Genomic DNA, 57,671 nt, shown 5'->3' with positions numbered 1-57,671 from the left:
CGATCTGCCCGTCGGGGTCGCCCCCGCGTCGGGACCACGCGCGCCCCTGCGCCGCAGACTGGGCGGGGGCCCCGTGGCCTCCGTCAAGCTGGCCTCGGGCTGCGACCGGCGCTGCACGTTCTGCGCGATCCCGTCGTTCCGTGGCTCGTTCATCTCGCGCCGCCCCTCCGACGTGCTGGGCGAGGCCCGTTGGCTCGCGGAGCAGGGTGTCAAGGAGATCATGCTCGTCTCCGAGAACAACACCTCGTACGGCAAGGACCTCGGCGACATCAGGCTGCTCGAGACCCTCCTCGCCGAACTGGCCGCCGTCGACGGTCTGGAGCGCATCCGCGTGAGCTACCTCCAGCCCGCCGAGATGCGCCCAGGGCTGATCGACGTGCTCACCGGCACGGACAAGGTCGCGGCGTACTTCGACCTCTCCTTCCAGCACTCGGCGCCCGGAGTCCTGCGCGCCATGCGGCGCTTCGGCGACACCCGCCGCTTCCTCGACCTGCTCGGCGCCATCAGGGCCAAGGCGCCCCTGGCGGGGGTGCGGTCCAACTTCATCGTGGGCTTCCCCGGCGAGACGGCGGACGACGTGGCCGAGTTGGAGGGCTTCCTCACCGAGGCGCGGCTCGACGCCATCGGCGTGTTCGGGTACTCGGACGAGGACGGCACCGAGGCCGCCGGGTACGAGGGGAAGCACGATCCCGAGGAGATCGCCGCGCGGCTCGACCGCGTCTCCCGGCTGGCCGACGAGCTGATCGCGCAGCGCGCCGAGGAGCGGATCGGCGAACGGGCCCGCGTGCTCGTCGAGTCGCTCGGCGAGGACGATGACGGGGACGGCGACGGCGACGGCGGGAACGGCGACGGCGGGAGCGGCGACGCGGGCGGCTTCGGCGAGGTGATCGCCGTGGGGCGCGGCGAGCACCAGGCGCCCGAGACCGACGGCCACATCCTGCTCGTCGCGCCGCGCGGCGCGACGGGGCGAGGCGATCACTGGCCGCGGGTGGGCGAGTTCGTCGACGCGGAGGTCGTCGCCACCCGGGGCGTCGACCTGATCGCCGTGCCGCGCCCCCTCCACGTCCCGGGGCCCCGCGGGGACGGAAGATGACGGATACGCCGGCACCGGCCGACGAGGTCGGACCGAGCGCGCATCCGCGGCGGGCCCCCGGCCTGTGGAACATCGCCAACGTCCTGACGATGGTGCGGCTGCTGCTCGTCCCCGGGTTCGTGCTGCTGATGTTCGCCGATGGGGGCCACGACCCGGCGTGGCGGTCGGTCGCGTGGGCGGCGTTCACCGTGGCCATGATCACCGACCTGTTCGACGGCGAGCTGGCCAGGCGCCACAACCTGGTCACCGACTTCGGCAAGATCGCCGACCCCATCGCCGACAAGGCGATCATGGGGGCCGCGCTGATCTGCCTGTCGGCCCTCTCCGACCTGCCGTGGTGGGTCACCGTCGTCATCCTGGTCAGGGAGCTCGGCATCACCGTGCTGCGGTTCTGGGTGATCCGCCACGGGGTCATCCCGGCCAGCCGCGGCGGCAAGGCGAAGACGCTCACCCAGGGCGTCGCCGTCGGCATGTACATCCTGGCCCTCACGGGCCCGCTGGCGACGCTGCGCTGGTGGGTGATGGCCGTCGCGGTGGTGCTCACCGTGGCGACCGGGCTCGACTATGTGCGCCAGGCCGTGGTGCTGCGCAGGGCGGGCCTCGCCAGGGAAGCGGACGGCGGAAGGGGCGCCGGGTGAGCGGTCGAGGAGCGCGGGACGAGCCGCCGCTCGCCCGCCAGGTGCTTGGGCTGCTCGCCGGGCGCGGGCAGACGCTCGCCGTCGCCGAGTCGCTCACCGGGGGCCTGCTCGCGGCCGAGCTGACCGGCGTTCCCGGCGCCTCGCGGGCGTTCGTCGGCTCGGTCACGGCCTATGCGACGGAGGCAAAACGAGACGTTCTCGGCGTGGACGCCGAGGTGCTGGCCGAGCGCGGCCCGGTGGACGCCGAGGTCGCAAGGCAGCTGGCGCTCGGGGTGTGTGACCTGCTGAAAGCCGACTGGGGCGTGGCCACCACCGGCGTCGCCGGCCCCGAGACCCAGGACGGGAAGCCGGTGGGCACGGTCCATGTCGCGGTTTCGGGCCCGGTCACGGGGGGAGTCGTGGCTCAGCGGTTGAATCTGCGCGGCGACCGGGCGGCGATCCGGGCGAGCAGCGTCAGGGCCGCGCTGACCCTGCTGCGGAACGAGCTGATCCTCGCCCGGGAGGAGCGAGATCCTCAGGGCGCCGGGGTGGGACAGGATACGGAACAGAACGGAGAGGATGGATGTTTGCAGCCCTGAGTGAACAAGACATCGCTCCCCGCCCGGTTGGAGTCCGAGGCGGTACGGTGGGGCATGAAGCAAGCGAGGCCAACGGTCCGAGGAGGGAGCCACCGATGATCCTGCTCCGTCGCCTGCTGGGTGACGTGCTGCGTCGGCAGCGCCAACGTCAGGGCCGCACCCTGCGCGAGGTGTCCTCCTCGGCCCGGGTCTCCCTCGGATATCTCTCCGAGGTGGAGCGCGGTCAGAAGGAAGCTTCTTCCGAGCTGCTTTCCGCCATCTGCGACGCGCTTGATCTGCGGATGTCCGAGCTGCTCAGGGAGGTCAGCGACGAGCTGGCCCTCGCCGAGCTGGCCCAGTCCGCCGCGAGCGACGCGGTGCCGTCCCTGGGGGTCCCCCCTGGGCGGGGCCTGGGGGAGCGTCCCATGCTCAATCCGGTGCGGGTGACATCCGTCACTCACCGGCCGGAGGAGCACGTCACGATCAAGGCATCGAGCGAAGCCGTCGACGTCGTCGCGGCCTGATTCCGCGCCGTCACCACGCCGTCACCGGGGGGCACGCCCCCACGTCATGGCCGCAGGCGCAGCCCGCGTGGCGTCGCGTGGAAGCCCGCGGCCTCAAGACGCCCGGTCCACGCCGGATCGGCGAGCACGGACGAGCCGTTTACCCGCTCCACGGTGAGCGTGCCGAGGGCGCCCTCCCGCGCCGCGCGGGACAGCGCGTCCGCGGCCGTCCTCAGGGCCTCCTGTGGGGCCTCCGCCTCCTCGTCGGGCCAGGCCAGCAGCGTGCGCCCGCCGCGCTCCAGGTAGAGCGTGAGCCGCCCGTCCACCAGCACCACCAGCGCCCCCGCCTTGCGGCCTGGCTTGTGCCCCGCCCCCGTGGGCGGCTCGGGCCAGGGCAGCGCGGCACCGTAGGCGTTCGCCGGGTCGGCCGCGGCCAGCACTAGGGCGCGCGGCCCGTGGGCGGCCCCACCCCGCTCCGCCGATGTGCCAAGGGCCCGCAGCCGGTCCACCGCGCCGTCCATCGCGAACTGGGCCGCGCCAAGGCCCTCCACGACATAGCCGCGTCTGGCCTGGCCGCTGTCCTCGAACGCCGAGAGCACGCGGTACGCCGCGGAGAAGCCGCCCGTGACCCCCTCCGCCGTGACGGCGCCGCGGGTGACCACCCCGTGCCGGTCGAGCAGCGTGCGGGCCAGGGCGTGGGCGCGCAGCGTGGCGTCGGCCTCGGGGGCGGGCGCGAGCGACCAACGCCCGGCCACGGTGGGCGGCCCGCTCCTGGACGCCGTGGGGCGGCGGCCGCCGCCGATCGCCAGGGAGCCGTAGCGGCCGCGTGGCGTGGCCCGCCGCCCCCGGTGCGCGACGGAGCCCGCGGTGCGGCCCGAGCCCAGCAGGGCGCGCAGCGGGCCCAGGGTGTCGTTCGTCAGGCGGCCCGACCAGGCGAGCTCCCAGACCGCGTCGGTGAGCGCCGCGTCCGACGCCTCGTGCCCGGCGGCCCTCACATGCTCGGCGATCTGCCGGAAGAACAGCCCGTATCCGCCGGAGAGGGCGTCGAGCACCGCGCGGTGCAGCGGGGAGAGCTCAAGGGGGTGCGGGGGAGGGAGCAGCAGGGGCGCGGTGTCGGCGGGGTAGAGCGCGACCCAGCCGTCCTTGCCCGGCAGGGCGCCCGCGCCCGCCCAGACGACCTCGCCCGAGGCCGTCAACTCGTCGAGCAGTGGCGGGGCGTAGCCGGAGACCCGGGACGGCAGGATCAGCCGTTCGAGCGCGGAGGCGGGCACGGGGGCGCCCTGCAACTGCTCGATCGCCCGCACAAGACCGTCGATGCCACGCAGCCCGCCGCGCCCGGGCTCGCCCACGTGCTGCCACTGGGGGAGGAACGCGGCGAGCGCCGTCGGCGGCACCGGCTCAAGCTCCTCGCGGAGCGCGGCGAGCGAGCGGCGCCTCAGCCTGCGCAGCACGGCCGGGTCGCACCACTCATGGCCCGCGCCGCCCGGCCTGAACTCCCCCTGCACCAGGCGTCCTTCGGCCGCCAGCCGGTGCAGCACGCCGTCGGCGACCGCGCCGCCGAGGCCGAACCTGGCGCCCAACTGCGCCGAGGTGAACGGGCCGTGGGTGCGGGCGTACCGGGAGATGAGGTCGCCGAGCGGGTCGGCCACCGGCTCGGTGAACGCCTCGGGCACGCCCACGGGCAGCGCGGCGCCCAGGGCGTCGCGCAGCCGCCCCGCGTCCTCGATCGCGGCCCAGTGGGCGCGGCCCGCGACGCGCACGCGCAGCGCGCGGCGGGCGGCGGCAAGGGACTCGGCCCACTCGGGGCGGGCGCCGCGCTCGGCCAGCTCCTCGTCGGTGAGCGGGCCGAGGACGCGCAGCAGGTCGGCGACGCCCTCGGCGTCCTTGACCCGGCGCTCATCGGTGAGCCACTGGAGCTCCCGCTCCAGCTGGGCGAGCACATCCGGGTCGAGCAGCTCGCGCAGCTCCGCCTGGCCGAGCAGCTCGGCCAGCAGCCGGGAGTCGAGGGACAGGGCGGCGGCGCGGCGCTCGGCCAGCGGGGAGTCGCCCTCGTAGAGGTACTGCGCGACATAGCCGAAGAGGAGCGAGCGGGCGAACGGCGAGGGGTCGCGCGTGGTGACCTCGACCAGCCGCACGCGCCTGGCCTCGATGTCCCGCATCAGCTCGGTGAGCCCCGGCACGTCGAAGACGTCCTGGAGGCACTCGCGGACCGCCTCGAGCACGATCGGGAACGAGCCGAACTCGGCGGCGACCGAGAGCAGCTGGTGGGCGCGCTGCCGCTGCTGCCACAGCGGGGTGCGCCGCCCTGGGTCGCGCCGGGGCAAGAGCAGGGCGCGCGCGGCGCATTCGCGGAACCTGGCGGCGAACAGGGCGGAGCCGCCGACCTGGTCGGTGACCACCTGGTCGACCTCGCCGGGGTCGAGCAGCACGTCCCCGGCGCCGAGCGGGGCCTTGGCGTCGTCGAATGCGGCGTCGTGCAGGGCCGGGTCCGCGCCGGGCGCGCCGAGGCCGAACGCGGCCTCGGCGGCCAGCAGATCGGCGTCGGGCAGCCGCAGCACGATGCCGTCGTCCGCGTGCATCACCTGGGCGTCGAGGCCGAAGCGCTCGGCGATCCTGGCGCCGAGGGCCAGCGCCCAGGGGGCGTGCACCTGCGCGCCGAACGGCGAGTGCACCACCACGCGCCAGTCGCCCAGGTCGTCGCGGAATCGCTCGACCACGATCGTCCGGTCGTCGGGGACATGGCCGCACGCCTGGCGCTGCTCCCCGAGATACGCCAGGACGTTGTCCACGGCCCAGGCGTCGAGGCCCGCCGAGGCCAGCCGCTCCCGCGCGGCCCCGTCGTCGAGGCCGCCGATCTCCCGCAGGAACGCGCCCAGGGCCCGGCCGAGCTCGAGGGGGCGGCCCAGCTGGTCGCCCTTCCAGAACGGCAGCCGCCCCGCGATCCCGGGCGCCGGGGTGACCAGCACCCGGTCGCGGGTGATGTCCTCGATCCGCCAGGACGTGGTGCCCAGCGTGAAGACGTCGCCCACCCGCGACTCGTACACCATCTCCTCGTCCAGCTCGCCGACCCGGCCGCCGCCCTTCCTCGGGTCGGCCCCGGCGAGGAAGACGCCGAACAGGCCGCGGTCGGGGATCGTGCCGCCCGAGGTCACGGCGAGCCGCTGGGCGCCTGGGCGGGCGGTGAGGGTGTGCGCGACGCGGTCCCAGACCAGCCGGGGCCGCAACTCGGCGAACGCGTCCGACGGATAGCGCCCCGCCAGCATGTCGAGCACCCCGTGGTAGGCCGACTCGGGAAGCGCGGCGAACGGGGCGGCCCCGCGGACCAGCGCCAGCAGCTCGTCGACGTCCCACGGGTCCATCGCGACCATGGCGACCAGCTGCTGGGCCAGCACGTCCAGGGGGTTGGCCGGGACGCGCAGCGACTCGATGGCCCCGGCCCGCATCCGCTCGGTGACCACCGCCGACTGCACCAGGTCACCGCGGTACTTGGGGAAGACGACGCCCGCCGAGACCGCGCCGACCTGGTGCCCGGCGCGGCCGACCCGCTGGAGCCCCGAGGCGACCGAGGGCGGCGACTCGACCTGGACCACCAGGTCGACCGCGCCCATGTCGATGCCGAGCTCCAGGCTTGAGGTGGCGACGACGGCGGGGAGCCGCCCGGCCTTGAGGTCCTCCTCGATGAGGGCCCGCTGCTCCTTGGAGACCGAGCCGTGGTGCGCGCGGGCCAGCAGGGGCGCCGCGCCCCTGGCCGCGCCCGAGCCGCCCATCAGCGCGGCGGGGGAGTGCTCCTCGGGCAGGGGCTGGCCGGTGGCGCGCTCGTGGGCGATCTCATTCATCCGGTTGCACAAACGCTCGGCGAGCCGCCGGGAGTTGGCGAAGACGATCGTCGAACGGTGCGCCTGGACCAGGTCGACGATGCGCTCCTCGACCGAGGGCCAGATGGAGGGCACCGCGCCCGAGCCCGGGGCGTCGGGCACGGGGGAGCCCCCCAACTCGCCCATGTCCTCGACGGGGACCACCACGGAGAGCCTGAACTCCTTGCCCGATGGCGGCTGGACGACCGTCGCCTTGCGCCGGGGTGAGAGGAAGCGGGCGACCTCGTCCACGGGGCGCACGGTGGCAGAGAGCCCGATGCGGCGAGCCGGGCGGGGCAGCAGGGCGTCGAGGCGCTCGAGGCTCAGCGCGAGGTGGGCGCCGCGCTTGGTGCCCGCGACGGCGTGCACCTCGTCCAGGATGACGGTCTCCACTCCGGTCAGGGCGTCCCTGGCGGCGGAGGTCAGCATCAGGAAGAGCGACTCGGGGGTGGTGATCAGGATGTCGGGGGGCCTGCGGGCCAGGGAGCGGCGGTCGGCCGCAGGGGTGTCGCCGGTGCGGATGCCGACCCTGATGTCGGGCTCGGGCAGGCCGAGGCGGACCGACTCCTGCCGGATGCCGGTCAGAGGGCTCCGGAGATTCCGCTCGATGTCGACGGCCAGGGCCTTGAGCGGGGAGACGTACAGCACGCGGCAGCGCTTGTGCGGCTCGGCGGGCGGGGGCGTGGCGGCCAGCCGGTCGAGCGAGGCGAGGAAGGCGGCCAGCGTCTTGCCCGAGCCGGTGGGCGCCACGACCAGGGCGTCGGACTCCTTCGCGATCGCCCGCCAGGCGCCTTCCTGCGCGGCGGTGGGTGCTTCGAAGGCGCGCGAGAACCAGGCCCGGGTGGCCGGTGAGAAGGAGTCGAGCGCCGCGCGTGGATCCATGGCTCCATCGTGCACCCCGCCACTGACATCGGGCGGGCGCGATACTGGGACCATGCGGCTGACGGACTTCTGGGAGCGGATGACCGAGCGATTCGGGCCCGCCTATGTGGATTCATTCGCCCGTGACCATGTGATGGCCGAGCTGGGCGGGCGGACGGTCGTCGAGGCGCTGGACGCGGGGTGGGACGCCAAGGATGTCTGGCGCGCGGTCTGCACGGCCTTCGAGGTCCCGCCGCACCTGCGGTGACGCCCCGGACCGCGGCCCGCGGGGCGGTCGGTGGGCCCCGGATCGCTTGACACAAAAATCGAACGGCCATTCTTATGGGAAGGGCAATCGGCGATTGTCAGTGGCGGGCGTTAGCGTCCGTGATGTGAAGCGATCTAATCAGACGGACCGGGTGGCACCCATGGCAGGTACGGACCGCGAGAAGGCACTCGACGCCGCTCTCGCCCAGATTGAGCGGCAGTTCGGCAAGGGCGCGGTGATGCGCCTGGGCGAGCGGCCCGACGAGCCGATCGAGATCATCCCCACCGGCTCCACGGCTCTCGATGTGGCCCTGGGCGTGGGCGGATTGCCCCGCGGCCGGGTCGTCGAGGTCTTCGGCCCCGAGTCCTCGGGCAAGACGACCCTGACCCTGCACGCGGTGGCCAACGCCCAACGGGCGGGCGGCACTGTGGCGTTCGTGGACGCCGAGCACGCCCTCGACCCGGAGTACGCCAAGCGGCTCGGCGTGGACGTGGACCAGCTGATCCTCTCCCAGCCGGACAACGGCGAGCAGGCGCTGGAGATCACGGACATGCTGATCCGCTCGGGGGCGCTCAACCTCATCGTCATCGACTCCGTGGCCGCCCTGGTGCCGCGCGCCGAGATCGAGGGCGAGATGGGCGACTCGCACGTCGGCCTCCAGGCCCGGCTGATGAGCCAGGCCCTGCGGAAGATCACCGGCGCGCTCAACCAGTCGAAGACCACCGCGATCTTCATCAATCAGCTCAGGGAGAAGGTCGGCGTGATGTTCGGCTCCCCCGAGACGACCTCGGGCGGCCGGGCGCTGAAGTTCTACGCCTCGGTGCGGCTGGACATCCGGCGCATCGAGACGCTCAAGGACGGCACCGACGCGGTGGGCAACCGCACGCGGGTCAAGGTCGTCAAGAACAAGGTGGCGCCCCCGTTCAAGCAGGCCGAGTTCGACATCCTCTACGGCACCGGCATCAGCCGCGAGGGCGGCCTGATCGACATGGGCGTGGAGCACGGCTTCATCCGGAAGTCCGGCGCCTGGTACACCTACGAGGGCGACCAGCTGGGCCAGGGCAAGGAGAACGCGAGGAACTTCCTGCGGGACAACCCCGACCTGGCGAACGAGATCGAGAGGAAGATCAAGGAGAAGCTCGGCATCGGCCCGAAGGCGGACGTGCCCGAGCAGGCGGGCGACGCCCCCGCGGACGCCCCGGCCAAGGGCGCGGCCCCGGCAGCCGCCGCCACCGCGACGGACGCCGCGCCGCTCGCCAAGGCGCCAAGGGCCGCCAAGCCCGCGGCCGCCAAGAGCTGACGGTGACCCGGCGCAGCGAGTGGCCGGAGCGCCCACCACCCCGAGACCGCGGTGGCCCCTCGACGTCGAGGGCCGACGAGGGGCCACCGCGCGCGCCACGTGACCCGGTCGAGCGGGCGCGGGCGATCAGCCTGCGGCTGCTCACCGGGACCCCGCGCACCCGGCGGCAGTTGGCCGACGCCCTGCGCGAGCGGGACATCCCCGAGGAGGCGATCGACACCGTCCTCGACCGCTTCGAGGAGGTGGGGCTCATCGACGACGCGGCGTTCGCGGCGGCGTGGGTGGAGTCCCGGCACCACGGGCGGGGCCTGGCGGGCCGTTCGCTCGCCCGTGAGCTGCGCACCAAGGGCGTGGCGGCGCCGGTGATCGAGGAGGCGGTCGCCCGGCTCGACCCCGAGCGCGAGGAGGAGACCGCCCGCGCCCTGGTGGAGCGCAGGCTGCGCGCCACGCGGGGCGTCGAGCCGGTCAAGCGGCTGCGACGGCTGGTCGGCATGCTGGCCCGCAAGGGGTATCCCGAGGAGCTGGCCGTCCGGGTGGTCCGCGAGGCGCTGGCGGCCGAGGTCGTCGAGGTCACCGACGAGGGGTGGTGCTAGCCGGGTCCTGGCCGTCGGCGGCTTCTGGGGCGGGGTCGGGGATGGCGCGCAGGGTGGCCGCGCAGGCGCGCAGGGACGGCTGGTCGGCGCCCGGCAGGGCGGCGGCCAGGTGCCCGTCGGGGCGGACGACGAGCAGCGTGTGCGGAGCGGTCCCCGGGTAGTCCTCGGTCACAAGCAGCTCGGCTGGCAGCGCCAAGGTGCCGGTGGCGGCGGCCAGTTCGGGCATGAGCCCGGCCGAGAGCCAGTGGCGGACGTCCCACACCCGCGCCCCCGGCGCGGTCAGGACCAGCAGCAGCGGCCCGCCCAGGCGTTCGCGCAGCCTGCGCGTCTCGCCCTTGAGCGTGATCACCGGCACGTCGGCGACCGGCGCTCCGACGGGCGTGTCCGTCGTGGTGCCCCGGCGCGGCGCGCAGGCCAGCGGCGAGGAGCCGTACCGCGCCGGGCCGCCCAGGGTGCCACGGCCCAGATGGCTGTCGGACAGCAGCGCGAGGCGGCCACCGCTCCGCCCCGTGAGCCGCCCCTTGAGGCCGCCCCTGCCGCGCACCAGGGGCAGCGCCTGGTCGACGGCGCGCAGCCGAGCGCCGACCGCCGTGCGCCGTTCGGCCTGGTAGCTGTCGAGGAGGGAGTCGGCGTTGCCCTCGTGGCAGGCGACGGCCAGCTTCCAGGAGAGGTTGTCGACGTCCCGCAGCCCCTCGGCGACCTGCTGCGTGCCGAGCGCCCCCAGCAGGTGCGCGGCGTCACCGGCGAGAAAGGCGGGCCCCGAGCGCCACGCGCGCGCCAGCCGCTGGTGGCAGACGTGGACGCCGGTGTCGAGCAGCTCGTAGGGCGGCACCTCGCCCTCGTGCCACGCGGCGAGCGTGCCGTGCACCCGGTCGAGCAGGGCGTCGGGGGTGACGAGGCCGTCCTCCCGCGGCAGCGGCCAGTCCAGGCGCCACACGTCCCCCGGCAGCGGCCTCGCCGTGACCTCCCCCGCGGGCAGCCCCCGGTGCAGCCCCGCCTCGCCGGGCCAGGGCAGCTCGGCGCCCACCGCGGCGACGGCGAAGCGCTCGACGCCGGTGCGCCCCGGGAAGGGGACGCGCAGCAGCTTGCGGACGGTGGAGCGCGGCCCGTCGCAGCCGACGAGGTGGCTGCCGCGCCACTGCCGCTCCTCGTCGCGCCGCCCTTCGGGGGCGCGGGCGACCGAGCGGGCCACCAGCTCGCCGCCGCGGTGCTCGAGGTCGACGACGCGGTGCCCCCTGGCGACGCGGATCAGCTCCTGGCGGGCGACGGCGTCGCGCAGGGCGCGCTCCAGCGCGTGCTGCGGCACATGGCGCGGCGCGTCATCGGGGGCGACCCGCTGGTGCAGCACGGTCCTGCCGCGCTGGGTGATCCGCCACGCCTCCCACGCGGGGGCCTGGCCGCCGAGGCCCGGAAGCCCGGCCCAGTGCGCCACGTCAGGGGGCAGCACACAGGTGCGGGCGAGGCGCACGGGGGGTGGTTCATCCGCGCCGTCCAGGAGGACGGTCGGGACGCCGTGCCCGGCCAGGGCGAGTGCCAGCGCGAGCCCGACGGGGCCCGCGCCGGCAATGATCACGGGCAGCACAGCACGTATGCAACGGCAGCGGATGAGAGGGCGTCAAGTCGGCCTTGACGCGGGCGGGTTGTCGCGGGACCGGCCGTGGCCGGCCCCGCGCGGTACCCGGCTACTTCTTCTCGTCGACGCCGACGGGCGTCGGCACGTCACCGGCGCCTTCCCCGGCCGTCGTGGTGGTCAGCACGGCGCCCGTGCCGCGCTTTCCGCGCCGTATCCGGCCCTCGAGCCAGCTGGCGAAGCTGGTGAGCAGGAAGTTCAGCACGATGTAGATCACGCCGATCACGGTGAACGCCGCCAGCAGGTTGGCGAAGTTGCCGTCGATCAGGCCGACGCTGTCGAGGAGCTCGCTGTAGCCCAGCATCGCGCCGCCGAGCGCGGTGTCCTTCACGATGACGACCAGCTGGCTGACGATCGCGGGCAGCATCGCGGTGACCGCCTGCGGCAGCAGCACGAACAGCATGGTCTGGCCCTTGCGCATGCCGATCGCCTTGGCCGCGTCGGTCTGCCCCCGGGGCAGCGCGAGCACGCCAGCGCGCACGACCTCGGCGAGCACCGAGGCGTTGTACAGCACGAGGCCGGTCACCACCGCGTACAGCGGCCTGACGTCGCGGTCGATGTCGGTCCACATCGCGTACGCCTCGTTGGCGAACAGCATCAGCAGCAGCACCGGGATCGCGCGGAAGAACTCGACGACGGCGCCCGCCGGGATCCGCACCCACGCGTGGTCCGAGAGCCGTCCGATGCCGAGCGCGGCGCCGAGCGGCAGGGCGATCAGCATGGACAGGCCCGCGGCGATCAGGGTGTTCTGGAGGCCGGGGAGGATGAACGTCGTCCACACGTTGGCGTTGGTGAAGAACGGCTCCCACTGGTCCCAGGCCAGCTCGCCGTTGTCCTCCAGGACGCTCAGCACCCACCACGCGCCCGCCGCCAGGATCACGAGGAAGACGACGGCGATGAGGGCGTTCCGCCGCCGGGCGCGCGGGCCAGGGGCGTCGTACAGAACGGAGAGGTCGCTCATCGCTTCACCGCCGCGCGCTTGGCGACCCAGCCGAGGAACAGGCCGGTCGGCAGGGTCAGGACGATGAAGCCGAAGGCGAACAGGATGGCGATCGGCACCAGTTGGGCCTCCTGTTCGATCATGTCCCGCATCAGCAGGGCGGCCTCGGCGACGCCGATGGCGGCGGCCACCGTGGTGTTCTTGGTCAGGGCGATCAGCACGTTCGCCAGGGGCGCGACCACGGCGCGGAACGCCTGGGGCAGCACGATCAGCGTGAGCACCTGGGTGAAGCTCAGGCCGAGGGCTCGCGCGGCCTCGGCCTGCCCGACGGGCACCGTGTTGATCCCGGACCGCAGCGCCTCGCACACGAACGTCGAGGTGTAGAGGACGAATCCGAGGACGGCCAGCCGGAACGACAGTGACTGGGTGCCGAAGTCGGCCCACATCGTCATGCCCAGCGTGTAGGCGAGGAGCTGCGAGCAGGCCACGATGATCAGGGTCAGCGGGGTGTTCCGGAAGACGTGCACATACACGGTGCCGAACGCCCGCATGATCGGGACGGGGCTGACGCGCATCGCGGCGAGGATCGTTCCCCAGATGAGGGAGCCGATCCCCGAGAGGACGGTGAGCTGCACCGTCGTCCAGAACGCTCCGAACAGGTCATACCTGTCGAGGTCAAGGAAGTCGAACACGGAATCTCGCAGTCTCGCCCCGGGGGCGGATGGCGGAAGAGGGCGTGGCGCGCCGCCCGCCGTGAGCGGCGCGCCACGGTGGCCGTGAGCGGGCCAGGGTCAGGGACGCGCCCCGATCTCGGGGGCGGGGTCGGCGTCGTAGTTGGCCGGTCCGAAGTGCTCCTCGACCAGCTCTTCCCAGGTGCCGTCCTCGACCATCTGCGCGATGGCGTCGTTGACGTCCTCGAGGTCCTCGGAGTCCTGGGGCAGGCCGACGCCGTAGTACTCGTCGCTCAGCTCGAGCCCGGCCAGCGCGAACTTGCCCTGGTGCTGCTCCTGGGCCGCGTAGCCCGCGAGGATGGAGTCGTCGGTGGTCAGGGCGTCGAGGGTGCCGTTCTCCAGGCCGGTGAGGCACTCGGAGTAGGTGTTGAACGGCTGGAGGTTGGCGTCGGGGGCGAAGTCCCGCTGGACGTTCTCCGCGGAGGTGGAGCCGGAGACCGAGCACAGGGTCAGGTCGTTGATGGCCTCGGGCGTGGGGACCTCGGTGTCGGTGCGCAGCAGTAGGTCCTGGTGGGCGACGAAGTACGGGCCCGCGAAGTCGACCTGCTCCTCGCGCTCCTCGGTGATGGAGTAGCTGGCCACGATCATGTCGACGTCGCCGCGCTCGAGCAGCTGCTCGCGCTCGGGGCTCGGGGCCTCCTCGAAGGTGATCTCGTCTTCCTCGTAGCCGAGTTCGCCCGCGATGTAACGCGCCACGTCCACGTCGAAGCCGACGAACTCGCCCTCCTCGTTCTGGAGGCCGAGGCCCGGCTGGTCGTACTTGATGCCGATCGTGATGCCGTCGTCGCCCCCGCCGCCACAGGCCGTGGCGGTCAGGGTCAGGGCGACGGCGGAGGCGGCCAGGGCGCTTGCCTTGCGAAGTCTCACGGTGGGTACTCCCCCTCGTTGAATGTGCGTGATGAAGGTGAAAACGTGTGGTGTGCCGGAGCCGCGCATCAGTGCGCGAGGATCTCAGTGCGCGAGGATCTCAGTGCGCGAGGGTCTCAGTGCGCGAGGATCTTGGACAGGAAGTCCTTCGCGCGGTCGCTCCGCGGGTTGTCGAAGAACTGGTGGGGGTCGGCCTCTTCGACGATCCGGCCGTCCGCCATGAACACGACGCGGTTGGCCGCCGAGCGGGCGAAGCCCATCTCGTGGGTGACCACGACCATGGTCATGCCCTCGCGGGCCAGTTGCTGCATGACCTCAAGGACCTCGTTGATCATCTCGGGGTCCAGGGCCGAGGTGGGCTCGTCGAAGAGCATCACCTTCGGCTCCATGGCGAGGGCGCGGGCAATCGCGACGCGCTGCTGCTGCCCGCCGGAGAGCTGCGCCGGGTACTTTCCGGCCTGATTGCCCACGCCCACCCGGTCGAGCAGCGCCTGGGCGCGGGTCCTGGCCAGTGACTTGTCCTGCCCGCGCACCTTGATCGGACCGAGCGCCACATTGTCGAGCACGGTCCGGTGCGGGAAGAGGTTGAAGGACTGGAAGACCATGCCCACGTCGGCGCGCAGCCGGGCAAGCTCCCTGCCCTCCTCGGGCAGCGGGCGGCCGTCGATGGTGATGCTGCCGTCGTCTATCGTCTCCAGGCGGTTGATCGCCCGGCACAGCGTCGACTTCCCTGAACCCGAAGGGCCGATCACCACGACGACCTCGCCGCGCTTGATCGTCAGGTTGATGTCCTGGAGCACATGGAGCGCGCCGAAGTGCTTGTTCACCCTGTCCAGGACGACCAGATCTTCCGCCGGGGGCGCTGCGTCGGCGGCCTCCTTCGCAAGCGGCGCTTCGCTCATCGTGGTCCTGCTCCGTCCTCGTCGGTTGCAGGGACCCTAGCCAGCGTGGATCACACCGTCACCTGATCTGAGGGGAAATTGAGCATAACGATCCGGTCGTCCGCCGCTTCCCTGCGTCACTCCTCGTCGCTCACCGTGCCCGGCGCATAACGGAAGCGTTCAGCTCCTCCGGTGCCCCTTGACGCGGCCCCCCGCGATCGGCGTGGATGCCAGGAGGGACGCGCGTACACACGAGGACACCGCGTAGACACCCGAAGACACACGAGGACACACGAGAACACCCGGTGACCTGGACAGAGCGCCGGGAAGGAGGGCGGACGGTGAGACTGCTCCTGGTCGAGGACGACGAGCACGTCGCGGCCGCCCTGGTGGCGGTGCTTGGCAGGCATGGCTTCGACGTCGTGCGGGCCCGCGGGGGCGAGGAGGCGATCAGCCTGCTGCGCGACCGCTCCTTCGGGGTGGTGCTGCTCGACCTCGGCCTGCCTGACGTCGACGGCTTCGAGGTGTGCGGCCGGATCCGCCGCCTGGCCTCGGTGCCGATCATCATGGTGACGGCCCGCGCGGACGTGCGTTCCCGCATACACGGGCTCAACCTGGGCGCGGACGACTACGTCGTCAAGCCCTATGACACCGGCGAGCTCCTCGCCCGCATCCACGCGGTCAGCCGCCGCACGGGCCCCGAGGAGGCCGCGGAGCCCGGCGCGCCCGACGACGTGCTGTCCCTCGGGCCCGTCGTCGTCGAGCTGGCGACGCGGCAGGTGTCGGTGGACGGCCGTCGTGTGACGCTGACCCGCAAGGAGTTCGACCTGCTGGCGCTGCTCGCCCAGCGGCCCGGCGTGGTCTTCCGGCGGGAGCAGATCATCAGCGATGTGTGGCAGACCAGTTGGGAGGGGACGGGGCGCACGCTCGAGGTGCACATCGCCTCGCTGCGGTCCAAGCTGCGCAGGCCCGAGCTGGTCGAGACGGTGCGCGGCGTCGGCTACCGGCTGGCGATACCGCCCGCGCTCTCCGAGGCTCCCGAGCCTTCCGTGCCTTCCGTGCCCCCCGCCCCCTCGGCGCCCTCCGCCTGACGGGCGCCCGGCCGACTCCATGCGCTCCCGCCTTCTCCCGCTGCTCATCGTGCTGCTCACCGGGGTGCTGCTCGCCCTCGGTATCCCGCTGGCGACCAGCCAGGCGCGCAGCGAGCAGCAGCGCGTGGTCGTGGACCGGATCGACGACACCGCGCGCTTCGCCTCGCTGACCCAGTCCGCCACCGACGCGGGACCGCCGGGCGAGCAGCGGCTGGCCACGCTGGAGGACGAACTCGCCACCTACCACGACGTCTACGGCATCAAGGTCGGCGTCTTCCGGCGCGACGGCCGCCCCATGGCGGTCGCCCCCGAGGGCTGGGAGGTGCCGGGCGGGGTGGGGAGCGAGGAGTTCGCCGAGGCGCTGGCGGGCCGCCGCAGCCAGGGGCAGGGCCAGGTGTGGCCCTGGGCGCTCGACCGGCGGCTGGTCGTGGCCTCGCCCGTGATCAGGGACGGCGATGTGATCGCGGTCGTGGTCGTGGACTCGCCGACGGGGCCGCTGCGCTCCCGCATCCTGCGTGGCTGGCTGGGGATCGCCGCGGGCGAGGCCGCCGCGATGCTGCTCGCGGTCGGGGCGGCGTTCCGGCTGACCGGCTGGGTGCTGCGCCCGGTGCGGGTGCTCGACAAGGCGACCCACGACATCGCCACGGGGCGGCTGACGTCGCGGGTGGCCGCCGCGGGCGGGCCGCCCGAGCTGCGGCGCCTGGCGCGTTCGTTCAACGAGATGGCCGACCACGTCGAGCTGGTCCTCGACCAGCAGCGCGCCTTTGTCGCCGACGCCTCGCACCAGCTGCGCAACCCCCTTGCGGCGCTGCTGCTGCGCATCGACCTGCTGGGCCTCGAACTCCCCGAGGGCAACGAGGAGTTCGCCTCCGTCAAGGCCGAGGGCATCAGGCTGGCCAAGGTGCTCGACGGGCTGCTCGACCTGGCGCTGGCCGAGGGCACCCCCGCCGACCTGCGCCTCACCGACGTCGCGGCCCTCGCCGCCGAACGCGTCGCCGCCTGGCGCCCCGTCGCCGACCGGCGCGGGGTGCGGCTGACCGCGGAGGGCGCGGCGGCGGCGACCGGCTGGGCCGACCCGGTGGGGCTCTCCAGCGCGCTGGACGCCATTGTCGACAACGCGCTGAAGTTCACGCCCGAGGGCGGCGCGGTGCGCGTCACCGTCACCGCCAACGGCGAGCGCGTCACCGTCGAGACCGCCGACGACGGCCCCGGGCTCGCCCCCGACGAGCTGGAGCGGATCGGCGACCGCTTCTGGCGCAGCGGCCGCCACCAGAACGTCCAGGGCTCGGGGCTCGGCCTGTCCATCGTGGCCGCCCTGCTGGCCGCGGGGGCGGCGACGATCACCTACACCGCGAACGAGCCGCACGGCCTGCGGGTGATCGTCGCCGTCCCGCGCCACGCGCCCGAGCGCGCGTCGGCGCAGCCGGTCAGGCGCGAGCCGGGGAACGGCTCAGCCGCACCGTGAGGATCTGGAACGGCCGCAGCGCGAGCGCCACTCCGCCCTCGTCGGCCGCACCGAGCGCCGCGCCGCCATCGAGCGGCCGCTCGAGCAGGTCGGTCGCGACCACCCCGGCGCAGGGGAAGCCCGTCACCAGGCGCCCGCGCGCCCTGCCGCCGCCCGACTCGTAGAGCCGCACCACCACGTCGCCGCTCCGGTCGTCCGCCAGCTTGACGGCCTCGACCACGATCGACCCGCCGTCCACGACCGTGACCAGCGGCTCCACGGTCGCGCCGCCCGGCACCGAGCGCTCGGGCAGGTTGATCCAGTGCCCCTCGCGCACCGCGTCGCCGATCGTCGCCCCCGGCACCAGCGCGTACGTCAGCCGGTGGGCGCCCTGGTCGGTGTCCGGGTCGGGGTAGCGCGGCGCGCGCAGCAGCGAGAGCCGCACCGTCGTCGTCTGGCCGCCGTCCTCGCGCACCTCGCGGCTCACGTCGTGGCCGTAGGTCGAGTCGTTGACCACGGCGGCGCCCCACCCGGGCTCGCCCACGTGGATCCACCGGTGCGCGCAGATCTCGAACTTGGCCGCCTCCCACGACGTGTTCGTGTGCGTGGGCCTGAAGACGTGCCCGAACTGCGTCTCCGCGGCCGACGCGTCGGCCTTCACATCGAGCGCGAACGCCGCCTTGAGGATCTTCTCCCGCTCGTGCCATTCGATGTCCGCGTCCACGTCGAGCGCCCGCGCGCCGGCGCGCAGCGTCAGCCGCTCGGTCACCGTCGAGGCGCCGAACGAACGCGCCACCCGCACCGTCGCCGCCCCGTCGTCCGCCGTCTCGAGCGCCAGCTCGTCGACGGCCGTCAGATCGGTGACGCTGTTGCGGTAGAACGCGTCGACGTCCCACGCGTCCCAGTGGTTGGGCAGGTCGGGGTGGAGCTGGAGCAGGTTGCCCGCGCCACCTGGGGCGATGGCGTCGCGGCCCGCGGCGAGGTCGACGGCCGACACGACGAGGCCGCGCGCGTCGATCTCCACCCGCAGCAGACCGTTGGCCAGCGTGAAGCCACCGTCCGCGCGCTCCTGCGCGCGCACCGGCGCGGTGGACAGCCGCGGGCGCGGTGCCGCGCCACCGGCGGGGATGCCGCCGCGGGCGTGCGGGGCGGCGTTGAACACCACGGAGCCGTCCGCGCCTTCCCCGTCCGCGTCCGCCCCGTCCCCCGACCCGGCGAGCGTCCGCTGCGCCGTGTCGATGATCGCCAGCAGCTCCTCGCGCACCCGCGCGTAGGTCTCCCTGGCCTCCCGGTGCACCCACGCGATCGACGAGCCGGGCAGGATGTCGTGGAACTGGTGGAGCAGCACCGTCTTCCAGATCCGGTCAAGATCCTCGTAGGGGTGGTCATAGGGGCGGGCGTGCCCCGCCGTCCGCACCGCCGCCGTCGCCGCCCACAGCTCGGCCTCGCGCAGCAGCGACTCGCTGTGCCGGTTCCCCTGCTTGGTCTTGGCCTGCGACGTGTAGGTGCCGCGGTGCAGCTCCAGATACAGCTCGCCGACCCACACGGGGGCGTCAGGGTACTCCTCGTGCGCCCGCTCGAAGAACGCCTCGGGCCGCTCGATCTCCACGCGCGGCGAGCCCTCAAGGTCGCGCAGCCGCGCGGCCCGCGCCAGCATCTCCCGGGTGGGGCCGCCCCCGCCGTCGCCCCAGCCGAAGGGCGCGAGGGAACGCGTCCCGCGCCCCTTCTCCCGGTAGTTGCGCGCCGCGTGCGCCATCTCGCGCCCGCTGAGGTCGGAGTTGTAGGTGTCTACCGGCGGGAAGTGCGTGAACACGCGCGTGCCGTCGATGCCCTCCCACCAGAACGTGTGGTGCGGGAAGGCGTTGCTCTGGCTCCAGGAGATCTTCTGCGTGAGGAACCACGTGGACCCCGACAGCTTCACCAGCTGCGGCAGCGCGGCCGTGTACCCGAAGGAGTCCGGCAGCCACACCTCCCTGGTCTCGATCCCGAACTCCTCGAGGAAGAAGCGTTTCCCGTGGACGAACTGCCGCGCCATGGCCTCGCCGCCGACCATGTTGGTGTCGGACTCCACCCACATGCCGCCCACCGGCACGAACGTCCCGTCCTCCACCTTCCGCCGCACCCGCGCGAACACCTCGGGCCTGTGCTCCTTCAGCCACGCCAGCTGCTGCGCCTGCGACATGGCGAAGACGAACTCCGGATGGTCGTCCATCAGCGCCACCACGTTGGCCGACGTGCGCGCGACCTTCCGCACGGTCTCGCGCAGCGGCCACAGCCACGCCGAGTCGATGTGCGCGTGCCCGACCGCGCTGACGCGGTGCGCCGTCGCGTGCGCCGGGGAGGCGAGCGCCGGCGCGAGCCGCTCGCGCGCCGCCGCGGCCGAGCCCGCGATGTCATCCAGGTCGAGCGCGTCGAGCGCGCCCTCGATCGCGCGCAGCAGCGTCCAGCGCAGCGCGTCGTCGACGGCTAGCTGCTCCATCAGCCCGCCGACCACGTCGAGGTCCTGCGCCAGCTCCCACACCTGCGGCTCGAACACCGTGAGGTCGAGCCGGTCGAAGCGGTACAGCGGCGCGTCGCCCGCCGTGAGCCGGTCGCCGAGCGCGGTGGGGCGGGCGTCGTTGACCACGGGGTTGGCCGCAGCCTCGACGAACAGCTCGACCTCCTCGCCGCCCGCCGCCTCGTCGGCGATCCGCACCCAGTCGTTGTAGGGGTGCAGGCCCTTCACGGCCTCGCCGTCGGCCCGGTACACCAGGCCCTCGCACTGGAACCCCGGCATCCCGCGGTCGAAGCCGAGGTCGATCACCGCCTCGACGGTCAGGCCCGCCCACCCCCGCGGCACCCGCCCCGTCAGCCGCAGCCATGTGGTGCCCCACGCGGGCCCCCAGGGGTCACCGGCCGCCGCGGGGGCGAAGGGCGCGGCCAGCCCCTCGCTCACCGGGACCGGCTCGCCGGGTGCGTCCCACCGCTCCACGGTGAACGGCACGGGATCGCGATGGACGGCGGGCCGGATCCGCTGCTCGAGCACCCGGCGGAGCCGGTCTTCGACCAGCTTTCGGTCGTCGTGCATGGTGCTCCTCCGAATGTCTCTCGTGATGTGGACGCGTGTGATCGGGAAGGGGCGAGAGTGTCGAGATTGTCGAAAGTATCGAAACGTCGAAGTCGTCGAAGTCGTCGAGAAGACCGGGCGGCCGATCAGGACTTGACCGACCGGTAGTAGTCGCGGGCTCCGTCGTGCAGGGGCAGGGGCTGGGTGTAGATCGCCGTCCGCAGATCCACCCGCTGCGCCGCGTGCACCTGCCGCCCGATCCGGTCGCGGCCGTTGATGACCGACCGGGTGATCTGCTCGGTGACCGCCTCGTCCGCGTCCTCGGTCGTCACCAGCAGGTTCGCCACCGCGATCGTGTCCACCGCCTCGGCACCGGCGATCCCGGGGTAGGCGTCGGGCGGCAGCACGGCCGCCCGGTAGTAGGCGGTGTGCGGCCCCCGCTCGCCGAGCGCGGGAAGCAGATCGCCCAGCGGCACCAGGCGGATGTCGAGAAAGCCCGCGAGCCGCGAGACGGCGGTGGTCGGCAGCCCGCCCGACCAGAAGAACGCGTCGATCCGCCCCGCCTCCAGCATGCGCGGCATGTCGGCGATGCCGTCGCGGAACGGCACCACGTCGGTGTCCATGTCGAGGCCCGCGGCGGCCAGCAGCTCGCGCGTCACCAGCTGCACGCCCGAGCCGTCCTGCCCGACCCCCACCCGCAGCCCGCGCAGGTCCTCCGTGGCCCGCACCTCGGAGGCCGAGGGCACGACGAGCTGGATGTAGTCGTCGTACAGCCGCGCGCACGCCCGCAGCCGGTCCGCGCCCGCGCCCCCCTGCGCCTGGTAGACGGCTATCGAGTCAGCCGTGGCGATCGCGTAGTCGGCCTCGCCCGAGGCGAGCCTGTCCAGGTTCTCCAGGGAGCCGACGCTGCGCTGCAACGCCATGTCGAGGTCGGGGGCGTCGTTCGCCAGCTGGCCGCGGAGCAGCTGGCCGTACTTGGCGTAGACTCCGCCGTTCACCCCGGTGCTCAGCGAGACCGAGCCCGAGACCCGGTCCTCGTCCCCGACGAGCGGTCGCCACAGCAGCGCGGCCGCCAGGGCCAGCACCACGACGACGCCCAGCAGCAGCGGCCGCAAGCGTCGGCGCGGGGAACCCACGAAGAGCATCAGAGCAAGGTAGCAGCGGAACGTAGACTTGGGGACCTGCGGTATCCGCTTCTCGCACCGAATGGGATTGAGTTCACGCATGCCCGACGTCGCACGCACCTATGAAGTCAGGACATTCGGCTGCCAGATGAACGTCCACGACTCGGAGCGGATGGCCGGCCTGCTCGAGCAGGCTGGCTATGTCCGCGCGGCCCCCGGCGGCGAGGCGGCGGACGTGGTCGTGTTCAACACCTGCGCGGTCAGGGAGAACGCCGACAACCGCCTCTACGGGAACCTCGGCCAGCTCGCCCCCCGCAAGGCCGCCCGCCCCGGGATGCAGATCGCCGTGGGCGGCTGCCTGGCGCAGAAGGACCGCGACACCATCGTGCGGCGCGCCCCCTGGGTGGACGTCGTCTTCGGCACGCACAACGTCGGCAGCCTCCCCGTCCTGCTGGAGCGGGCCCGGGTACAGCGCGAGGCCCAGGTGGAGATCGCCGAGTCGTTGGAGGCGTTCCCCTCCACCCTGCCCACGCGCCGCGAGAGCGCCTACGCCGCGTGGGTCGCCATCTCCGTCGGGTGCAACAACACCTGTACGTTCTGCATCGTCCCCGCGCTGCGCGGCAAGGAGAAGGACCGCCGCCCCGGCGACGTCCTCGCCGAGGTCGAGGCGCTGGTCGCCGAGGGCGTCTCCGAGATCACTCTCCTCGGCCAGAACGTCAACGCGTACGGCTCCGACATGGGCGACCGCCGGGCGTTCTCCAAGCTGCTGCGCGCGTGCGGCGCCGTCGACGGCCTCGAGCGCGTCCGCTTCACCTCGCCCCACCCGCGGGACTTCACCGACGACGTCATCGAGGCGATGGCCGAGACGCCGAACGTCATGCCCCAGCTCCACATGCCGCTCCAGTCGGGCTCCTCGCGGATCCTGCGCGCGATGCGCCGCTCGTACCGGCAGGAGCGCTATCTCGGGATCATCGAGAAGGTGCGCGCGGCCATCCCCGACGCGGCGATCACCACCGACATCATCGTGGGCTTCCCCGGCGAGACCGACGAGGACTTCGAGGAGACGCTGCACGTCGTGCGCGAGGCGCGCTTCGCCCAGGCGTTCACCTTCCAGTACTCCAAGCGCCCCGGCACCCCGGCGGCCGAGATGGAGGGGCAGGTCGCCAAGGAGGTGGTCAAGGAGCGCTACGAGCGGCTGGTGAGGCTCCAGGACGACATCTCCTGGTCGGAGAACAAACGCCAGCTGGGCCGCACCGTCGACGTGCTGGTCGCCGAGGGCGAGGGCCGCAAGGACGACGCCACCCGCCGCCTGTCGGGCCGCGCCCCCGACAACCGCCTCGTCCACTTCGCGCGCCCCGACGAGCCGGTCCGCCCCGGCGACGTCGCCACGGTGACCGTCACCTATGCCGCGCCCCACCACCTGCTGGCCGAGGCGCCCCCCGAGGCCGTGCGCCGCACCCGCGCGGGTGACGCGTGGGAACGCCGTACCGCGGCGCCCGCGCAGGGGACCCCGGGAGTGCTGCTCGGGCTGCCCACGGTCGGCCCGCCCGCCGCCGCCCCCGAGCCCGCCGGCGGCTGCGCGGCGCACTGACGCCCCGGCGCGCACGCCCCGGCGCCCGCGGGCGGCGGGGTTAGGCTGCGGCCATGCTCGTCGCCGCCGCTGTCTGCCCGTGTCCGCCCCTGCTGGTGCCCGAGGTGGCGGGGGGTGCCGCGGCCGAGCTCGACGAGGCCCGCGCCGCCTGCGACGACGCGCTCGGCGTGCTCACCGCGGCACGACCCGACCGGCTGCTGGTCGTAGGACCCGCGGCCCAGCCCGAGCGGGGCGCGTTCCCTTCGGGGGCGCGCGGCTCGTTGCGCGGCTTCGGGGTGGACGTGGGGGCCAGGCTTGGCGAAGGGCCGCCGGGCGAGCGCGAGTTGCCCCCGTCCCTGACCATCGGCGCCTGGCTGCTCGAACGCACGGGCTGGGCCGCCGCACCCGTGGAGGGCCTGGGTGTCGGCGAGTCGCTCGAGCCCGAGCGGTGTGCCGCCGTGGGCCGCGAGCTGGCTGCGGCGACCGACCGGCTCGCTCTGCTGGTGATGGGCGACGGCAGCGCGTGCCGCTCCTCGCGCGCCCCTGGCGCATACGACGAGCGCGCCGCCGCGTTCGACGAGGCGGCGGCGCGGGCGCTCGGCGAGGCGAACACCGCCGCCCTGGCCGCCCTCGACGCCGAGCTGGCCGAGGACCTGCGCGCGGCGGGCCGCTCGAGCTGGCAGCTGCTGGCGGGCGCGGGCGAGGAGGCCGGTCTCGCTGGCCGCCTGCTGTACCACGAAGCCCCTTACGGCGTCGGCTACTTCGTGGCCTCCTGGTCCTAGCTGTAACGACCCGCGGCGGTCCTTCGGGCCCCGCCGCTCCTCGCCCGTGGCTCAGGAGCGGGCCGCGCCCTCGCCCGCCCCGCTGTCCGCGGCCTCGGTCGCCGCGGTCTGCTTCGGGATGCCGACCTCGTCGGCCCCCTCGCCCTCGCCTCCTTCGGCGGCCCCCGAGGGCCGCGCGGCGGCGGCCTTCTCCTCGGTCGCCGCCGCGGCGGCCGCCCCGGCGCAGCACGCCGTCGGCTCGGCCGTCCCCTTGCCGCGGCCCCGGAACCAGGCAAACACTCCCATGACAACTCCCGATCTTCCGTGGGTGGATGACTCAGCAGCAGCAACGACCCGCGGCGCCCGCCGTCACGTCGCTCGTTCGAGGGCCGCGGGCGGATCTGGGAGACTGCCCCGCGTGAACAGCGCAGCCCACGCCCCCCGGGTCGTCGCCGTGGTCGGGCCGACCGCCGCGGGCAAGTCGGACCTCGGGGTCGCCCTGGCTCGGCGGCTCGGCGGCGAGGTGGTCAACGCCGATTCGATGCAGCTCTACCGCGGCATGGACATCGGCACTGCCAAGCTGACGCCCGCCGAGCGGGGCGGCGTTCCGCACCACCTGCTCGACATCTGGGACGTCACCAGGACCGCGAGCGTCGCGGAGTACCAGCGGCTGGCGCGGGAGCGGATCGACGCGCTGCTGGCCGCGGGGCGCGTTCCCGTGCTGGTCGGCGGCTCGGGCCTCTATGTCCGCGGCGCGATCGACACCCTGGACTTCCCCGGCACCGACCCGGCCGTGCGGGCGCGCCTTGAGGAGGAGCTGGAACGGCTGGGCAGCGGCGCGCTGCACGCCAGGTTGGCCGAGGCCGACCCGCCCGCGGCCCGCGCGATCCTGCCGAGCAACGGCCGCAGGATCGTCAGGGCGCTCGAGGTCATCGAGATCACGGGCGAGCCGTTCACCGCGCGGCTGCCGGGCGCCGCCGACGAGCGGTCCGTCTACCCGACGCTCCAGATCGGCGTCGGCGTGGAACGCCCCGAGCTGGACGCCAGGATCGCCGAGCGGGTGGACCTGATGTGGCGGGCGGGCCTGGTGGAGGAGGTCAGGTCCCTGGAGCGGGCCGGGCTGCGCGAGGGGCGCACCGCGTCCAGGGCGCTGGGGTACCAGCAGATCCTGGCCGCGCTCGCGGGGGAGTGCGGCCAGGAGGAGGCGCGCGAGGAGACCGTTCGCGCCACCCGGCGCTTCGCCCGACGGCAGGAGAGCTGGTTCCGGCGCGACCCGCGCGTGCGCTGGCTGAGCGGGGCGCGCGAGGTGCGGGGGGAGCTTGTGGACCAGGCGTGGGAGCTGGTCGAACGGACGGTCACATCCTGATCACGTGATGGCATCGGGACGCTCCAAGCGGACGGGACTGGTCCCCGGGCGTGCCATCATCGAGCGATGTCGCAACCGTGAAGCCGTTGAGTCTGGAGGGCGCGTGGCGATGGAGGCCAGCCCTCGTGAGAGCAACGGAACGACGGAGGGTGTGCCGCCCCGTCGGCTTCCGGACGACGAGACACTCGCGGCCCTCACCGAGGCCGCGCCCACCCAGGAACCGGAAGCGGACGAGATCGTGGACGTCGGGACGCTCGATCCCGTGGAGACCGGCGAAGCCGTCGAGATCATCGACGAGTTCAACAAGGACGAGTCCTATGCCGACCTGCGTCCGCCCCGTCGGCTGCGGCTCTCGCTCATCGCGCCGATCGCGCTGCTGAGCCTGCTCGGCTCGCTCATGTTCGCCTTCCCGCTCGCCTTCGCCTTCGACGAGGCGGGCGCGGTCGTCGCCATGCTCGGCCTGCTCATCGGGTGCAGCGCCGCGGGCTGGGGCATGATGGCCGCCCGCCGTGTCGGCTACACCTGGCCTGGGCTGCCGCCGCGCGGCTCGGGCCGCCGCCCCGACTGGCGGCTGCTCGCCCTCTACGGCCTCGGCTTCGCCGTGCTCGCCGTGCTCGCCGTCCTGCGGGTGGCCGCGCTGCGCTGAGTGTCGTCACCACGCGTTACGCTCGGGCAGGTGGGCACCGCACAGCAGCCCGTGCCGTTCCTCAAGGGACACGGCACGGAGAACGACTTCGTGATCATTCCCGACCCGGACGACCGGCTCGACCTCTCGCCCGCCGCCGTGGCACGCCTGTGCGACCGGCGCGCGGGGATAGGGGCCGACGGCCTGCTGCGCGTCGTGCGCGCCACCGGCGAGGCCGAGTGGTTCATGGACTACCGGAACGCCGACGGCAGCCTCGCCGAGATGTGCGGGAACGGCGTGCGGGTCTTCGCGCGCTACCTCCAGCGCGCCGGGCTCGCCAAGGGCGAGGGCGGGGACCTGCCCATCGCCACGCGCGCTGGCGTGCGCCGGGTGCGTTTTGAGGACGACGGGGACATCACCGTGGCGATGGGCGCGGCCGCGCTCCCCGCGGGCCGGGACCCGTCGGTCACCGTCACGGTGGGGGAGCGCAGCTGGCCCGCGCGCCACGTCGACATGGGGAACCCCCACGCCGTGGCGTTCGTCGCCTCGCTCGCGGACGCGGGCCCCCTGCGCGAGGCCCCCGCGGTCGACCCCGCCTCGGCGTACCCGCGCGGGGTGAACGTCGAGTTCGTGGTGGACCGAGGGCCGCGCCATGTGGCCCTGCGGGTGCACGAGCGCGGCTCGGGCGAGACCCGCTCGTGCGGCACGGGCGCGTGCGCGGCCATGGTCGCCGCGGCCCGGCGCGACGGGCTCGACCCGGCGGCCGACGGGCGCGCGGTCACCTACACGGTGGATGTCCCGGGGGGTCGGCTGGTGGTCACCGAGGAGGCGTCGGGCGAGGTCTCCATGAAGGGGCCCGCGGTGATCGTGGCCGAAGGGGCCCTGGACGCCGAGTGGTTGTATCGATCCTGGCCCCATCAGGCTCACATTTCAGCCACGTTTCCCAGAACATAAGTCACTCGAATGGGTGATCCACCACGATAGGGGCGGACGTCGGCGGGCGGGGCGTGGTGGGCTCGGTAGCATCAAGCACCGGCGCCGCTGCGGGACTACGCGGGAAGACTCCACGCCGATCGACCCCAGGTCGGTCGAGCTCGGCCGCGGACCGGTCACAGGACCGCGGGAGGTGCCCACCCCATGAGCGCAGGAGCGACCACGCCGGGCGACGCCGCCCGTGAACGCCGGGGCCACCGAAGAGACGTGCTGAGGCTGCGTCAGCTCGGCCGCGCCGCCGTCATCCGCTCCACCGTGCGCCACCGGCTTCCCGACGCCATCGAGCACGTCGCGCAGGCCCACCGCCGCCACCACCCCCGCGCCGACCTGGACACCCTGCGCCGCGCCTATCTGCTGGCCGAGTCGGCGCACCGCGGCCAGTTCCGCAAGAGCGGCGAGCCCTACATCACGCACCCGCTCGCCGTCACCCTGATCCTGGCCGAGCTCGGCGCGGAGACGACGACGCTCACCGCCTCGCTGCTGCACGACACCGTCGAGGACACCGAGGTGACGCTCGACCAGGTCCGCGCGGACTTCGGCGACGAGGTCGGCCACCTGGTGGACGGCGTCACCAAGCTGGAGAAGGTGGAGTACGGCGCGGCGGCCGAGCCCGAGACGTTTCGCAAGATGCTGGTCGCCACCGGCAGCGACGTGCGCGTGATGTCGATCAAGCTCGCCGACCGCCTGCACAACATGCGGACGCTCGGCGTCATGCGCCCCGAGAAGCAGGCCCGGATCGCCCGCGTCACGCGCGACGTGCTGATCCCGCTGGCCGAGCGGCTCGGCGTACAGGCCGTCAAGAGCGAGCTGGAGGACCTGGTCTTCGCCATCCTCCACCCCGAGGAGCACGCGCGCGCCCAGGAGCTGATCCGCCGTCACTCCGCGGGCCCCGACCCGCTGGCCGAGGCGGCCGACGCCGTCCGCGAGGTGCTGCGCGAGGCCGGGATCGCCGCCCGGGTCGTCACCCGCCCCCGCCATGTGCTCTCCGTCCACCGGGTCAGGCTCAAACGGGGCGAGCCCGGGCCCTACGACTACGGGCGCCTGCTCATCCTCGTCGGGGAGAACGCCGACTGCTACGCCGCGCTCGGCGAGCTGCACACGTGCTTCACGCCGGTGGTCTCGGAGTTCAAGGACTTCATCGCCGTCCCCAAGTTCAACCTGTACCAGTCGCTGCACACCGCGTTCGCGTTCGGCGGCGGGCGCATCGCCGAGGTGCTGCTGCGCACCCACGCGATGCACCGCGTCGCCGAGGCGGGCGTGATCGCCCTGGGCGACCCGCACCGCGCGGGCGAGGGCGACGCGGGGGCCGACGAGGAGCGGGTCGACCCCACGCGCCCCGGCTGGCTCTCCCGGCTGCTCGACTGGCAGCGGCAGATGCCCGACCCCGACACGTTCTGGACCGCGCTCCGCGACGAGCTGGCCAAGGACCGCGAGATCACCGTCTTCGGCGAGGAGCCGGGCTCGGGCCCGCTCCAGCTCCCCGTCGGCGCGACGTGCGTCGACGCCGCCTACGCCCGCCACGGCGACGCCGCCCACGCGTGCCTCGGCGTGCGGGTCAACGGACGGCTGGCCACGCTCCGCACCGTCCTGCACGACGGCGACACCGTGCACCTGCTGCTCGCCCCCGACGGCAGCTCGGGCCCCTCGCCCGAGTGGCTCGCGTACGCCACCACCCCCGCCGCCAGGATCCCGATCCTGCGGTGGCTCGACAGCCGCGAGGCCGCCGGGGCCGATGCGGGGCCCGATCCCGCGCCGCACCTCGGGCAGGCCGCGGGCGCCTCGGCCCCCGCGGCGCGCCGCGCCGCCGCCGACCCCGCCGACCGGGCCGCCGCGATCGTGGCGGATGTGCCGGGCGCCCCCGTGCGCCTGGCCCGCTGCTGTACGCCCGTGCCGCCCGACGGAGTGCGCGGCTTCACCGTGCGTGGCGGCGCCGTCACCGTGCATCGCGAGGACTGTCCGACCGCGGTCAGGATGACCGCGGCGGGGCGCCATCCCCTCCCGGTGACCTGGCGCTCCGAGTCCATCGGCTGCCGTGTCACCCTGCACGCCGAGGCCCTGGGTCGCCCCGAGCTGCTCGCCGACCTCACCGAGGCGCTGGCCGCCCATGGCGCCGCCGTGCTCGCCGCCGAGGTCGAGCCGCCGCGCGAGCACCGCGTGCGGCACACCTACACGCTGCGACTGCCCGACTCCTCAGGGTTGCCGCGCCTGATGCGCGCGATGCGCCGCGTGCCCGGCGTGTACGACGTGACGCGCGCCGCGCGCCTTCAGCCCTGAGCCCCGCGTCCGCGCTCCGCGCCCCCGCCCTTCCCGGCCGCGCCACCGCTTATCGGGGTGACGGCGGGCGGTCGCCGTGCCACCATGGCCATGCGCGGCCGGGAATGTTCCGGACCGCCCGGACGTTGAGGGGCGTGACGGTTCACTCTCGATGTGCCGCACCCGCGGAGGCCGTTCGGCTCAGCCGCGTTCCCCGACTCTAAGGACTGCATTGACCTTCTCTTCCCTTCCTCAGGACCACCAGCCCCGCACCACCGGACGCCGGGCCGACGCCCTGATGGATGAGGACGTCGCCCGGGGCGAGTTCGACCACGTGGACGGCGGCCAGTTTGACCGCGACGACCGCGCCGCGCTGCGCCGCGTCCTTGGGCTCTCGACCGAGCTCGAGGACGTCACCGAGGTCGAGTACCGGCAGCTGCGCCTTGAGCGCGTCGTGCTGGTCGGCGTGTGGACCTCGGGCACCGCGCGTGACGCCGAGCTGTCCCTCGCCGAGCTGGCCGCGCTGTCCGAGACCGCGGGCGCCCTGGTGCTCGACGGCGTGATCCAGCGCCGCGACAAGCCGGACCCGGCCACCTACATCGGCTCGGGCAAGGCGCAGGAGCTGCGCGACCTCGTGGTGGAGACCGGCGCCGACACCGTCGTGTGCGACGGCGAGCTGAGCCCGGGCCAGCTGATCCACCTGGAGGACGTCGTCAAGGTGAAGGTGGTCGACAGGACCGCGCTGATCCTCGACATCTTCGCCCAGCACGCCAAGTCCCGCGAGGGCAAGGCCCAGGTCTCGCTGGCTCAGATGCAGTACATGCTGCCCAGGCTGCGCGGCTGGGGCCAGTCGCTCTCGCGCCAGATGGGCGGCGGTGGCTCGTCGAGCGGCGGCGGGATGGCCACGCGCGGCCCCGGTGAGACCAAGATCGAGACCGACCGGCGGCGGATCCGCGAGAAGATGGCGAAGATGCGCCGGGAGATCGCGGACATGAAGCACGGCCGCGAGCTCAAGCGGCAGGAGCGCCACCGGAACAGAGTGCCGTCCGTCGCCATCGCCGGATACACCAACGCCGGGAAGTCCTCGCTGCTCAACCAGCTGACCGGCGCCGGAGTCCTAGTGGAGAACGCCCTGTTCGCCACCCTGGACCCGACCGTGCGCAGGGCCACCACGCCCAGCGGGCGCACGTTCACGCTGGCCGACACGGTCGGCTTCGTGCGGCACCTGCCGCACGACCTGGTGGAGGCGTTCCGCTCCACGATGGAGGAGGTCGGCGAGGCCGACCTGATCCTGCACGTGGTGGACGGCGCCCACCCGGCGCCCGAGGAGCAGCTGGCCACGGTCCGCGAGGTCATCAGGGATGTCGGCGGGCACGACATCCCCGAGATCGTCGTCATCAACAAGGCGGACGCCGCGGACGAGTTGGCGTTGCAGCGGCTGCTGCGGGCGGAGAAGCGGGCGATCGCCGTCTCGGCGCGCACCGGGCTCGGCGTCGAGCAGCTGCTCGAGTGGATCGACACCGAGCTGCCGCGCCCCGCGGTGGAGCTGGAGGCCCTGGTGCCCTACACCGAGGGCGGCCTGGTGTCCCGGGTGCACGCGGAGGGCGAGGTGCTGGCCGAGGAGCACACCGGCGAGGGCACGCTGCTCACCGCCAGGGTGCACGAGGAGCTGGCCGCGCTGCTCGAGCCGTACACCCCGGCCGTCAGCGGCTGACCGACGCGCCACGCGCCTAAAGGGGCCGCCCTCCGTCGCGGGAGGGCGGCCCCTTCGGCGTCCCTGTGGCCCGGCGTTCCCCTTGGCCGCTCAGCCGAGTGCTCGGCGTCGCACGGCGGGCCCGACGCCCGCGGGATCGGCGGCCAGCCCGCGCAGGATCAGCTGCACCCAGCGGCGCCGCGCGGTCGGGGGCAGGTCGTCGCCCGGCAGGTTGGTCATCGCCAGCATGAGGTCGGCGGCGGTCACGTCCGGGTGCAGCGAACCCTCTGCGTGGCCCGCCGCCACGATCCGTGCGAGCACGGCCCCGCTCTTCTCCGCGAGCCGGGGCTCGGCCTCGATGCCGCCGAGGTTGCCCACGGCCGCCTTGATGGTGCGGTCGACGCCCGCCGCCTCGCTGATCCGCTCGGTGAGCACGGTGAGCTCGGCGAACGCGCCGCAGCCCGCATCGATGCGGGCGACCGCCTCGTCGAGGTCCATGAGGATCCGTTGCACGAGGTCGGCGACGATCGCCCGGACGAGATCGGCCTTGGTGGGGAAGTGCCGGTACAGCGTGCCGACCGCCACCCCGGCCTCGCGCGCGATCTCGTCGATGCCGACGGCCTCGCCGTGCGCGGCGAGCAGCGAACGCGCCGCGCGCAGGATGTTCGCGCGGTTGCGCGCGGCGTCCGCGCGCAACCGGTGCGGTGCGCTCACGGGGCAACCTCCGTCCTGGGAAGTGCCCCTGAGGATGCCACAGCCGAGCGCGCCGGGTGGCCGAGATCGCATGGCGGGCCGCGGGAGGCGGCTCGCACGGAAGGGCGCCCGGGGTCGCGACTGCGAACGCGGGGGCGTTGACCGCTTGCCTGTCCTGGGCTTCCACCCCGCGGGGTGGATTACTTCCCCCCGTCATCCATGCGTCACACCGGTGGTGCATACTAGTCGGACCTTAGGCCCCGGGGCCGAAATGTCGACACTCGAAGCTGAATTCGAAAGTTAAACAACTGAAGTGCAGTAGACGCTGGTGAAACGGGCGTGTATCTCCTGTGAAGCTCTTATGGCTTACGGGGTGAGGAACGCCGGGTCCGGCGAGGGTGTTCGGGGGATCGCCATGAGTGACCTGCCCCGGCGTCTTCGGCCGCCCATGGGTGGACCTCGTGGCCAGGTGCGCGCTCATGCCCGCTGAAGGGTGATGTTACCAATCAGTCACAAGGGGGATGAGTGGTAATGGAGCTTGTCGAGCGCACCAAAGAGATGAGAAGTCTGGATCAATTTCTCGGCGAGGCGGGCGCGGGCTCGGGAAGAGTCGTTTTAATTTCAGGGCCCGTCGCGACGGGAAAAACGGAGCTCTCGGTCGCCTTTTCGCGAAAGGTGGCCGAATCGGGCGCACGGGTGATCAATGCCTTTGGCTCCGCCGAGGAACGGGATATACCGCTTGCTGTGCTCCGGCAACTTTCCGTTGACATCACCCGGGATGAGGCCGCCGATCCCTACCGGCTGACGCGCGCCATTTCCGGCCAGCTGCTCGACGCCGCCGGAGGGTTGCCGCTGCTCGTGGTGATCGACGACGTGCACTTCATCGACAGCGCGTCGCTCCACGGCGTCCTCCAGCTCATCCGCAGGATCCGCACCGAGCGCGTCATGCTCCTGATGACGCACGCCGACCACCCCACGCCGACCGTTCCGGCGCTCCACGCCGAGCTGCTGCGCAACCCCCACTGCCACCGCATGACCCTGGCCCCGCTCTCGGCCGACGGGGTGGCCCAGCTGCTGGCCAGGGACGTGGACGCGGAGCGTGCCGCCAGGTGGGCCGGCGACTGGCACGCGCTGACCGGCGGTAACCCCCTCCTCCTGCGCGCGTTCCGCCAGGAGTCGCTTGGCGCGGGCGAGAGCGGCTCGCTCACCGCGCGCCCGGTCGCGGGGGAGACGTTCACCGATGTCGCCCTGGCCTGCCTGCACCGCAGCGGCGCCACCGCCCTCGACGTGGCCCGCGGCATCGCGGTGCTCGGCCACGACGTCACCGCGGACCTGCTGGCCAGGCTACTCGGCGCCGACCTGGTGGAGCTGCACCGCGCGGTGCGCATCCTCAACTCCGGTGGCTTCCTCCAGTCGTTGCGCTTCCGCCACCCCGCGGTGCGCGCCGCGGTGCTCAAGGACCCCGCGTTCGACCGGCTGCCCGCCTGGCACTACGCCGCGGCCGAGCTGCTCGAGGCCGAGGGCGGGGCGCCCGACCGGGTGGCCGAACACCTCGTCGCCGCCGACCGGGCCGACGCGCCCTGGGGCATCTCCGTGCTCCTCGACGTGGCGGGGGAGGCGCTGCGGCGCAACGACGGGAAGTTCGCGCTGCGCTGCCTCGAGCTGGCGCACAGCCAGAGCCCGCCAGGGCCCGAGCGCACCGAGATCATCGGCATGCTGGTGCGCGCCGAGTGGCAGGTCAGCCCGGCCCGCGCGCACACCTATCTCGCCGAGCTGCTCGACATCTGGCGCGAGCAGGGCCTCCCCGACCGCGAGGCGCTCACGGTCGTCAAGGCCCAGCTGTGGTACGGCCGCACCGCGGAGGCCATCGAAGTGCTCAAGGGCACGGGGGAGTTCCCCGTGGACGGGGACGCCGCCACCGACCTCGCGGGCCTGCGGAGCTGGGTGCGGGCCTCCTACCCCGACCTCTTCCGCGACATCGAGTCCCTCTTCGAGCGCAGGCTGTCCCACGGCGCCGATGTCAGCGTCATCGGCGAGCCCGCGCCACCCGCGCTGTCCGTGCCGCCCGTTTCCCCGGCGCCCTCGGGCCCGGCTCCTGGCTCGGCGCCCGCGGACGCGTCGAAGGGAGCCTCGGAGCGGGCCCTGGTGCGCCACGCGGAGAGCGTCCTGCGGAACTACCGCATGGGCGACTGGTGGATGGCCGCGCCGAGCGCCGCGATCCTCGACCTGGTCTACGCGGACCAGCCGATGCGCGCCGAACGCTGGTGCTCGCGGCTGCTCCAGGAGGCCGAGTCCCGGGGGATGCGCGGCTGGCGGGGACTGATCCACGCCATCCGCGGTGAGATCGCGCGGCGCGGCGGCCGGATCCTCCAGGCCGAGGAGAGCTCACGCGCCGCGTTCGACCAGGTGCCGCCGCGCTCGTGGGGCGTGATGGTGGGCCTGCCCCTGGCCAACCTGATCGGCGCCGCCACCGCGAGGGGCGCGCCCGAGGAGGCTGAGGCCCACCTCGAACGCTCGGTGCCCGAGGCCATGTTCGGCACGCGGTTCGGCCTGCACTACCTGGAGGCCCAGGGCCACCACAACCTGGCGGTCGGCCGCCCTCAGGCGGCGCTGCGCCACTTCCTCATCTGCGGCCGCAGGATGGCCGGTTGGGACATGGACGCGCCCGTCCTGATCCCCTGGCGAACGGGCGTGGCCGAGGCGCTGCTGCGGCTCGGTGACCGGGCGGGGGCGCTGCGCCACCTCGACGAGCAGCTGGAGCGCCCGACCGGGTACCACCCCCGCGTCCGCGCGGCCGCGCTGCGCGTGCGGGCCGCCGCCGTCGAGCCGCGCCGGCGCGTGTCCCTGCTGAGGGAGGCCACCGAGCTGCAACGCGACTGGCGCCACGACTTCGAGCTGTTGCGCGCCCTCGCCGACCTCAGCTGCGCCTACCAGCACATCGGCGAGCAGCACCTGGCACGCACCACGGCGCGCCGGGCCTGGCACCTCGCGGAGCGCTGCCGCGCCGAGCCGCTGGCCCGACGGCTGCTGCCCTCGTACGCGACGGGCCAGGCGCCGCCGCAACGGGACGACGCCGACGGCCCGTCGGGGCGGCGGGAGGAGCATCGGCGGGAGCGGCCGGGGGAGCCGGGAGCGAGCGCAGACGTGGGCCAGGACGGGGCGCGGGAGGGCGGCTCCGACGCCGTCCTGAGCGCCGCGGAGCTGCGGGTGGCGGAGCTGGCCTCGCTTGGCCACACCAACCGCCAGATCGCGGGAAAGCTCTACATCACCGTCAGCACCGTCGAGCAGCACCTCACCCGCGTCTACCGCAAGCTCAGCGTCTCCCGGCGCGCCGACCTGCCCGACCGCCTCGGCGTGCGGCGGTGCGAGGCGTGACGCGAGGGGCGAGGCACGGGGTGTGACGCGGGTGTGACGCGGGTGTGACGCGGTGCCGTGCCCACCGTGGCGCGGCCCCGTGTTTCCCAAATTTGTATGTGAATTGTTTATGCGGCGAGTAAAGAATCGCGAATTCGGGTCCATTCAGCGCTCCTTGCGACCGCTTCTAGGGATCCTTTAGGGCGGTCGGTCATGATCGGGCGTGACCCACCGGGGCCTTCACACACAACGGTGTCGTTCCCGCGTGTCCTCGATAAGGTCTCCTGGAGATCCCGCATGTTGACCTTCACCCAGGCCACTCGAACCCCTTACCTCCCTCAGGCACCCGATCCCAGGGCGCCGTTGCGCCTGTTCTGCTTCCACCACGCGGGCGGCACCGCGGCCGCTTTCTCCGGGTGGCAGCGCCTCATCGGCGACGGCATTTCGGTAGTGCCCGTGCAACTGCCGGGACGCGCCGAGCGGTCGGGGGAGCCGCGCCCCGGTGGGCTGGCCGAGCTGGCCGCCCTGCTGGACGCCGAGCTCGACCCCTGGCTCCGCTCACCCCACGCGTTCTACGGTCACAGCGTCGGCGGCCTCGTCGCCCACGCGCTTGCCCGCCATCGCGCCGCGGCCGCCCGCTCCGTGCCCGAACGCCTCGTGGTCGGCGGCTGCTTCGCGCCGCACCGCCACCACGTGACGCGCGCGGTGACCGAGCTGGGCGAACGCGACTTCGCCCGCTGGCTCGTGCGCCTCGGCGGGGTCTCCGCCGCCCTCATCGAGTACCCGCAGTGGCTGCGCGCCGCCGTGGCCCTGACCCGCGACGACCTGGCGCTCGCCGCCCGCCCCGACCCCGGCCCCCTCGCCCCGCTGCCCTGCCCCGTGGACGTCTTCACGGGTGAGAACGATCCGCAGGTGCGCGAGGGCGAGCCACACGAGTGGGCGCGGTACACCAGCGGTGCGTTCTCCGCGCGGTGGTTCCCCGGTGGGCACTTCTTCCCCTGGGACGATCCGGCCGCGTTCCTCGGCTACCTCGGTGCCCGGCTGGGACGGCGCACGGAGCGCGCAGGGGGCGCGGCGGCGCGCTGACGGCGGCCGTTCCCAAAGATAGGGGTGTGGCGTACCCCACACCCCGGGCGCGGGCCTCGGCGCCCGGCACCCCCGGCCCACCGCCCCCACTGTTCCCGACGACCGGCGTGAAACGGGCGCGCGCGTGCCGTCAGCGGCATGGGTCAACCCCCTACGGCCTCCTAGCGCGACGTGCCCACCTCCCGCGCGCCACCCGTCCGCCTCCGCACGACCCGCCCAGGACCGGTGGCGTTGGCTAGCGTGGAGCACGGCTCAGTCGCCATGGCCGATCTGTCGGACAAACGGGGAAGGCTGATGAGATACGAGATCCTGGGTCCGCTGCGTTTCACGGGCGAGTCGGGCCCCTCCTACATAGGCGCCCGCAAGGTCGAGACGCTGCTGGCCACGCTGCTCATCCGGTCGGGGCAGGTCGTGGCGAGCGGGCGGATCAAGGAGGAGATCTGGGGCGGCGCACCGCCCAGGCGCGCCTCCGCCGCCGTGCACGTCTACATCTCGCAGCTCCGCAAGATCCTGGCCGCGGCGGCGCCCGTGCCCGTGGGCCCCATCGTGACCCGGCCGCCCGGCTATCTGCTCCAGCTCGACGAGGACGACGAGCTGGACGTGCGGACGTTTGAGAAGCGCGTCGCCCTCGGCCGCGCCCTGGTCCACGACGGGCGCCACGACGAGGCGTGCGGCGTCCTGAAGTCCGCGCTCTCCCTGTGGCGCGGCCCCGCCCTGGTGGGTGTTTCGGGCGGCCCGCTGATCGGGGCGTTCGTCGGCTCGGTCGAGGACGCCAGGGTCGAGTGCCTTGAGCTGCTGATGGATGCCCAGCTGACCGTCGGCCGCCACCGCGAGGTGGTCGGCCAGCTCCAGACGCTCAGCGGCGAGTATCCGCTGAGCGAGGTCTTCTACCGGCAGCTGATGCTCGCCCTCTACCGCTCCGAGCGGCAGGCCGAGGCGCTGAGGGTCTACGACACCGCCCGTGGCGTCCTCCACGGCGAGCTGGGACTCGAGCCTGGCCAGCCGCTGCGCGACCTCCAGCGGGCCATCCTGCTCGGCGACCCCCGCCTCGAACACCCGTCCGCCTCCACCTCCCCGTTCGGCCGCATTAGCATGATGGCGTCGGCACGTATCTCGCCCGTGAGAACGTGACCTCGAGCCCGGGAGGGGCGCTCGTGTTGCGCACCATGTTCAAGTCCAAGATCCACCGTGCCACGGTGACCCAGGCCGACCTGCACTACGTCGGCTCCGTCACCGTGGACGCGGACCTGATGGCGGCGGCCGATCTGCTGCCTGGGGAGCAGGTCCACATCGTCGACATCGACAACGGCAGCCGTCTGGAGACCTATGTCATCGAGGGCGAGGCGGGCTCGGGCGTCATCGGGATCAACGGCGCCGCCGCCCACCTCGTCCAGCCGGGCCATCTGGTGATCCTCATCAGCTACGCCCAGGTCGACGACGCCGAGGCCCGCACGATGCGGCCCAAGGTCGTCCACGTCGACCGCGCCAACCGCGTCGTGGCCCTCGGCGCCGACCCGGGCGAGCCCGTCCCGGGCGGCGACGCCGCGCGAAGCCCCCTGGCCATGGCGCGCGGCTGACGGCCGCGTTCATCGGAGCACCGCACGCGCCACGCGCCGGGGCCCGGTGGTCGGATCCGACCACCGGGCCCCGGCGCGTGTGTCGCGGGAGGCGGGGCTCAGCCCGTCTGTGAGCTCACATAGTCGAAGACGTCCCGCGCGTCGGTGTCGAGGCGCGGACCGGCGAGCCATGTGCTCTCCAGCGGGCCGATGGAGTTGACCGAGACCAGCTCGGGCCCGCCCGCCTCGTTGGTGCGCAGCCACGGGCCACCGGAGGAGCCACCGGTCATCGTGCAGCCCGCCCAGTACATCACCGGCATGCTGGCGTCCATCGACAGCCGGCTCGGGTAGTCCACGCACATGTGCATCGTCGCGCCGTCGAAGGGCGGGGCGGCGGGGAAGCCGTAGAGCGTCACCGCGCCGAGCTCGGAGACCGCGGGGGCGTCGAAGTTGACGTCGAGCGCGGAGCCCACCGTCTCCTCGAGGGAGGCGCCGCTGCCGTCCTCGGGCGTCACCGAGAACACCGCGAAGTCGCCGTGCGCGCCGTTGCCGCCCTCGGCGGTGCCGTTGTCGATCCAGTACTGGGTGGTGGAGACGAACTCCGCCCAGTAGACCCCGTACGGCGCGACGTCCTCGGGCGCCGCGGCGGCGAGCTGGTCGGCGGACAGGCCGTTGTTGTTGTAGGCCGGGACGAACGTCAGGTTGCGGTACCAGCCGCCGCCCGCGCCCGCGTGCACGCAGTGCCCCGCGGTGGCCACCAGGTTGGACTGGCCGGGCGCGGCAGGGTCCTTCACCACGGTGCCCGAACAGACCATCGGGCCCTCGGGGCTGTCGAAGAAGACCTTGCCGATCGGGGCGCCGTTCTGCGTGTACGGCGTCGGGACGGGCTCGGCCGTGACCGGGGCGGGCTCGGGGTCGGTGATGCCGCGGTCGCCCTCGGGGCTGTCGACCTCGGGAGGATCGACGTCCTCCTCGATCTGGTCGTCGTCGATCGACTGGTCGGGCTCCTCGGCGTCCTCCATGCGGTCCGGGTCCCACAGGCCCTCGATGATCGGGTTGACGTAGTCGCCGATCTCCCGCAGCCAGGTCTCGCGGTCCCAGTCCTCCCAACCCCCCTCGAGCCACGCGTCCATGTCGAAGTCGAACGGCAGGTTGTCGATCAGGTCCTGGAGCTGGTCGCCCCCGGCCTGGGCATCCTCGCTCGGCTGAGAGCCCTCGCTGTCCGAGCCGTCGTCGTCGTTGCATGCGGTCGCGGTGAGCGCGAGCGCGGCGGCCATCGCGGTGGCTGCCAAGGCGACGCGGCGACGGGGTCGCCTGCGTATCGATGACATGGGTGCATTCCCCCTGGTATGTGCCATGAGTTGTGGATCGCGGTGCCTTGCGGCGACCGACATGGGAGGCGGGCCACCACTATGCCGGTGCTCAACTGGACGGCCGCAGGCGGGTCCCCGGTTCCGCCCGCCGCCCTCGGGGCGAGAGCCCGCCAAAGGATCTTCGCCCAGGCCGTGATCGGCGGGGCCCCGCGTCGTTACCACGGATGGAGGAACGCCCCGGCGTTGACCATCAGGCCATGAAGGAGGAGGCGCCGCCGTTCGGTTCGTGTCGGGCGCGGTGCCACACACGGATGAACGCACGTCCCCGTCCCGAGCGGAAGCCCTCCCGGGAGCGCCAGCCGGTGCGCCACCGGCTCGCCCGGCTCATGGAGCCGCCCGCCCTGCGGCACGCCCACCCCGACGCGGCACCCGGGACCCCGCACGGCGGCCATGCCGCGCTGGCTCCGGGCGACCCGCTGGAGCAGCGCGACCCGACGCTGGCCGCCGACGCCGCCACCGCCGAAGGGCTGCTGCGCTGCTGGGTACGCGAGACCGGGGCCGCGCGCCCCGTCGACGGCCACCTGCGGCTGCCGCTGCCCGCCTCCGGCGCCGTGCTCGACGTTCCCGTGCGGTACTGGTCGCCGACCGGCTGGCACCGCTTCGGCCCCATCGCCCTCGAAGGGGCGCCCACCGGGGCGCGCCCCGTCGACGCGGTGACGCTGGCCGCGTTCCTCGCCAGGGAGGCCGCGGCCGGGGACGGGACGGGCCGTGCCGTGGCCGAGGCCACCGCCCTGGTCGGCCGGGTCGCCGACTCGGCCGCGAGGACCGCCGCGTTCCTCACCCACTGGCGCGCCGACCCCGCGCCCGCGCCGCACGACAGCCCGTTCCTTGAGTCCGAGCAGTCCCTCGTGCTCGGCCACCCGCTGCACCCCACGCCCAAGAGCCGCGAGGGGCTCGCGGGCCGGGAGGCCGAACGCTGCTCTCCCGAGCTGCGCGGCCGCTTCCGGCTGCACTGGCTGGCCGTCGACCGCGCGGTGCTCGCCGCCGACTCGGCATGGACGGAGGACGGCTCGGCCGTGCCCGCCGATGAGCTCACCACCCGGCTCGCGGGCCCGGGCCTCGCGCTCCCCCCGGGCACGGCCCCGCTGCCCCTGCACCCCTGGCAGGCCCGCGACGTCGTGCAACGGCCCGAGGTGGCCGCGCTGCTCAACGCCGGGCTGCTCACCGACCTTGGCGAGCAGGGCGACTTCTGGTACCCCACGTCGTCGGTCCGCACCGTCCACCGGCCCGGCGCGTTCGCGATGCTCAAGCTCTCCCTCGGCCTGCGCATCACCAACTCCCGCAGGGAGAACCTCCGCAAGGAGCTGCACCGCGGCGTCGAGGTCCACCGCCTGCTCGCGTCGGGCCTCGCCGCCGAGTGGCGGGCGGCGTTCCCCGAGGGGCCGGGATTCGACATTGTCCGCGACCCGGCCTGGCTCGCGGTGGACGGCACCGGGGGCGAGCCCGTCGCGGGGCTCGACGCGCTGCTGCGGCAGAGCCCGTTCGGGCCCGGCGACGACGCGCTGTGCCTGGCCGCGCTGACCGGCCCGCGCCCGTGGCCCGGGCGGCCCGAGCGCGAGCTGCGCTCCCGCCTGGCCGATGTCGTCCTCACGCTCGCCGCCAGGACGGGCCAGGAGGTCACGGCCGTCGCCGAGGCGTGGCTGACGCGCTATCTGCGGGTGGTCGTGCGGCCGTTGCTGTGGCTCGACGCGCACGCGGGGATCGCGCTCGAGGCCCACCAGCAGAACACCCTGGTCCTGCTCGACGCCGAGGGCTGGCCCGCGGGCGGCAGGTTCCGCGACAACCAGGGCTTCTACTTCCGCGCCTCGCACCGCGACGCGCTGGAGCGCAGGCTGCCCGGCATCGGCGAGCGCTCCGACACGTTCGTCACCGACGAGGTCACCGACGAGCGGTTCGCCTACTACCTCGGCATCAACCACATCCTCGGCCTCGTCGGCGCGTTCGGCGCCCAGCGGCTCGCGGACGAGGAGCGGCTGCTCGCCCTGGTCAGGGCCTTCCTCGAGGCGGAGGACAGGGCCGCGTCGGGGGGCCCGCTCTCGTCGCTCGTCATCCGGCTGCTCGAGGCCGAGACCCTGCCCTGCAAGGCGAACCTGCTGACCCGCCTGCACGGCCTCGACGAGCTCGTCGGCCCGGTCGACGGCCAGTCGGTCTATGTCTCCCTGCCCAACCCCCTCCCCCGCGGGGCGAGCGCGTGACCGGCCCCGGCGCCGACGGCCCCGGCGTGGCCGAGACGGCGGATCCGGGGCAGGCGGATCCGGGGTCGGGGGAGCGGCACCGAAGGGATCAGGGCCCCAGGGATCCCGACCTGGAGGACACCGCCGACCTCGACCTCCCGCCCGACCTCGCCGGTGCCCCTCCGCCCTATGCCGCCGAGTGCCACCCGCTGGCCACCGAGCTGCTCGACAACGTCCCCGCCTGGGGCCCGGCACGCACCGAGGCGGGCGTCTTCCAGCTCGTCCCCGTGTGCCTCGACCGCGATCTCGCCCTGATCGCCGGGTGGATGAACGACCCGGTGGTCGACGCCTCATGGGCCCTGGCAGGCCCTCCCGAGCGCACCGAGCGGCACATCGCCCGCCAGCTGCGCGGCGACGGCCGCAGTGTGCCCTGCCTCGGGGTGCTCGACGGACTGCCCATGAGCTACTGGGAGATCTACCGCGCCGACCTCGACCCGGTCGCCCTGCACTACCCGAGCCGCCCCCATGACACCGGCATCCACCTGCTGATCGGCAGCGCCGACGACCGGGGCCGCGGCCTCGGCCCGGCGCTGCTGCGCGCCGTCGCCGAGCTGATCCTGCGCCACAGGGCGCGCTGCCGACGGCTCATCGGCGAGCCCGATGTGCGCAACGCCGCCTCCATCGCGGCGTTCGAGAGCGCGGGTTTCACCAGGACCGGCGAGGCCGATCTGCCGGAGAAGAGGGCCGCCATCCTGCTCAGGGACCGCTGACCGACACAAACGCACCCCAGCCACGCCGACCCACACCGACCCACACCGACCCACACCGACCACCACCGAAGGAGACCCCGTGGCCGTCACCGAGACCCAGTGGCACCGCGCCTCCCGCGCGCTGCTGGCCAAGATGCTCGCCGAGTTCGCCTACGAGGGCGTCATCACCCCGAGAGCCGACGGCTCGCCCCCCGACGCCTACCACCTGCCCGTCGCCGACGACCTGGTCTACCGCTTCAGGGCCAGGCGGGGCGCCTATGGCCACTGGCGCATAGACCCGCGGTCGATCACCCCGACCGCTGACCCCCTGGAGTTCATCGCCCGCGCCCATGACACGCTGCTCGCCCTCTCGGGCGACACCACGGGCCACCTCATCCGCGAGCTGACCGCGACGCTCAGCGCCGATGTCGCGCTCGCTGACGACGCCCTGGACGCGGCCGGGCTCGCCGACCTCGGCCACGCAGAGCTCGAGGGCCACCAGACCGGCCACCCCTGGCTCGTCGCCAACAAGGGCCGCCTCGGCTTCTCCGCCGCCGACGCCGCGCAGTGGGCCCCCGAGGCGCGCGCCCCCCGACGGCTCCCCTGGCTCGCCGTCCACCGCGACCTGGCCCGTTACCGCGGCATACCCGCGCTGGCCACCCCCGACCTGCTCTACGCCGATGAGCTGACGCCCCGGGTCCGCGACACGTTCGCCGCCACGGTCGCCGCCCGTGGCCTGAACCCCGCCGACCACCTGTGGCTCCCGGTCCACCCCTGGCAGTGGGACGAGACGATAGCCCCGCTCTTCGCCCCGCAGATCGCCGCCGACCTGATCATCCCGCTCCCCACGGACGGCGACCTGAGGCTGCCCCAGCAGTCGATCCGCACGTTCACCAATGTGTCGCGGCCCGAGGCGCGCAGCGTGAAGCTCCCGCTGTCCATCCTCAACACCCTTGTCTGGCGCGGCCTCCCCACCGAGCGCACCCTCGCCGCCCCCGCGGTCACCGCGTGGATGCAGGGCGTGCGGGCGGCCGACCCGTTCCTCGCCGACGAGACCCGCGTCATCCTGCTCGGCGAGACCGCCTCGGTGACCGTCGAGCACCCCCTCTACGACCGGCTCCCCGCCGTGCCCTACCAGTACCGCGAGCTGCTCGGCTGCATCTGGCGCGAGCCCATCGGGCCCTTCCTCGACCCGGGCGAACGCGCCCGCACCCTCGCCGCGCTGCTCGGCGTCGACCCGGCGGGGCGCTCCCTCACCGCCGAGCTGGTCCACCGCTCGGGCCTGGCCCCGCACGACTGGCTGCGCCGCCTCTTCGCCGCGCTGCTGCCGCCCCTGCTGCACTTCCTCTACCGGTATGGAACGGTCTTCTCGCCGCACGGGGAGAACGCCCTGGTGGTCTTCGACGAACGCGACATCCCGGCGCGCCTGGCGGTCAAGGACTTCGTCGACGACGTCAATCTCAGCGCCGAGCCGCTGCCCGAGCTCGACGAGATCCCGGCGCGGGTGCGGCAGGTCCTGCTCACCGAACCCCCGGGCTTTCTCACCCAGTTCATCCACTCCGGGCTGTTCGTCGGCGTCTTCCGCTACCTCGCTCCCCTGTGCGAGGAGCAGCTGTCCGTGCCCGAGGCCGACTTCTGGTCGCTCGTCAGGGCCGAGATCCTGCGGTACCACCGGCGCTTCCCCGAACTGAAGGCGCGCTTCGAGACGTTCGACCTGCTCACGCCGCGGATCGAGCGCCTGTGCCTCAACCGGAACCGCCTGCATCTCGACGGCTACCGGGATCGCTCCCAGCGCCCGCACGCGGCCGTCCACGGCACCGTTCCCAACCCCCTGCACGCCGCGTGACCCCGGTCCCGCTCCCCGGCTCGGCCGCCCGGCCCTCCCACGCGTCGCCGAGTGTCCGACCGGCCGACTAGGGTGGCTCGCCTATGACTGCCACATCCGGGAACCCCACCCTCACCGAGCTGCTGCACGCCGCCGTCGCCGCCGTGGGAGGCAGCGAGCGACCCGGTCAGGTCGCCATGGCCGAGGCCGTTGCCCGGGCCATCGAGGACGGCACCCATGTGCTGATCCAGGCCGGGACGGGCACGGGGAAGTCGCTCGGCTATCTGGTGCCCGCCATTGCGCACGGCGACCGGGTGGTCGTCGCGACGGCCACCCTCGCCCTGCAACGGCAGCTCGTCGAGCGGGACTTGCCGCGCACGGTGGAGGCCCTGCACCCGCTGCTGCGCCGCCGCCCCGAGTTCGCGACGCTCAAGGGCCGGTCGAACTACGTGTGTCTGCACCGCCTCCATGAGGGCGTCCCGCAGGACGACGAGGAGGGCCTGTTCGACCAGTTCGAGGCGGCGCAGGCCGCCGGGGGGCCGAGCAGCCGCCTGGGCAAGGACCTGCTGCGGCTGCGGGAGTGGGCGGACGAGACGGAGACCGGGGACCGGGACGATCTGACGCCCGGCGTCTCCGACCGGGCCTGGTCCCAGGTCTCCGTCTCGTCGCGGGAGTGCCTGGGCGCCACGCGGTGCGCATACGGCGCCGAGTGCTTCGCGGAGGCGGCCAGGGAGCGGGCGAAGCTCGCCGAGGTCATCGTCACCAACCACGCGCTGCTCGCCATCGACGCCATCGAGGGCGCCCCTGTGCTGCCGGGGCACGAGGTGCTGATCGTGGACGAGGCGCACGAGCTGGTCTCGCGGGTCACCGGCGTGGCCACGGGGGAGCTGTCCCCTGGCTCGGTGAACCGCGCGGTCCGCCGCGCGGCGAAGATCATCGACGAGAAGGCGGCGGACCAGCTCCAGACGGCGGCCGAGACGTTCGAGCGGCTGATGGAGCTGGCGCTGCCGGGGCGCCTGGAGAAGATCCCCGAGGACCTGGGGTATGCGCTGGCGGCGCTGCGGGACGCCGCGCGGGCCGCGTTCACCGCCCTGGGGAACACGCGGGACGCCTCGGTCTCCGACGAGGACGCGGTGCGCAAGCAGGCGCTCGCCTCGATCGAGACCGTGCAGGACGTGGCCGAACGGGTCGTGCAGGGCTCGGAGTTCGACGTCGTGTGGTTCGAGCGGCACGACCGGTACGGCGCGTCGCTGCGGGTCGCGCCGCTGTCCGTCTCGGGGTTGCTGCGGGAGAAGCTGTTCGCTGAGCGCTCGGTCGTGCTGACCTCGGCGACGCTCAAGCTCGGCGGGGACTTCAACGGCGTGGGCGCCTCGCTCGGCCTGGCCCCCGAGGGGCAGCACGGCGAGGAGATGCCCGAGTGGAAGGGCCTGGACGTCGGCTCGCCCTTCGACTACCGCAAGCAGGGCATCCTCTATGTCGCGCAGCACCTGTCGACGCCCGGCAGGGAGGGCAGCCGCGGCGACATGCTGGACGAGCTGGCCGAGCTGGTGGAGGCGGCGGGCGGGCGGACGTTGGGGTTGTTCTCCTCGATGCGCGGGGCGCAGGCGGCGGCGGAGGAGCTGCGGGGGCGGCTGGATCTGCCGATCCTGCTCCAGGGCGAGGAGACGCTTGGCGAGCTGATCCGCACCTTCGCGGCGGACGCGCGGACCTGTCTGTTCGGCACGCTGTCGCTGTGGCAGGGCGTGGATGTGCCCGGGCCGAATTGCCAGCTGGTGGTGATGGACCGCGTGCCCTTCCCCAGGCCGGACGATCCGCTGGTCAGCGCGCGGCAGAAGGCGGTGGAGGAGGCCGGGGGGAATGGCTTCATGGCGGTGGCGGCAACGCACGCGGCGCTGCTGATGGCGCAGGGCGCGGGCCGTCTGGTGCGGGCGACGGGGGACCGCGGCGTGGTCGCGGTGCTCGACCCGAGGCTGGCGAAGGCTCGGTATGGGAGCTTCCTTCGCGCCTCCATGCCGGACTTCTGGTACACCACCGACCGGAACCAGGTGCGCCGCTCCCTGGCTGCCATCGACGCGGCAGCGCGGTCTGCCGCCGCGTCGTAGTCCCTCGGGGTCGGCGGGGCCTCGGGGCTGGTGGGGCCTCGGGGCTGGTGGGGGCCCGGCGTCCGGCGTCAGACGCGCCGCATCACGGCGACGACCTTGCCGAGGATGGTGGCCTCGTCACCGGGGATGGGCTGGTAGGAGGCGTTGTGCGGGAGGAGCCAGATCTGGCCGTCCTCCCGCTTGAACCGCTTCACGGTGGCCTCGCCGTCGAGCATGGCGGCGACGATGTCGCCGTTCTCCGCGACGGGCTGGCGGCGGACGGTCACCCAGTCGCCGTCGCAGATGGCGGCCTCGATCATCGAGTCACCGACGACCTTGAGGACGAACAGCTCGCCGTCGCCCACCAGTTGACGCGGCAGCGGGAAGACGTCCTCGACGGACTCCTCTGCCAGGATTGGGCCACCGGCGGCGATGCGGCCGAGCAGCGGGACATAGGAGGCGGCGGGCTTGCCCGCGGTGTCCGCGGCCTGGGGGGCGGGGGTCTCGGCGCCGCGCACCTCGTAGGCCCGGGGCCGGTGGGGGTCGCGGCGGAGGAAGCCCTTGCGCTCTAGGGCCATCAGCTGATGGGCGACCGACGAGGTGCTTGACAGGCCGACCGCCTGGCCGATCTCCCGCATGGAGGGGGGGTAGCCCCGGCGCTGCACGGAGTCGCGGATGACCTCGATGACCCTCCGCTGGCGGTCCGTGAGCCCGGAGCTGTCGGCCCGGATCCCCGGTGGACGCCCCGGCAGCGAGCGGCCGGGCGTCGCTCCGCCCGGCGCACCGAGCCGGTCCTGGCGGCGCTCAGCGGCGGTGATGGCGTCGTCTGCTGCGGTGGTCAATGTTCGCCCCTTCTCAGGTGGTTCTCCCTAGTCAGACAACGGTAGTTGCTATCGAAAGGTTGCGCCAAACACACGTTCGAGTGAAAGATTCCGGATCGACCTGCAGGATCAAGAAACAGGGTGTATGACGCCGTGATTTTATGCCCGCACCCGGCCGCGCAGCGTCACCGCCCGTGCGATAGCCTGCCATGCGCACGCCCCGCCTCCCCACCGGGCCCCCGGTTGTCGCACCGCGACACGCCCGCAGATGGCGTTGCCGGGCGGATCCCGGGCCCATCCCAGATCTAGTGGTCTCCTTCCTGGTGGCTCCCCACAAATTGTGGTCGAAGGTCCTCATCGGCCCCCGGGATCGCCTATGCTGGACACCGCCACGACGGATCCGCCCCGGCGGTTCCCCGGGCCCGTGCCACCGCGCCCGAGGGCGGGGTGTCGTCACGTTGCGTCATGGTCAGCCACGCGCGGAGAAAGGGAGAGACGCGATGCACTGCCCCTTCTGCCGCCACCCCGACAGCCGTGTCGTTGACACGCGAGCCACCGACGACGGCACCATGATCCGCCGTCGCCGCCAGTGCCCGAGCTGTTCCCGGCGCTTCACCACCGTGGAGACGGCCTCGCTCATGGTGATCAAGCGCAGCGGCGTCACCGAGCCGTTCAGCCGGGACAAGGTGATCGCCGGCGTGCGCAAGGCGTGCCAGGGCCGCCCCGTGACGGAGGACGCGCTCGCCCAGCTCGGCCAGCGCGTCGAGGAGGCCGTGCGCGCGACCGGAAGCGCCGAGCTCTCCACCCACGACGTCGGCCTCGCCATACTCGGCCCGCTCCGCGAGCTCGACCTGGTGGCCTATCTCCGCTTCGCGTCCGTGTACCGGGCGTTCGACTCGCTGGAGGACTTCGAGGCCGCCGTCGCCGAGCTGCGCGAGGGCGCCCCCGACGCGCCCGCGCAGGCGCGACCACCCGTCGTCGGCTGAGCCGGATCGGCGGGCCCGACGGCCCGGAGCCGACGAAGACCTGATCGGAGCGCATGGTCGCGCTGCGGTCATTCAGAACAGAACGCGCGGCCGCACATGGCCGCATCAGGGCGCTGTTGCCCGTACAGGGAGGCGGAATGACTGAGACGACGAGCGGCCCGGCACGAGGGTCCCGCGCCAAGAACGGCAAGGGGAGCAAGGGCCTGCGGATCGAGCGCATCCACACCACCCCAGGCGTGCACCCCTACGACGCGGTGGTGTGGGAGCGCCGTGACGTCGTCATGACCAACTGGCGGGACGGCTCGATCAACTTCGAGCAGCGGGGCGTCGAATTCCCTGATTTCTGGTCGGTGAACGCGGTCAACATCGTCACGAGCAAGTACTTCCGCGGCGCCGTCGGCACGCCGCAGCGCGAGAGCAGCCTCAAGCAGCTGATCGACCGCGTGGTGAAGACGTATCGGGCCGCCGGTGAACGCTTCGGGTACTTCGCCTCGCCCGAGGACGCCGAGGTCTTCGAGCACGAGCTGGCCCACGCGCTGCTGCACCAGGTCTTCAGCTTCAACTCCCCCGTGTGGTTCAACGTGGGGACCAAGCAGCCACAGCAGGTCAGTGCCTGCTTCATCCTGTCCGTCGACGACTCGATGGAGTCGATCCTCGACTGGTACAAGGAGGAGGGCATGATCTTCAAGGGGGGTTCGGGTGCCGGGCTCAACCTCTCGCGGATCCGCTCGTCCAAGGAGCTGCTCTCCTCCGGCGGGAACGCCTCCGGCCCCGTCTCGTTCATGCGCGGCGCCGATGCCTCAGCCGGCACCATCAAGTCGGGCGGCGCCACTCGCCGCGCGGCCAAGATGGTCGTGCTCGACGTGGACCACCCCGATGTCGAGGCGTTCATCGAGACCAAGGTCAAGGAGGAGGAGAAGATCCGCGCCCTGCGCGACGCGGGCTTCGACATGGACCTGGGCGGGGACGACATCACGTCCGTCCAGTACCAGAACGCCAACAACTCCGTGCGGGTCACCGACGCGTTCATGCGCGCCGTCGAGGCCGGTGAGAAGTTCGGGCTGCGGGCGCGCAGGACCGGCGAGATCCTCGAGGAGGTCGACGCCGCCGCGCTGTTCCGCAAGATGGCCGAGGCCGCGCACGCCTGCGCCGACCCCGGCATCCAGTACGACGACGTCATCAACCACTGGCACACCTCGCCCGAGTCGGGCCGCATCAGCGCGTCGAACCCTTGCAGCGAGTACATGCACCTGGACAACTCCTCGTGCAACCTCGCCTCGTTGAACCTGATGAAGTTCCTCACCGACGACGACCGCGGGAACCAGTCGTTCGACGCCGAGCGCTTCGCCAGGGTCGTCGAGCTGGTCATCACGGCCATGGACATCTCCATCTCCTTCGCGGACTTCCCGACCGAGAAGATCGGCGAGACGACGCGGGCCTTCCGCCAGCTGGGCATCGGCTACGCCAACCTCGGAGCGCTCCTGATGGCCACCGGGCACGCCTACGACTCGGACGGCGGCCGGGCGCTCGCCGGGGCGATCACCTCGCTGATGACCGGCACGTCCTACCGGCGCTCCGCCGAGCTCGCGGCCGTCGTCGGCGCGTACGACGGGTACGCCCGCAACGCCGACGCCCACAACCGAGTGATGCGCCAGCACGCGGACGCCAACGCCGCGGCCAAGCGGATGGACGACCTGGACACCCCGGTCTGGGCGGCGGCCACCGAGGCGTGGCAGGACGTCGTCCGCCTCGGCAAGAAGAACGGTTTCCGCAATGCCCAGGCATCCGTTCTCGCCCCGACCGGGACCATCGGCCTGATGATGGACTGCGACACCACGGGCATCGAGCCCGACCTGGCGCTGGTGAAGTTCAAGAAGCTGGTCGGCGGCGGCTCGATGCAGATCGTGAACAACACCGTGCCCAAGGCGCTCAAGCGGCTCGGGTACCAGCCCGAGCAGGTCGAGGCGATCGTGGCGCACATCGCCGAGCACGGGAACGTCGTGGACGCCCCCGGCCTGAAGCGGCAGCACTACGAGGTCTTCGACTGCGCCATGGGCGACCGGTCCATCGCGCCGATGGGCCACGTGAGGATGATGGCGGCGGCGCAGCCGTTCCTGAGCGGCGCGATCTCCAAGACCGTCAACATGCCCAGCACCTCGACCGTCGACGACGTCGCCGAGATCTACCTCCAGGGCTGGAAGCTCGGCATCAAGGCGCTCGCGGTCTATGTCGAGAACAGCAAGGTGGGCCAGCCGCTCTCCGCCAAGAAGCAGGACAAGGCGGGCGAGGGCGCGGCCGGCACCGCGGGCGAGGGCGCTGCCGCGGCCTCGGAGCCCGAGCGCATCGTGGAGTACCGGCCGGTGCGCAAGCGGCTGCCCAAGGGCCGCCCCGGCATCACCACGTCGTTCACCGTGGGCGGCGCCGAGGGCTACATGACGGCCAACTCCTACCCCGACGACGGCCTCGGCGAGGTCTTCCTGAAGATGTCCAAGCAGGGCTCGACGCTGGCGGGCATGATGGACGCCTTCTCGATCGCCGTGTCGGTGGGCCTTCAGTACGGCGTGCCGCTCGAGACCTATGTCTCGAAGTTCACCAACATGCGCTTCGAACCGGCGGGCATGACGGACGATCAGGACGTGCGGATGGCGCAGTCCATCGTGGACTACATCTTCCGGCGGCTGGCGCTCGACTTCCTGCCGTTCGAGACGCGGTCGGCGCTCGGGATCCACACGGCGGCCGAGCGGCAGCGCCACCTGGAGACGGGCTCGTACGAGCCCACCGACGAGGAGCTCGACGTCGAGGGGCTCTCCCAGTCGGCGCCGCGCCAGAGCGCCCCGCCCACCCCGCCGCCCGCCGCGGCCCCCGAGCCGGCGTCCGCCGCGACGGCGACCCCGGCGCCCAGGGAAGCGCACAGCTCGACGGAGCTGGCCGAGATGCAGCTCGGCCTGAACGCCGATGCCCCGCTGTGCCTGTCCTGCGGCACCAAGATGCGCCGGGCGGGCAGCTGCTACCTCTGCGAGGGCTGCGGCTCGACGAGCGGTTGCAGCTGAGATGCGGCTGAGACCCGGCGGGTCCGCGTCCGCCACGGCACCGGGCAGGAGCGCCTGAGCCACCCGGCCAGCACCTGAAGGGGTGCCGACACAAGGCGGCACCCCCGAAGCTTTGACGGCGCTGGCGGGACGCGGCACGCCCCCCGACGTGATCAAGGGAATCGAGTCCTCCGTCCATCGATGAACGACGCGGCAGGGGCGGGAGCGCCTCGATCGCGGAGAACGCTGTCCTGGCACGCTCCGCGATTGCACAGGCTGGCGTCAGGAGCGCCACTGCCACGCGACGGGGAGCCGCGTCCCGACGATGCGGTCGCGCCGTCGTCGGCCTCGGCGCCGCGGCTGGAGCCGCGGGTGTTCCCCGGACGACCTCAGGAGCCGGGGGAACCGCGCACGGGGCACGGGGGAGTCGGCTTCGGTCGCCTCCCCCGTGCCCGTTGTCGCCGTGGGTGTGTCAGCGCGTGGAGTGCTGGATGAGGTCGTAGCTGTGGGCCCAACCGTCGTCGTCGAGGCGGGTGAAGCCGCCCACCGCCCAGAGGCGACCGGTGTGACCTATCGGTGCCAGGTCGGCGATGGCGTAGGCGTGGGTCGGGGCGCCGGTGACGCGCTCGCCCTCGACGCGGTCCCAGCCGTGGCCGTCGAAGTGCCAGTAGAAGGGCGGGGACTCGAATCCCTCGGGGCCACGGGTGAGCCAGAGGCCCCCGCGGCCGTCCCCGGCAAGCGCCGTGGGCGCCAACTCCTCGAGTGGCGCCTCCACCCGCGCCCAGTCCCCGTGGTCCCAGTGCCACATCTCGTACTCCGGGCCGTTCTCGCCCCAGGGGACGGCGTCCCCGATGAGCCACAGGCTGTCGTCGGACCCGGCGTGGAGGTGGATCGGGCGCAGCCCGGGGGTGGGCGGCGGCATGTCGCTCCAGGCGCGGCCGTCCCAGTGCTTCACGACCGGCCGCAGCTGCTCCCCGAGGGCCGCGGCGCCGCCGATGGCCCATATGTGGCGGGAGGAGAGGGCCTGGAGGTCGCGGATGGCATGGCCCGATCCGAGGTCGGTGGTCTCCCAGCGGCCGTCACGGTACGAGCTGATCCAGCGGTCGCCCGCGAGCCGGGCGCCGCCCGCACCGCGACGATCTCGCCGAGGCTGCCGAACCGGCCGCGTTGGGCAGCTCGGGCAGCTCGACCCGGCTCCACCGGCGGCCGTCGAAGTGGGGCGTCAGCTCCTCCTGGCCGTTGCTCCCGTAGGCCCAGACGTCGCGGGGCGAGCGGGCGTTCACCGAGTGCCAGCCGGGAACCTCGGGCAGGCCGGGGGGGCGATCCTCGGCCCAGCGCAGGCCGTTCCAGCGCGGCAGCGCGCCCGTCGGGCTGTTCCGCTCGCTGGTCTGCCCGCCCACGTCCCAGGCGTGGAGGGCGTCGGCGCTGGTCACGGAGACGAGCCCTGAGCCGTGGGTCAGCCGGGCCGCGGAGGCGGTCTTCCAGGCCGGGCGTTCCTCGTCGGCCCCGGACGTCGGCGCGGCCGCCGCCGGTGCCGTCACAAGGGCCACGATCAGGGCCGGTAACGGCACGGTGATCCTCGTCGGTGGGCTCATGCTTGTCCTTTCCCGCGCGACGTCGAGCGGGAAAGGGCGCGTTGCCCTGTGCGCGCCCTCTGCGAAGAGGAAGACTCGCCACCCGACGGGCCGGTTGTCGCGACGTGGGGAACCCGGTTCGCGCGTTTCGGGCGTTCCGTGATCTCGCCCTTGGCGCCGGGGAGATGGCCGTACGATGGCGCGGTGCTGGTCAAGTGGATGCGCTGTACCGTGCTCGATCGACCGGGATTCGAGCGGGGGCAGCGGAAGTGGGCGGGGCTGCCCGGCGAGCCGGGGTTCCGGGCGCAGGGCGGCGGGTGGAGCCGCTCACAGCCCGGCGTCGTTCACTTGTTCGGATTCTGGGAGAGTAGGGCGTTCTACGACTCCTTCATGGCCCGCTCCCACGACCGCCTCGCAGCCGCGCAGACCGGCACCTACCAGGACATGAGGGTGCGCCTCTTCCAGTACCGCTTCGATGTCAAGATGGGCTTCGAGCCGCGCTTCACCGAGGCGAACCTTCTGCGCGTCGCCCACCTCCGCGTCCACCCGGACCGGGCCGAGCACTTCGCCCTCATGCAGGAGAAGGTGTGGAATCCCGCGATGGCAGGCTCGCCCGGCATGCTGCGGGGCGTCGTCGCCGAGGCGGAGCCGGAGAGTGAGTTCCTGGTGCTGTCGATGTGGGACTCGGCCGCCGAGCGCGCCAAGTACCGCACGGAGCGGGTGGAGCGACTGGTCCTGCGCTCCCAGATGGGCGCGGACGTCGCCGCGATCAACGGCGACATCATCGACATGGAGCCGAGCTGGACGGTGTGAGCCGTCCGGCACGTGGTCCGTCCGGCGGTCCCCGCGCCGTCGAATTAGGCTGTGGTCCATGGCGCGACCACGGCGAATCGTCCTCCTGCGGCACGGAGAGTCCCAGGGGAACTACGACGACGCCGTCTACGAGCGCGTCCCCGACCACGCCCTGGCGCTGACCGAGGAGGGCAGGAAGCAGGCCCGGACGGCGGGGGAGCGGCTGCGGTCCCTCTTCGGGGACGAGCGCGTCTCCGCCTATGTCTCCCCTTACCAGCGCACCCACCAGACGTTCCGGTCGCTCGGGCTCGATCCCGCGCGGGTGCGGGTCAGGGAGGAGCCCCGTCTCCGCGAACAGGACTGGGGCAACTGGCAGGACCGCGAGGACGTACAGCGCCAGAAGCGCGCGCGTGACGCCTATGGCCACTTCTTCTACCGCTTTGCGCAAGGGGAGTCGGGCGCCGATGTCTACGATCGGGTGGGTGCGTTCCTGGAGAGCCTGTGGCGCAGCTTCGAGGAGCCCGACCACCCGCCCAACGTCCTGCTCGTCACCCACGGCCTGACGATGCGGCTGTTCTGCATGCGCTGGCTGCACTGGACCGTCCCGGAGTTCGAGTCGCTGTCCAACCCCGGGAACGGCGAGACCCGCGCCCTCCTGCTGGGCAACGACGGTCGCTACCACCTGGATCGGCCCTTCGAGCACTGGCACACACCCGAGCGACCCTTCGAAGGGTGGCGCACTTAGGGTGGACGATGTCATGCCGTACGAACCTCCTACTCACCGCGTTGAACGGTCCATTCGCGCCCTCACCGGTGCGCGCGTCGTCGCCGGGATCGACGAGGTCGGGCGCGGTGCCTGGGCCGGGCCGGTCACCGTCTGCGCCGCCGTCACCGGGCTGCGCCGCCCGCCCGAGGGCCTGACCGACTCCAAGCTGCTGACCCCGCTGCGCCGCACCGCTCTCGCCGAGGTGCTCACCGAGTGGGTCACCTCCCATGCCCTGGGCCACGCCTCCCCCGAGGAGATCGACACCCTCGGCATGACCGCGGCCCTGCGCCTCGCCGCGTCCCGGGCGCTGGAGGGGCTCCCCGAGCGGCCCGACGCCGTGATCCTGGACGGGAAGCACGACTATCTGGGGCCGCCGTGGCAGGTGCGGACCGTGATCAAGGGCGACCAGTCCTGTGTCGCGGTGGCCGCGGCCTCGGTCATCGCCAAGGTGCGCCGTGACGCCATGCTCGCCGAACTCGCCTCTGAGCACCCGCCCTTCGGCTTCGAGACCAACGCCGGGTATCCCTCGCCGGTGCACAAGACCGCGCTGGAGGAGCACGGCCCCACCCCGCACCACCGCCGCTCGTGGGCGTTCCTCGACGCACTGCCCCGCTGGCGTCATCTCAAGCTCCCCTCGCATCGTGATGCCCTGGCCGCCGAGGATCTGGAGGAGGCGGGCCAGCTCGGTATGTTCTGATCAGCCCTGGAGGGCGAGCACCAACGGCGGCACCTCCCCACCACCGGCGGACCGGAGCAGCCGCGCCGCCATCGCCAGCGTCCAACCGGTCTCGGCGAAGTCGTCCACCAGCAGCACCGGCCCACCGGCCGTCCGCGCCGCCTCGGCCACCTCGGGCGCCAGCTGCAGCGAGCCGTCCAGCGCCTGAACACGCCGTGCGCTGTTGCTCCGGGGCAGCGGCTCGGCCCCTGTGCCCACCGCGCCGAGTACGGGCATCTGGCCGACGGCGGCGATCCGCTCCCCGAGCGAACGCACCAGCCGAGGGCGGGAGTGGGACCCCACGGTGACCACGCCGACCGGTGCCGCGGTGAGTCCGCCGAGCCGGAGGCCCAGCCGCCCGGTCCCTTGGCCCAGTCGGCGAGCACGGTGACCACGGCGTTCGCCACATCGTCCGGCACCCCTCCGTCCCCGGCGCCAGGGGCGAGGAGGGGACGCAGTCTGTTCCCCCAGCCGATGTCCGACAGCCGCCCCAACGCCCGGCCTACCGCGGCCTGTTCGCCGGGATCGATCTTTCCCTTGAGCTCCACCCCCACCCCCGGCAGCCCGGTGGGCCACGTGCGGCGCGGCTTCAGCGCCACCCCGGGCCGGGTCAGCTCGCCCCGGGCGGCGGTCACGGCATCGGGCGCGACCTCGGGCGAGGGCGTAGTCCCCGCGCAGGTGGCGCAGCGCCCGCACGGCGCCGCCTCCTCGTCGTCCAGCTGCCTCCGCAGGAACTCCATCCGGCAGCCGGTGGTGGTGGCGTACTCGCGCATGGCCTGCTGCTACGCCTCGCGCTGGTGGGCCACCCGCGCATAGCGGTCCGCGTCGTACTCCCACGGGGCGCGGTCGCGGACCCTTCGCGCGCCACTGGGCACGCCGGGGCAGGTGGCCCCTTGCCCTTGTCATCGGGTTGCATAGGGGCATGGACGATCTGGAGCTACGCGCTGAGGCCGACGCCATCCTTGCTGAGCTTGTCGGTGCCCCGGGGGGTTCGGCGCGGTTGCGGGAGGACCAGTGGCAGGCGGTGGCGGCTCTGGTCGAGGATCGTCGGCGTGCTCTGGTGGTGCAGCGCACCGGCTGGGGCAAGTCGGCGGTGTACTTCGTGGCTACCGCTCTGCTGCGCCGACGTGGCTCCGGCCCGACGGTGATCGTCTCGCCGCTGCTGGCGCTGATGCGCAACCAGGTCGAGTCGGCGGCGCGGGCCGGTATCCGGGCGCACACCATCAACTCGGCCAATCCGGAGGAGTGGGAGGCCATCTACGGGGAGGTCGAGCGCGGCGAGACCGACGTTCTCCTGGTGAGTCCGGAACGTCTAAATTCTGTGGATTTTCGTGAGCAGGTGTTGCCCAAGCTCGCGGCCACGACCGGTCTGCTGGTGGTCGACGAGGCGCACTGTATTTCTGACTGGGGCCACGACTTCCGGCCGGACTACCGTCGGTTGCGGGCGATGCTCGGTGAACTACCTCCTGGCGTACCTGTGCTGGCGACCACGGCGACAGCGAACGCGCGGGTCACTGCGGATGTGGCCGAGCAGTTGGGCACCGGTGTCGGCGAGGCATTGGTGCTGCGCGGCTCGCTTGAGCGCGAGAGCCTGCGACTGGGGGTGGTCCAGTTGCCGGACGCCACGCACCGCCTGGCTTGGCTCGGAGAGCACCTGGACGAGCTACCGGGCTCCGGAATCATCTACGCCCTCACCGTCGCCGCCGCTGAGGTGGCCACCACCTTCCTGCGGCAGCGCGGCTTCCGGGTGGCTTCCTACACGGGGAGGACGGAGAACGCTGACCGGCTGCAAGCCGAGGCCGACCTGCTGGAGAACCGGGTCAAGGCGCTGGTCGCGACATCGGCGCTCGGCATGGGTTTCGACAAGCCGGACTTGGGCTTCGTGGTCCATGTGGGCTCGCCGTCCTCGCCGATCGCCTACTACCAGCAGGTGGGGCGGGCGGGCCGCGGTGTGGCCCACGCGGATGTCCTGCTGCTGCCGGGCAAGGAGGACGAGGCCATCTGGCGCTACTTCGCCGATACCGCCTTCCCACCCGAGGCGCAGGTTCGCCGGACTCTCTCTGCCCTTGCGGACGCGGGACGGCCGCTGTCCGTGCCAGCCTTGGAGGCCCTGGTCGACCTCCGGCGCACCCGTCTGGAGATCATGCTCAAGGTGCTTGACGTGGACGGCGCGGTCAAGCGGGTGAAGGGCGGCTGGATCGCTACCGGCGAGCAGTGGGTCTACGACTCCGAGCGGTACGCCTGGGTCGCTCGGCAACGGGCGGCCGAGCAGCAGGCCATGCGCGACTACGTGAGCACGTCCCAGTGCCGGATGGAGTTCCTGCGTCAGCAGCTGGACGACGAGGAGGCGGCTCGGTGCGGCCGTTGCGACAACTGCACGGGCGCCTGGGCCGTTTCTTCTGTTTCGGCGGAGGCACTCACAGGGGCGGCGAAGGAACTGGATCGTCCCGGGACGGAGGTTGAGCCGCGCCGGATGTGGCCGACGGGGATGCCCGCACTGGGCATCGACCTCAAAGGGCGGATCCCGGCTCATGAGCAGTGCTCCGCCGGGCGGGCCCTGGGGCGGCTCTCGGACATCGGCTGGGGCAACCGGCTGCGTCCGCTGTTGGCTGAGGACGCGCCCGACAGGCCGGTCCCCGACGACGTCCTGCGGGCAGCAGTGGCGGTCCTCGCCGATTGGGCACGCTCTCCCGGCGGCTGGGCGCCGAATGTCCCGGACGCCTCGGCCCGGCCGGTGGGAGTCGTCGCTGTGCCATCCCTGGCCCGCCCGCACCTGGTCGGTTCGCTCGCCGAGGGAATCGCGGCCATCGGCCGCCTCCCTTTTCTGGGCACCCTGACGTATACCGGGCCGAGCGGCGCACACGCGGCACGCCGCAGCAACTCCGCGCAACGCGTCAAGGCATTGTCCGGTGCCTTCACCATCACCGAGGAGCTGGCTGGTGCCCTGGAGCGCTCTCCAGGCCCCGTCCTGCTTGTAGACGACTACACCGACTCCGGCTGGACCCTCGCAGTCGCTGCGCGCCTGCTCCGCCAGGCAGGCAGCGAACGAGTCCTTCCGTTGGTCCTCGCTGCGGCAGGCTGAGCTTCCCCGTCAACATAACCCTCGTCATGGAAGCGTCGCGATGCGACAAGTGTGAGAACCCAAGGGGGCGCAGAGGAGCGGATTTGAGAGAGCGTTGACGCCTTTGATGGGTGGCGAATGAGGACGCTGTTCGCGCCGGACGGCCGCGTACTGGTCCAGATGTTGCTCTCCCCGGTGGGGCGATGAGGACGAGTCACCGGGGCGATGACGTACCTCAACAGCGCCGTTGAGACCCCCGGTGGGGGCGATGAGGACCTGCTGGATCTGCACTAGGTCGTCCTGTTTGTAGGCACTTTTTTTGGGACCAGGATTCCGAGGTTTTTTGGCCCCACT

The 57,671-nt window shown here is 73.0% G+C and carries 43 protein-coding genes and 2 pseudogenes (1 of these 45 running past the window's edge); 30 read left to right on the top strand and 15 right to left on the bottom strand.

Annotated features, from left to right (window positions below; translation table 11 throughout):
- The 4 genes from DEH69_RS22355 to DEH69_RS22340 form a co-directional block, all read left to right on the top strand.
- Positions 1 to 1,093, top strand: the 3' portion of a protein-coding gene (locus DEH69_RS22355; protein ID WP_113688792.1) for a MiaB/RimO family radical SAM methylthiotransferase. The gene continues 497 nt to the left of window position 1, outside the view; 1,093 of the gene's 1,590 nt are visible here — the last part of the coding sequence; its start codon lies beyond the left edge, outside the window; it ends in the stop codon at positions 1,091 to 1,093.
- 89 nt (positions 1,094 to 1,182) lie between these two features.
- Positions 1,183 to 1,731, top strand: a complete 549-nt coding sequence (gene pgsA, locus DEH69_RS22350; protein ID WP_258534878.1) for a CDP-diacylglycerol--glycerol-3-phosphate 3-phosphatidyltransferase — start codon at positions 1,183 to 1,185, stop codon at positions 1,729 to 1,731.
- Positions 1,728 to 2,309 carry a CinA family protein gene (locus DEH69_RS22345; RefSeq protein ID WP_258534876.1) on the top strand — a complete coding sequence of 194 codons (582 nt, stop codon included), beginning with the start codon at positions 1,728 to 1,730 and terminating at the stop codon, positions 2,307 to 2,309. Before pgsA ends, DEH69_RS22345 begins: the two co-directional genes overlap by 4 nt.
- A gap of 95 nt (positions 2,310 to 2,404) precedes the next feature.
- Positions 2,405 to 2,812 carry a helix-turn-helix domain-containing protein gene (locus DEH69_RS22340; RefSeq protein WP_113688789.1) on the top strand — a complete coding sequence of 136 codons (408 nt, stop codon included), beginning with the start codon at positions 2,405 to 2,407 and terminating at the stop codon, positions 2,810 to 2,812.
- A 44-nt stretch (positions 2,813 to 2,856) separates the two neighbouring features.
- On the opposite strand, the gene DEH69_RS22335 is transcribed toward DEH69_RS22340, so the two are convergent.
- Positions 2,857 to 7,527: an ATP-dependent helicase gene (locus DEH69_RS22335; protein WP_181727554.1), complete on the bottom strand. Its 4,671-nt coding sequence runs from the start codon at positions 7,525 to 7,527 to the stop codon at positions 2,857 to 2,859.
- 52 nt (positions 7,528 to 7,579) lie between these two features.
- On the opposite strand from DEH69_RS22335, the gene DEH69_RS22330 reads away from it, so the two are divergent.
- From DEH69_RS22330 to recX, 3 genes and pseudogenes are all read left to right on the top strand, one after another.
- Complete coding sequence (locus tag DEH69_RS22330; RefSeq protein WP_113688787.1) at positions 7,580 to 7,774, top strand: DUF3046 domain-containing protein; 195 nt, start codon at positions 7,580 to 7,582, stop codon at positions 7,772 to 7,774.
- Positions 7,775 to 7,934: 160 nt separating this feature from the next.
- Complete coding sequence (gene recA / locus DEH69_RS22325) at positions 7,935 to 9,074, top strand: recombinase RecA (RefSeq protein ID WP_113688786.1); 1,140 nt, start codon at positions 7,935 to 7,937, stop codon at positions 9,072 to 9,074.
- Positions 8,993 to 9,667, top strand: a pseudogene (recX, locus tag DEH69_RS22320) (recombination regulator RecX); the annotation flags it as partial. The gene recA and the pseudogene recX, both read left to right, overlap by 82 nt.
- On the opposite strand, the gene DEH69_RS22315 reads toward recX, so the two are convergent.
- The 5 genes from DEH69_RS22315 to DEH69_RS22295 all read right to left on the bottom strand — a co-directional run bounded on the left by DEH69_RS22315 (position 9,645) and on the right by DEH69_RS22295 (position 14,737).
- Complete coding sequence (locus DEH69_RS22315) at positions 9,645 to 11,240, bottom strand: FAD-dependent monooxygenase (RefSeq protein ID WP_309302891.1); 1,596 nt, start codon at positions 11,238 to 11,240, stop codon at positions 9,645 to 9,647. The pseudogene recX and the gene DEH69_RS22315 overlap by 23 nt on opposite strands.
- A gap of 109 nt (positions 11,241 to 11,349) precedes the next feature.
- Positions 11,350 to 12,258 (bottom strand): amino acid ABC transporter permease, encoded by a 909-nt coding sequence (locus DEH69_RS22310; protein WP_113688784.1) that lies wholly within the window; start codon positions 12,256 to 12,258, stop codon positions 11,350 to 11,352.
- Positions 12,255 to 12,929, bottom strand: a complete 675-nt coding sequence (locus tag DEH69_RS22305; protein WP_113688783.1) for an amino acid ABC transporter permease — start codon at positions 12,927 to 12,929, stop codon at positions 12,255 to 12,257. The genes DEH69_RS22310 and DEH69_RS22305 overlap by 4 nt, the downstream gene beginning before the upstream one ends.
- Before the next feature lie 99 nt (positions 12,930 to 13,028).
- Positions 13,029 to 13,835: a glutamate ABC transporter substrate-binding protein gene (locus tag DEH69_RS22300; protein ID WP_113688782.1), complete on the bottom strand. Its 807-nt coding sequence runs from the start codon at positions 13,833 to 13,835 to the stop codon at positions 13,029 to 13,031.
- Positions 13,836 to 13,951: 116 nt separating this feature from the next.
- Entirely contained in the window at positions 13,952 to 14,737 is a 786-nt protein-coding gene (locus tag DEH69_RS22295; RefSeq protein WP_113688781.1) for an amino acid ABC transporter ATP-binding protein, read from the bottom strand.
- A gap of 320 nt (positions 14,738 to 15,057) precedes the next feature.
- Between DEH69_RS22295 and DEH69_RS22290 the strand changes: the two genes are divergently transcribed.
- Both DEH69_RS22290 and DEH69_RS22285 read left to right on the top strand, forming a co-directional pair.
- The gene (locus DEH69_RS22290; protein WP_113688780.1) at positions 15,058 to 15,807 is read left to right on the top strand and encodes a response regulator transcription factor; all 750 of its coding nucleotides are present in this window, start codon (positions 15,058 to 15,060) and stop codon (positions 15,805 to 15,807) included.
- A 19-nt stretch (positions 15,808 to 15,826) separates the two neighbouring features.
- Positions 15,827 to 17,272 (top strand): HAMP domain-containing sensor histidine kinase, encoded by a 1,446-nt coding sequence (locus tag DEH69_RS22285; protein WP_113688779.1) that lies wholly within the window; start codon positions 15,827 to 15,829, stop codon positions 17,270 to 17,272.
- Here DEH69_RS22285 and DEH69_RS22280 read toward each other — a convergent pair.
- Together DEH69_RS22280 and DEH69_RS22275 are read right to left on the bottom strand one after the other, a co-directional pair.
- Positions 17,235 to 20,318, bottom strand: a complete 3,084-nt coding sequence (locus tag DEH69_RS22280) for a glycoside hydrolase family 38 C-terminal domain-containing protein (protein WP_113688778.1) — start codon at positions 20,316 to 20,318, stop codon at positions 17,235 to 17,237. The genes DEH69_RS22285 and DEH69_RS22280 overlap by 38 nt on opposite strands.
- A 125-nt stretch (positions 20,319 to 20,443) precedes the next feature.
- Complete coding sequence (locus DEH69_RS22275; RefSeq protein ID WP_113688777.1) at positions 20,444 to 21,442, bottom strand: TAXI family TRAP transporter solute-binding subunit; 999 nt, start codon at positions 21,440 to 21,442, stop codon at positions 20,444 to 20,446.
- 79 nt (positions 21,443 to 21,521) lie between these two features.
- Between DEH69_RS22275 and miaB the strand changes: the two genes are divergently transcribed.
- On the top strand, positions 21,522 to 23,012 hold the full coding sequence (gene miaB / locus DEH69_RS22270) for a tRNA (N6-isopentenyl adenosine(37)-C2)-methylthiotransferase MiaB (RefSeq protein ID WP_113688776.1): 1,491 nt from the start codon (positions 21,522 to 21,524) through the stop codon (positions 23,010 to 23,012).
- Positions 23,013 to 23,065: 53 nt separating this feature from the next.
- Entirely contained in the window at positions 23,066 to 23,773 is a 708-nt protein-coding gene (locus DEH69_RS22265) for a class III extradiol dioxygenase subunit B-like domain-containing protein (RefSeq protein WP_113688775.1), read from the top strand.
- A gap of 51 nt (positions 23,774 to 23,824) precedes the next feature.
- Here DEH69_RS22265 and DEH69_RS22260 read toward each other — a convergent pair whose 3' ends face one another.
- On the bottom strand, positions 23,825 to 24,058 hold the full coding sequence (locus DEH69_RS22260) for a hypothetical protein (protein ID WP_113688774.1): 234 nt from the start codon (positions 24,056 to 24,058) through the stop codon (positions 23,825 to 23,827).
- Positions 24,059 to 24,170: 112 nt separating this feature from the next.
- On the opposite strand from DEH69_RS22260, the gene miaA reads away from it, so the two are divergent.
- The 5 genes from miaA to hflX all read left to right on the top strand — a co-directional run bounded on the left by miaA (position 24,171) and on the right by hflX (position 30,703).
- Positions 24,171 to 25,118, top strand: coding sequence for a tRNA (adenosine(37)-N6)-dimethylallyltransferase MiaA (gene miaA, locus DEH69_RS22255; protein WP_113688773.1), 948 nt, complete (start codon positions 24,171 to 24,173; stop codon positions 25,116 to 25,118).
- Between the two features lie 109 nt (positions 25,119 to 25,227).
- On the top strand, positions 25,228 to 25,764 hold the full coding sequence (locus tag DEH69_RS22250; RefSeq protein WP_113688772.1) for a hypothetical protein: 537 nt from the start codon (positions 25,228 to 25,230) through the stop codon (positions 25,762 to 25,764).
- A gap of 30 nt (positions 25,765 to 25,794) precedes the next feature.
- Entirely contained in the window at positions 25,795 to 26,697 is a 903-nt protein-coding gene (gene dapF / locus DEH69_RS22245) for a diaminopimelate epimerase (RefSeq protein WP_113688771.1), read from the top strand.
- 183 nt (positions 26,698 to 26,880) lie between these two features.
- The gene (locus DEH69_RS22240) at positions 26,881 to 29,010 is read left to right on the top strand and encodes a bifunctional (p)ppGpp synthetase/guanosine-3',5'-bis(diphosphate) 3'-pyrophosphohydrolase (protein ID WP_113688770.1); all 2,130 of its coding nucleotides are present in this window, start codon (positions 26,881 to 26,883) and stop codon (positions 29,008 to 29,010) included.
- 211 nt (positions 29,011 to 29,221) lie between these two features.
- Entirely contained in the window at positions 29,222 to 30,703 is a 1,482-nt protein-coding gene (gene hflX, locus DEH69_RS22235) for a GTPase HflX (protein ID WP_258534875.1), read from the top strand.
- 90 nt (positions 30,704 to 30,793) lie between these two features.
- Here hflX and DEH69_RS22230 read toward each other — a convergent pair whose 3' ends face one another.
- Entirely contained in the window at positions 30,794 to 31,396 is a 603-nt protein-coding gene (locus DEH69_RS22230) for a TetR/AcrR family transcriptional regulator (RefSeq protein ID WP_181727553.1), read from the bottom strand.
- Positions 31,397 to 31,906: 510 nt separating this feature from the next.
- On the opposite strand from DEH69_RS22230, the gene DEH69_RS22225 reads away from it, so the two are divergent.
- From DEH69_RS22225 to panD, 4 genes are all read left to right on the top strand, one after another.
- Entirely contained in the window at positions 31,907 to 34,750 is a 2,844-nt protein-coding gene (locus DEH69_RS22225) for a LuxR family transcriptional regulator (RefSeq protein ID WP_113688767.1), read from the top strand.
- A 276-nt stretch (positions 34,751 to 35,026) separates the two neighbouring features.
- Positions 35,027 to 35,815 carry a thioesterase II family protein gene (locus tag DEH69_RS22220; protein WP_181727551.1) on the top strand — a complete coding sequence of 263 codons (789 nt, stop codon included), beginning with the start codon at positions 35,027 to 35,029 and terminating at the stop codon, positions 35,813 to 35,815.
- A gap of 294 nt (positions 35,816 to 36,109) precedes the next feature.
- The gene (locus tag DEH69_RS22215) at positions 36,110 to 36,946 is read left to right on the top strand and encodes an AfsR/SARP family transcriptional regulator (RefSeq protein ID WP_113688802.1); all 837 of its coding nucleotides are present in this window, start codon (positions 36,110 to 36,112) and stop codon (positions 36,944 to 36,946) included.
- A 23-nt stretch (positions 36,947 to 36,969) separates the two neighbouring features.
- Complete coding sequence (gene panD / locus DEH69_RS22210; RefSeq protein ID WP_113688801.1) at positions 36,970 to 37,392, top strand: aspartate 1-decarboxylase; 423 nt, start codon at positions 36,970 to 36,972, stop codon at positions 37,390 to 37,392.
- A 98-nt stretch (positions 37,393 to 37,490) separates the two neighbouring features.
- Here the strand turns inward: panD and DEH69_RS31710 are convergent, their stop codons facing one another.
- Entirely contained in the window at positions 37,491 to 38,663 is a 1,173-nt protein-coding gene (locus DEH69_RS31710) for a hypothetical protein (protein ID WP_309302890.1), read from the bottom strand.
- A gap of 332 nt (positions 38,664 to 38,995) precedes the next feature.
- Here DEH69_RS31710 and DEH69_RS22200 point away from each other — a divergent pair, with 332 nt between their 5' ends.
- From DEH69_RS22200 to DEH69_RS22185, 4 genes are all read left to right on the top strand, one after another.
- Positions 38,996 to 40,939, top strand: a complete 1,944-nt coding sequence (locus DEH69_RS22200; protein WP_113688800.1) for an IucA/IucC family siderophore biosynthesis protein — start codon at positions 38,996 to 38,998, stop codon at positions 40,937 to 40,939.
- A 110-nt stretch (positions 40,940 to 41,049) separates the two neighbouring features.
- The gene (locus DEH69_RS22195; RefSeq protein WP_258534877.1) at positions 41,050 to 41,688 is read left to right on the top strand and encodes a GNAT family N-acetyltransferase; all 639 of its coding nucleotides are present in this window, start codon (positions 41,050 to 41,052) and stop codon (positions 41,686 to 41,688) included.
- 133 nt (positions 41,689 to 41,821) lie between these two features.
- Positions 41,822 to 43,513, top strand: a complete 1,692-nt coding sequence (locus tag DEH69_RS22190; protein WP_113688799.1) for an IucA/IucC family siderophore biosynthesis protein — start codon at positions 41,822 to 41,824, stop codon at positions 43,511 to 43,513.
- 83 nt (positions 43,514 to 43,596) lie between these two features.
- A complete protein-coding gene (locus tag DEH69_RS22185; RefSeq protein WP_113688764.1) occupies positions 43,597 to 45,594 on the top strand; it encodes an ATP-dependent DNA helicase in 1,998 nt (665 codons plus the stop codon).
- A gap of 68 nt (positions 45,595 to 45,662) precedes the next feature.
- On the opposite strand, the gene lexA is transcribed toward DEH69_RS22185, so the two are convergent.
- Entirely contained in the window at positions 45,663 to 46,415 is a 753-nt protein-coding gene (lexA, locus tag DEH69_RS22180) for a transcriptional repressor LexA (protein ID WP_113688763.1), read from the bottom strand.
- Between the two features lie 479 nt (positions 46,416 to 46,894).
- Between lexA and nrdR the strand changes: the two genes are divergently transcribed.
- Together nrdR and DEH69_RS22170 are read left to right on the top strand one after the other, a co-directional pair.
- Positions 46,895 to 47,380, top strand: a complete 486-nt coding sequence (gene nrdR, locus DEH69_RS22175) for a transcriptional regulator NrdR (protein WP_113688762.1) — start codon at positions 46,895 to 46,897, stop codon at positions 47,378 to 47,380.
- 137 nt (positions 47,381 to 47,517) lie between these two features.
- Positions 47,518 to 50,430: a vitamin B12-dependent ribonucleotide reductase gene (locus DEH69_RS22170; protein WP_113688761.1), complete on the top strand. Its 2,913-nt coding sequence runs from the start codon at positions 47,518 to 47,520 to the stop codon at positions 50,428 to 50,430.
- A gap of 451 nt (positions 50,431 to 50,881) precedes the next feature.
- Here DEH69_RS22170 and DEH69_RS22165 read toward each other — a convergent pair whose 3' ends face one another.
- Together DEH69_RS22165 and DEH69_RS22160 are read right to left on the bottom strand one after the other, a co-directional pair.
- On the bottom strand, positions 50,882 to 51,364 hold the full coding sequence (locus DEH69_RS22165) for a hypothetical protein (protein WP_113688760.1): 483 nt from the start codon (positions 51,362 to 51,364) through the stop codon (positions 50,882 to 50,884).
- Between the two features lie 124 nt (positions 51,365 to 51,488).
- The gene (locus tag DEH69_RS22160; protein WP_147255762.1) at positions 51,489 to 52,004 is read right to left on the bottom strand and encodes a hypothetical protein; all 516 of its coding nucleotides are present in this window, start codon (positions 52,002 to 52,004) and stop codon (positions 51,489 to 51,491) included.
- 183 nt (positions 52,005 to 52,187) lie between these two features.
- Here DEH69_RS22160 and DEH69_RS22155 point away from each other — a divergent pair, with 183 nt between their 5' ends.
- The 3 genes from DEH69_RS22155 to DEH69_RS22145 are packed head-to-tail and all read left to right on the top strand — an operon-like array spanning position 52,188 to position 54,238.
- A complete protein-coding gene (locus tag DEH69_RS22155; protein WP_181727549.1) occupies positions 52,188 to 52,796 on the top strand; it encodes a YdbC family protein in 609 nt (202 codons plus the stop codon).
- Between the two features lie 58 nt (positions 52,797 to 52,854).
- Positions 52,855 to 53,520 carry a histidine phosphatase family protein gene (locus DEH69_RS22150; RefSeq protein WP_113688758.1) on the top strand — a complete coding sequence of 222 codons (666 nt, stop codon included), beginning with the start codon at positions 52,855 to 52,857 and terminating at the stop codon, positions 53,518 to 53,520.
- A 13-nt stretch (positions 53,521 to 53,533) separates the two neighbouring features.
- Positions 53,534 to 54,238 carry a ribonuclease HII gene (locus DEH69_RS22145; protein ID WP_113688797.1) on the top strand — a complete coding sequence of 235 codons (705 nt, stop codon included), beginning with the start codon at positions 53,534 to 53,536 and terminating at the stop codon, positions 54,236 to 54,238.
- On the opposite strand, the pseudogene DEH69_RS22140 reads toward DEH69_RS22145, so the two are convergent.
- Positions 54,239 to 55,095: pseudogene (locus DEH69_RS22140) on the bottom strand (recombinase RecQ); the annotation flags it as partial.
- 83 nt (positions 55,096 to 55,178) lie between these two features.
- On the opposite strand from DEH69_RS22140, the gene DEH69_RS22135 reads away from it, so the two are divergent.
- A complete protein-coding gene (locus tag DEH69_RS22135; RefSeq protein WP_113688757.1) occupies positions 55,179 to 57,338 on the top strand; it encodes a RecQ family ATP-dependent DNA helicase in 2,160 nt (719 codons plus the stop codon).
- The last annotated feature ends 333 nt before the right edge of the window (positions 57,339 to 57,671 follow it).

The sequence above is a fragment of the Streptomyces sp. PT12 genome (assembly GCF_003311645.1).
Classification (GTDB): domain Bacteria; phylum Actinomycetota; class Actinomycetes; order Streptomycetales; family Streptomycetaceae; genus Streptomyces.
Note: the sequence above shows the minus strand (reverse complement) of the source record. Positions and strands in the feature narration are given on the sequence as shown.

Bases quoted from the DNA above. Each gene is read 5' to 3' on its own strand.
- pgsA (WP_258534878.1), top strand. From the start codon at position 1,183: ATGGTGCGGCTGCTGCTCGTCCCCGGGTTCGTGCTGCTGATGTTCGCC.
- DEH69_RS22340 (WP_113688789.1), top strand. From the start codon at position 2,405: ATGATCCTGCTCCGTCGCCTGCTGGGTGACGTGCTGCGTCGGCAGCGC.
- DEH69_RS22335 (WP_181727554.1), bottom strand. From the start codon at position 7,527: ATGGATCCACGCGCGGCGCTCGACTCCTTCTCACCGGCCACCCGGGCC.
- DEH69_RS22330 (WP_113688787.1), top strand. From the start codon at position 7,580: ATGCGGCTGACGGACTTCTGGGAGCGGATGACCGAGCGATTCGGGCCC.
- recA (WP_113688786.1), top strand. From the start codon at position 7,935: ATGGCAGGTACGGACCGCGAGAAGGCACTCGACGCCGCTCTCGCCCAG.
- DEH69_RS22310 (WP_113688784.1), bottom strand. From the start codon at position 12,258: ATGAGCGACCTCTCCGTTCTGTACGACGCCCCTGGCCCGCGCGCCCGG.
- DEH69_RS22295 (WP_113688781.1), bottom strand. From the start codon at position 14,737: ATGAGCGAAGCGCCGCTTGCGAAGGAGGCCGCCGACGCAGCGCCCCCG.
- DEH69_RS22285 (WP_113688779.1), top strand. From the start codon at position 15,827: ATGCGCTCCCGCCTTCTCCCGCTGCTCATCGTGCTGCTCACCGGGGTG.
- DEH69_RS22280 (WP_113688778.1), bottom strand. From the start codon at position 20,318: ATGCACGACGACCGAAAGCTGGTCGAAGACCGGCTCCGCCGGGTGCTC.
- DEH69_RS22275 (WP_113688777.1), bottom strand. From the start codon at position 21,442: ATGCTCTTCGTGGGTTCCCCGCGCCGACGCTTGCGGCCGCTGCTGCTG.
- miaB (WP_113688776.1), top strand. From the start codon at position 21,522: ATGCCCGACGTCGCACGCACCTATGAAGTCAGGACATTCGGCTGCCAG.
- DEH69_RS22265 (WP_113688775.1), top strand. From the start codon at position 23,066: ATGCTCGTCGCCGCCGCTGTCTGCCCGTGTCCGCCCCTGCTGGTGCCC.
- DEH69_RS22260 (WP_113688774.1), bottom strand. From the start codon at position 24,058: ATGGGAGTGTTTGCCTGGTTCCGGGGCCGCGGCAAGGGGACGGCCGAG.
- DEH69_RS22250 (WP_113688772.1), top strand. From the start codon at position 25,228: ATGGAGGCCAGCCCTCGTGAGAGCAACGGAACGACGGAGGGTGTGCCG.
- DEH69_RS22240 (WP_113688770.1), top strand. From the start codon at position 26,881: ATGAGCGCAGGAGCGACCACGCCGGGCGACGCCGCCCGTGAACGCCGG.
- DEH69_RS22225 (WP_113688767.1), top strand. From the start codon at position 31,907: ATGGAGCTTGTCGAGCGCACCAAAGAGATGAGAAGTCTGGATCAATTT.
- DEH69_RS22220 (WP_181727551.1), top strand. From the start codon at position 35,027: ATGTTGACCTTCACCCAGGCCACTCGAACCCCTTACCTCCCTCAGGCA.
- DEH69_RS22215 (WP_113688802.1), top strand. From the start codon at position 36,110: ATGAGATACGAGATCCTGGGTCCGCTGCGTTTCACGGGCGAGTCGGGC.
- DEH69_RS22200 (WP_113688800.1), top strand. From the start codon at position 38,996: ATGAACGCACGTCCCCGTCCCGAGCGGAAGCCCTCCCGGGAGCGCCAG.
- DEH69_RS22190 (WP_113688799.1), top strand. From the start codon at position 41,822: ATGCTCGCCGAGTTCGCCTACGAGGGCGTCATCACCCCGAGAGCCGAC.
- DEH69_RS22185 (WP_113688764.1), top strand. From the start codon at position 43,597: ATGACTGCCACATCCGGGAACCCCACCCTCACCGAGCTGCTGCACGCC.
- nrdR (WP_113688762.1), top strand. From the start codon at position 46,895: ATGCACTGCCCCTTCTGCCGCCACCCCGACAGCCGTGTCGTTGACACG.
- DEH69_RS22170 (WP_113688761.1), top strand. From the start codon at position 47,518: ATGACTGAGACGACGAGCGGCCCGGCACGAGGGTCCCGCGCCAAGAAC.
- DEH69_RS22160 (WP_147255762.1), bottom strand. From the start codon at position 52,004: ATGAGCCCACCGACGAGGATCACCGTGCCGTTACCGGCCCTGATCGTG.
- DEH69_RS22150 (WP_113688758.1), top strand. From the start codon at position 52,855: ATGGCGCGACCACGGCGAATCGTCCTCCTGCGGCACGGAGAGTCCCAG.
- DEH69_RS22145 (WP_113688797.1), top strand. From the start codon at position 53,534: ATGCCGTACGAACCTCCTACTCACCGCGTTGAACGGTCCATTCGCGCC.
- DEH69_RS22135 (WP_113688757.1), top strand. From the start codon at position 55,179: ATGGACGATCTGGAGCTACGCGCTGAGGCCGACGCCATCCTTGCTGAG.